The sequence below is a fragment of the Muricoprocola aceti genome, assembly GCF_025567005.1.
Taxonomy (GTDB): Bacteria; Bacillota; Clostridia; order Lachnospirales; family Lachnospiraceae; genus Marvinbryantia; species Marvinbryantia aceti.
Genome location: NZ_JAOQKE010000008.1, coordinates 1 through 57,671, shown reverse-complemented (window position 1 = coordinate 57,671; position 57,671 = coordinate 1). Strand labels below are relative to the sequence as shown.

Genomic DNA, 57,671 nt, shown 5'->3' with positions numbered 1-57,671 from the left:
GGTTAGCCAGAGAGATCATCTGGTTCATCATACCTACTTTGTGATCATTGAACCACCATGCACTACCCTGCTGAATCTTACCAACCGTTTCCGGTCCCTGGAAGCATCCAAGAATCGTTCCGATAGACTCGTTATCATTTGGATTCAGGGAGTAGAGAATAGTCTTTGGTAATTCATCTGTAGAGCTTAATGCGTTCAGGAAGTCTGCCATCTGTGCGCTTGGTGCGTAGTTGTTAATGCAGTCAAATCCTGTATCCGGTCCCAGCTGATTATAGCGGAATACATTGTTATCACGCTTGCATCCATAATGAAGCTGCATTACCCAGTTGCGTTTATGGTATTCTTTTCCAACTGCTGTCATGAATGCAGTCTTGAACTTCATCTCATCTTCTCTGGATACGCTGCCGCCATTCAGTCTGCCTGCGAAGATCTTTTCGATCTCTTCTTCAGAAGCAGGAGCATACATTACATATTCCAGTGCGTGGTCAGATACACAGCATCCCATAGATGCGAAGAAATCCATACGGAGGGACAGTGCTTTCATCAGATCTTTGAAGCTCTTTACTTCAACGCCGCTGACTTCACTTAAAGTCTTCAGATAATCCAGATATTCTGGCTTCTCCAGGTTCATGGCTTTGTCTGGTCTCCATGCTGGCAGTACCTGTACATCAAAGGTCTTGTCATCTGCGATGACTTTGTGCCATTCCAGAGAATCAACAGGATCATCTGTGGTACAGATCAGTTTTACATTGGACTGTTTGATCAGGTTACGTACGGTCATGGAATCTTCCTGCAGCTTTGCATTGCACAGGTTCCATACTTCTTCTGCTGTCTCACCATTTAAGTATCCTTCGTATCCGAAATACTTTCTCAGCTCCAGATGGCTCCAGTGATACAGTGGATTACCGATTGCTTTTTCCAGTGTCTCAGCCCATTTCTGGAACTTCTCACGGTCACTTGCACCACCGGTAATATAATATTCATCAATTCCGTTGGATCTCATCTGACGCCATTTGTAGTGATCGCCACCCAGCCATACCTGTGTGATGTTCTCAAACTTTCTGTCTTCTGCGATCTCCTTTGGATTAATATGGCAATGATAATCCAGAATCGGTGTATTTTCTGCGAAGTCATGATACAGCTTCTGTGCTGTCGGTGTGCTCAGCAAAAAATCCTTGTCCATAAATGCTTTCATGTTCTGTTCCTCCTGTGATCTTTGTTATATTTACATAGCATTTCTGTTTTATATTAGCAACTGTTCTATTTATGTAAGTGCTTACATTTAGTCTACTATTTCTCCTCTCAAATGTCAAATGGAAAGGAAAAAAATATTTACCAAAAATATGTAAGCGCTTTCATATAAATTACACAAAATATTCTTAAAAAAATGCCACAGGCAGTGGATATCAGATTACATCACGTATCTTTCTCCTCTGCTCTGCGGCAGTTCTCTATGATTCAGATTTTTATCTCTGTACTCTTGCGCCAGCTCCGCCCATAATAGCTTCTACTTCTTTCTTGCTTGCCATTGTGGTATCACCAGGTGTGGTCATAGCAAGTGCGCCATGTGCTGCACCGTAGTTTACAGCCAGTTCAGCGTTTTCTGTAGTCATCAGTCCGTATACCAGACCTGATGCGAAAGAGTCTCCACCACCTACACGGTCCATGATTTCCAGTCCCTTGTAGTCTTTTGCTTTGTAGATTTCTCCATCAGCCCAGCAGATTGCGCTCCAGTCATTTACAGTAGCAGTCTTAACTGTACGAAGTGTAGTAGCAACGGCTTTGAAGTTCGGGTATGTCTTTGCTGCTTCGTTGATCATCTTCTTGTAACCTTCCAGATTCAGTTCTTTCAGGTTTGCATCATTTCCCTCGATCTCGAATCCAAGGCATGCAGTAAAGTCTTCTTCATTTCCGATCATGACATCAACGTATTTTGCAATTTCTTTGTTTACTTCCTGAGCCTTAGCCTGTCCTCCGATAGCGCTCCACATGGATGGGCGGTAGTTCAGGTCGTAAGATACGATAGTTCCGTATTTCTTTGCAGTCTTGATTGCAGCCAGAACAGTCTCACATGTCTGCTCAGAAATAGCAGCGTAGATTCCGCCTGTGTGCAGCCAGCGAACTCCCAGTTCACCGAAGATGTAATCGAAATCGAAATCTTCCGGTGTAGCTTTGGAGATAGCTGTGTTTGCACGGTCAGAGCATCCTACTGCTCCACGGATACCAAATCCTCTTTCTGTGAAGTTGATACCATTTCTGCAGATTCTTCCGATACCGTCTGTAGGCATCCATTTGATCAGGGATGTATCTACACCACCCTGGCAGATGAAGTCTTCCATCAGCATACCTACTTCGTTGTCAGCAAATGCTGTAATCACAGCAGTATCCATTTTGAAGCATTTTCTTAAACCACGGATTACGTTGTATTCTCCGCCGCCTTCCCATGCGCGGAAAGATCTTGCAGTACGGATTCTTCCTTCGCCTGGATCAAGACGAAGCATTACTTCTCCAAGAGAAACTGCATCAAACTTACATTCACTTTTTGGTCTTACATTTAAATTCATTCTTCTTTTCTCCTAATTAAAACTTATTTTAAAAATGATTAGCCTCTGATCTCTTTTGCCAGTTCAACAGCTTCTTTTGCCATCTGAGCGATCTTGTCAAACTCGCCTGCTTTTACCAGATCACCTTTTACCATCCAGCTTCCGCCACAACAAAGGATCTTGTCACAGCTTAAGTAATCTTTCAGGTTCTTTAAGCTGACACCGCCTGTCGGCATGAATTTTAATGTAGTATATGGTGCTGCCATTGCTTTAATTGTAGCTACTCCACCGAACTGTTCAGCAGGGAAGAATTTTACAACCTTCAGTCCTCTCTTAACAGCCTGTGCTGCTTCGGAAGGAGTAATGATACCAGGGAAGATCGGGATCTGTTTTTCGATACAGTAATCTACTACTTCTGGATCAAATCCAGGGCTAACGATAAATTTTGCTCCTGCATTTACTGCTCTGTCAACCTGTTCAATGGTCAGAACTGTGCCTGCTCCAACTAACATATCCGGATATTTCTGTGCCATAATACGAATGGATTCTTCTGCTGCGTCTGTACGGAATGTTACTTCTGCGCAAGGAAGTCCACCTTTTACCAGGGCATCTGCCAGTGGCTCTGCATCCTTTACATCATTTAATACTACTACTGGCACGACGCCCAGCGCTGCAAACTGTTCTGCAATACTCATTTTCTTTCTCTCCTTTTTATTTGCTGTCCCCAAAAAATCGGCTTTCAGAGACATGTCATATTTTTGCAGCTGTTCTGTCTTCACTGTGAAAGTACGGAACAGATACGATGTCCTTTATATTTACTATACACTGAAACATACGGTAAATCAAACCCTAAAATCCGACAATTTCGTACTATTTTACATACATAATCATGCTTTCAGGCTATGATTTATCAATATTGTAAGTGCTTACATTTATAAGTCTACACTGTCCATCCATAAATGTCAAATATATCTTTGTAAAAAGATTGCTAAATTTCATGTTCTGCTTTTATTTATTATTATACAAAAACGGCAAAAGAAAAAAGGCCACTCCACTTTTGTGAAATAGCCTTTCTTGTATGTTTCTCTTAACCAGCCATAACTGGCATAATCATATTTGTAATTGTCATGGTAAATGCCGGCCAGTAGGTAACGATTGCCAGAACAACAAGCATTACTACGAAGAATGGCAGCAAGGTCTTTCCAAGACGTTCGATCGGTACCTTTGAAATAGCAGAACCAATGAACAGAGTGGATCCTACAGGAGGAGTTACCAGACCAATGCCAAGGTTCAGGATCATGATACATCCAAACTGAACCGGGTCTACGCCGATCTGCTGCCGTGCTGCGTCTCCCACTCCCGGTTTCCCGTTCAGCGCGCAGTGTATGGTCGCTATGGAGTAGCCAGACTCTCTTGCCACGTCCTTTATCGTCACTCTTTTTTCACTATTCATACTATTATACAAAAAAACAGGACTATACCCGAAAGTATAATCCTACTTTTTGTTACCTGTATAGAATTCTATGCATTCTACCTTGTCTCTTCGCTTTTCAGACGATCGATCTCCTTCACTACATTGACATCACATTTTTCAAAAAAACCATATACTGCCTTCACTTCTTCTTTTGTAATGCCATCCAGAATTCTCATCTGGCAGTCCTCATAAATCTGCCAGAGTTCTGCTGCGATTGGTCTGGACTTCTCAGTCAGTGACAGACGATGAATCTTCCGATTCTCTTCATCGATCCGAATACTGACATATCCTTTTCTCTCCAGCATACGAATTCCATTTGATACATTTGATTTTGCAATTCCTCGCATCTTACAGATATCCCGTGCTGTATTGTACACGCTGTCGTCTCTTAAGAAAAGTAAGATTTGTATCTCTGTTTCTGTCAGATGATGTATCTCACCATACTGTGCATAGACCAGTTGAAATAGTTCCTTGAAATGCATATTCCAGAAAACACTTTTCCCAGGCATATCTGCCCCCCCTTTTCAGTTGTCAATTGTACATTTTTTAACAGATAGATTATAGCAAACCCACTCTGCCTATGTCAAACATATTCTTTCCATGCAGTATGGAATCCTTCCACATCAGCAACAGTCTCCTCTTCATGGAAAGAAGGATCTCCATTTCCATTCAAAGCATGTAGAACAATAGCTGAATGTGGCGGCAATGTAATTGTCACATCGTACTGCTGCATCTGATAAACATACGCATCCGTATTATATCCGCTCTGATCTGTCATCATCAGCTGAATCAGGTTGTCATCTGCTGTGATTCCCATATCACGCACCCGAATGGTACGCTCCATCGTATCTTTTCCCGCATTAAACACTACCAGAACCTGATCCCTCTCTGTGAAACGTCCATAGGCAAGGAAATTATAGTCTGCCTGCAGAATCATAACAGAGCCTTTCATAATCGCCGGACAGGCCTTGTGAATCCGAATCATCTGTTTGTGGAACTGAATCAGATCATGATCTTCCCATCCCCATGGATAGGTACGTCGGTTATCCGGATCGGTAAATCCACAGACACCCGCTTCATCACCATAGTAAATCGTTGGGGCGCCAGGCCAGGTAAACTGCATCACCACTGCACTGCGAAATACTGATTTGTCTACATCCTGACAGGCTGCCTCGTATCCAAGCTGTGCCACACGTCCCACCTTATGATTTGTTCTTGTCAGGAATCGGGAATGATCGTGATTGGACAGTTCATTCATGGCAGTCTGTAGGGAAGGAGCCTGGAAACTGTTCATATAATGATTCATTGCCCACTGGAAATGTAACCCATTTCCCAGCATATCTTCCCGATACTGATCACTGTGCTTCTCCATACCTGTGAAAAACCAGGTCAGAGGTTCCATAAAAGCATCGTAGTTCATAACCGTGTCCCACTGATCTCCCTGAAGCCAGGATCTCGGATCTCCATAATGTTCTGCCAGGATCAGTGCCTCTGGATTCGCTTCTTTTACTACATCCCGGAATTCCTTCCAGAACTGATGATTGTATTCATTAGAAAAGCCGAGGTCGGCAGCCACATCCAGTCTCCAGCCATCCACATTATAAGGCGGCGAAACCCATTTCTTTGCCACATGCAAGATATAATCATGGAGCTCTTTTGAATTCTCATAGGCCAGCTTCGGCAGCGTATCATGGCCCCACCATCCATCATAATTTGGATTATACGGCCAGGCATCCTGGTTATTAAATTTGAAAAAATTCCGATACGGACTGTCCGCTGAAATATAAGCACCTTTTTCATATCCAGGTGCATGTTCATAAATTCGTTCCCGATCCAGCCATTTATTAAAGGAACCACAGTGATTGAATACACCATCCAATATGATCCTCATACCTCTGCGATGAACCTCTTCCACAAATTCCGCAAAAAACTGATTGCTCGCTTCCAGGTTCTCTTTGTCCGTTACACGACAGATGTACTTGGTCGCATGCGCATTTTCCCGATCTCCAGGTGTCAGTACTTCACCACCGTCTTTTACAATCTTTCCATAATGTGGATCAACATAATCATAATCCTGTATATCATACTTATGGTTAGACGGAGAGACAAAAATCGGATTAAAGTAGATCACATCTACACCCAGATCCTGCAGATAATCCAGTTTGTCCCAGACTCCCTGAATGTCTCCACCATAAAACTCCCTGATCCCCATAAATGCCGGACACTTATTCCAGTCTGTCACTTTCACAGTCGTATCCCCAATGTAGAAATACTCTCTGTCCTCCACATCGTTCGATGGATCTCCATTATAGAAACGATCCACAAAAATCTGATACATGACAGCACCTTTGGCCCATTCTGGAACATGAAATCCTGGCGTAATGGTAAAACAGCAGTCCTGACGTATCTCTTTACTGATTCCACATTTATCATAATAGCAGGTCAGACGACCGGCCTTTACCTGAAACCAGTAGTGCAGGGGATGTATTCCAAGTGGAATCTCTGCACGGTAATAATCAAAATTCCTGTCGTCGTAGTCATATTCCATGACTACCACTTCCTGATCATGACACAGATAAACAGCATCCACGTTGTCTTTTTTGGTACGGAAACGGATCGTTACCGTCTCTCCCACTTCCGGCTGTTCCGGAGTTACATAATTTTCTGTTTCGTCGCTGAAAAGTGCACTTGGCCGAAAGACCGGGCGCATACCAAGAATGTAGTATTGCATCTTTATCAGCAGTTCTATTTTTTCCCATTCCAATGTTTTTACCTCATCCGCTGATTCACCTTGTAAATCGCGTCTTCTTCATACCTGGGCATTTCATTATTCAGCCCACTATTTTCTATTTTATCCTAAAACAGAATTACTTACAAGTACAGATCTTTATATTCTGGGCACGCCAGAACGTAAAAAGGACAGCCGACGCTGTCCTTTTTAGAGAAGGTATTTCTTCTTATGGGTGTTGCAAAAACTATATAATGTATTGGGGGGTTTTTACGATATTTAATATATCATACACTCCCAAATCCGTGTGCACAAACTTCACAAATTTCATCTGATTTTTTTATGCATTTTCACCAAAAAGTGCCTCGAATTCTTCCTGACCAATCTTTTCTTTCTCGATCAGAAGTGCTGCACAGCGGTGGAGAACATCAATATGCTCTTTGATGATCGCCGTCGCTTTTGTATGAGCTTCATCAATCAGACGCTTTACTTCCTCATCAATCACAGCTGCCATAGATTCACTGAATCCTCTGGAGTGTGCCAGATCTCTGCCGATAAAGACTTCTCCTTCATCGTTGCCATAGTCAATCAGTCCTACCCGTTCTGACATACCATACTGAGTCACCATTGCCTTCGCCAGCTGCGTTGCCTGCTTGATATCCTGTGAAGCTCCGGTTGTGATATCTTCGATGATCAGTTCCTCGGCAATTCGTCCGCCCAGATCTACCATCAGGGTATCCAGCATCTTACCTTTTGTCATGAACATCTCATCCTTTTCCGGCAGAGGCATCGTATAACCTGCCGCGCCCATACCAGTCGGTATAATAGATACGGTATGCACCGGTCCCACATTCGGAAGAAGGTGAAACAGCAACGCATGACCAGCTTCATGATAAGCAGTAATCCGTTTTTCCCTGTCAGAAATCAAACGGCTCTTCTTCTCTGCACCGATGCCCACTTTGATAAACGCCTGCTGAATATCCTGCTGCTGAATATAAGTACGTCCGGATTTTGCTGCCCAGATCGCCGCTTCATTCATCAGGTTTTCAAGATCTGCTCCGGTAAATCCTGCCGTAGTTCTGGCAATGTTTTCCAGATCTACATCATCGCCCAGCGGCTTTTCCTTGGCATGTACCTTCAGAATCTCTTCCCGACCTTTTACATCTGGCTTTCCTACACCAATCTTCCGGTCAAAACGGCCTGGCCGCAGGATCGCCGGATCCAGAATATCTACACGGTTGGTCGCTGCCATTACAATAATACCTTCATTGACACCAAATCCATCCATCTCTACCAACAGCTGATTCAGGGTCTGTTCCCGTTCATCATGACCACCGCCCATACCGGTTCCTCTGCGTCTTGCCACTGCATCAATCTCGTCAATGAAGACAATACATGGTGCATTCTTCTTGGCATCTTCGAACAGATCTCTGACACGGGAAGCACCTACACCGACAAACATCTCCACAAAATCTGAACCGGAAATGCTGAAAAACGGTACCCCTGCTTCTCCTGCCACTGCCTTAGCCAGCAGTGTTTTACCAGTTCCAGGAGGGCCCACCAAAATCACACCCTTCGGGATTCTTGCTCCCATCTTGGTATACTTCTGTGGTTCTTTTAAGAAATCTACCAGTTCCTCCAGATCTTCTTTTTCTTCCTGAAGACCTGCCACATCCTTAAACGTCTTTCTTCTGGCATCCGGCATAATCATCGTAGCCCGGCTCTTGCCAAAATTCATCATCTTGTTGTTTCCACCACCAGCCTGGCGGTTCATCATCATAAACAGGAAGATCACTACCACCGCCATAATCAGGGTAGGCAGAATACTGGTCATAAAGATACTGGTCTGTTCCACATCATGAAGATAGGTTGTAACATCTGATGCATTCAGCTCTGTCTGAGCTGCTGTCACATCGCTGACATTCAATGTCTGTTTGCTTCCATCTGTCAGCGTCAGTGTAAGACTTCCTGTCGGCACCTGACTGTTCTGATAAATATCCACCCGGGTGATTTTTCCGTCCTTCAGCTCTTCGCTGTATTCCTGATAAGTGATAGTCTGATTATCTGACCATCCTCCACGAAATGCATACAGCAAAAGCAATACAATGGCAATCGTCATAAAATAAATGCCAATTCCTCTTGAATTCCTACTCAAAAATACGTTCTCCTTTCTTGCTTACTCCGCAAATGAGAGTACGCCGATATAAGGCAGGTTACGATATCTCTGGTCATAGTCCAGCCCATAACCTACTACAAATTCATCCGGGATCTCAAATCCGGTATAATCTACATGCACCGGCATTACTCTTCTGTCTGGCTTATCCAGAAGAGTGCACAGCTTCAGACTGGCCGGTTTTCTTGCACTTAAGATCTCCAGCAGATAGCTTAACGTTCTTCCAGAGTCAATGATATCTTCGATTACAATGACATTCTTTCCTTCCAGCGGTTCGTCCAGGTCTTTCACCAGTTTCACTACTCCGCTGGATCTGGTGCCTGCGCCATAACTGCTGCAGGACATAAAGTCAATGGTCACCGGAACAGTAATTCTCTTTGCCAGTTCACAGGTAAAGAAAATACTTCCCTTTAAGATACAGATCAGATGCACTTCCTTTCCGGCATATTCTTCACTGATCTTCTTTCCCAGTTCTTCAATTCTCTTATCTACTTTTTCTTCTTCTATCAGGACTCTGATATTTTCTGCCATGATACTGCCTCCTTATACGTAATTTCCAGTATTTCTTTTGTATTTTTCTCTACTTTATATCCTTCGCTGATCCGATATCCGGTAATCCAGATGACTTCCTGTTCCACCGTCAGAAGCGGAATCTGGTTTCTTTTTTCCGCCGGGATTTTCTCATCGGTGAAATAGGACTTTAGCTTTTTGTGTCCCCCCTGTCGGTTCACAATAAGGAAATCTCCGCTCTGTCTCGTGCGAAGGCAAATACCCGTGGTTATTTTATCATAACTCAGCCATTTCGTATACTTTTTTTGTGGAATTGACTGATTTTCATTGAAAATAATCTTCGTGGTAAATGTTCCCCAGGGCGTCTGTGTCTCTCCCGGGATCTTCAGCAAAATCTTCTGCTGCTGTATTTCTCCGTTTTTCCCTGCATCCTGTTCGATCACCAGCTGATCAAATGTTCTTCTGACCAGCCAGCCTCCTGGCAGCTGTATCTGCCGGCCGGACTGCTTTTCCATCAGTTCTCTGACAGACTGTATATGCGTCCGCTGAATATCCTTCAGTCCACATCCTGCCTCTTTCATACAAAAACGGATGATCCGTTCCTGAAGAAACTCCTTTTCCTTCTTCATCTGATGCAGGTCAATCTGTACCTGCCCCGGCCGGACCCTGGCTATCTTCTGACAGGCTTCTTCTACAAGCTCCTGAAGGAACTCCCGTGTCTGCTGCATCTCCGTTCCAAACTGCGCCAGATGTTGTATGGTTCCTGTGTTTAGCTTTTCTGCCATCTCCGGAAGCAGACAGTTGCGAATGATGTTCCTGGTATAATCCAGTTCCTGATTTGTCCGGTCTTCCCTCCATGTGATGCTCTTTTGCTTCAGGTAAGCTTCGATCTCTGGCCGGCTGCATTCCAACAGTGGTCGTATAATCCGATCCCGCACCGGCCGGATTCCTGCTGCACCATCCAGTCCACTTCCCCTTGCAAGATTCCACAAGATGGTCTCAGCCTGATCATTCTGATTATGTGCCACTGCAATTTTATCTGCATGCCAGCTCTTACTGATCTCCTCAAAGATCTGATATCTGGCCAGTCGGCCAGCCTCTTCCGTAGATAGCTTCTCTGTAACTGCCATTGCCGGAATATCCACGGAAACACACTCGTATTCCACATTTTGTTTCTGACAGAGTGCTTCTACATACACAGCATCCTGCCGGCTTTCTTCTCCACGGATTCCATGTTCCACATGCACTGCTTTTATGTCAAAGCTCACCTTTTTCCGGTATTCCAGCAGTGTAAACAGCAGGCAGACCGAATCTGCCCCTCCTGACACGCCTGCCAGCACCCGGTCGCCTGGCTGTATCATGTGATATTTCTCTATTGTCTGAAATGCTTTCTGCATAATCTTGCCGCTCCTTCACTGCGGTCTGCTCCGATGCCTATCGCAGTATCTCTCCATCACTATAATGAATTTATGCGCAAAAAGCAACTATGACTGTGCACCATCTGTTTATTTTCTCCAGAATCCACCGGACAGAATGGTCATATCATCCAGAATTCCATCCTGACAGAATTCCAGCACCTGATCCAGCAAGATCTGTGCGGACTGTGCCGGGTTGTCATTGGTCAGATTGGAAATAAAATATTTTAACAGATTTTCCCCTTCCCTGGGTGGCAGAGCATCTAAGACACCATCTGAAATCAGAAATACCATGTCCCCATTTTCCAGCCGTACTTCATCCATCTCCACGTCTGCCTCCCGAAACACTCCCATAGGCAGACTGGTAGATCGAATGACCTCTACCTCTTTATGCGCTCTTCGGATAAATGTGGCAGCTGCTCCCACCTTCATAATTCTGCTCTTCCCCTGATATAGATTGATCTCCAGCAGATCCAGCGTAGAATATCGACACACGCTCCGCTGAAGCACCATGGAAGAATGGATCATCTTCACTGCTGTCTCTGCTGTAAATCCAGCTTCCAGGAACTGTTCGATCAGTTCTATGATCGTCTGGCTCTCCTGACTGGCCTCCACACCTTTTCCCATTCCATCTGAAATGGCCATAATTACCTGTCCATGATTACTGTTCAAGATGGCATAATTATCGCCAGACGATGCCTGTCCGCTGCATTTTTCCGAAGCACATCCGGTCAGCATATAATACCTGGTTTCTTCTACAAAGTGAATACTGCACCAGTCTTTTCCGATCATGACCCGACTGTCTCGTTCTGGCACCATGGGTCTTCCATATTCTTCTGTCAGAATATCTGCCACCACACTGACCGGGGCAGTTCCTCTGCGGCAGGAAAGTGTCAGGATCATCTCCGGGTGTCCGGTTATATTTTTCCAGATTCCGATCTCCTTCAGGGAAATTCGATGAAGTCTCAGGCTCAATCTAAGCTTCTGTTCCAGATTCCCCTGCAAGGCTTCCGCACTGTATGCCGTACAGGCAATTTCTTTAATAATGGCTGCGGTCTGCTGAAGCTGTCCTGCCACAGCTGCACGATTCTCCATCATCCGGTTGGTCCACAGCATATTCAGTCTGGCCCGCAGGAATCCCCGTTCCAGTTCTTCTCGAAAATTTCTTCCCTTTATGCAAAAACGATAAAATTCTCTTTCCCTGTCTGAGATCTGTTCCTGTCCGTCTTCGATCGCCTGCAGCATCCCATAAGCCAGCTTCCAGGTCTTCTCCTGCTCTCTCAGCCAGCATATTTGCTTTTTTCCACAGGACGCACACACTTTTTCCCGAACGGTTATAAAGATTTCCTGTATATCTTCTTCATTCAGCCGCTCTTTCTTCTCCGGCATTTCTCTGAATATTTCCGCTAACTGGCGAAAGGATTCCGCGTATCTCTCGATTCTGTCTCTTTCGATCAAACTTGTCCACTCATCCATAGGGATCCCCTCTCATTGACGCTCTGATCCCAGTATATAAAAAATCCTCCGCAGAATTTGTCAAAACTCTGCGGAGGATTGGAACTATCTCAATTCTTCCAGTTTCGTATTTCTAAGAGTCCCGGTATCAGCACCTTCGCACTGGTACGCAGAATGATTTCACCTTTTTCTGCGGTGGCACCTGACGGATCTCCTCCAATACCAATTGGTCGACCATCTTCAGTTTTCCAGTCCTCCGATACCCAGCCAATAGATACTGAACCATACGGCAATAATGTTTTATTCTGCATAAATGCTTCCGGCCGTCCGGCCTCTGAAGTCTCCAACTTCACCAGGCTTTCATCCACTGCCATCACCATAGAAGTCTCCATCTCTCCACCATGAAAGTCCCAGATATTGCCCTCCGAAATAGTTGCCTTTACATCTGGATGACTAAATGCCCCTGAAGATAAGATGAATGGGGAAATTCCCAGTTCACTGCGCAGTTCACGGCTCAGGATCTGCACCACCGGTGCATTTCCGCCATGGCATACCAGAAAAGCAATCTTCTGGAATCCGTGATGTGCCAGACTGACACAGATATCATAGAGCATATGATAATACGTATCCGGTTTAAAAGTGATCGAACCACAGAAGTTCTTATGCTCTGTGCTTAATCCCACCGGAATAACCGGAAATGCAAGAATCGGGAAATCTTTTTCTCCCACAGCTTCCAGTTCTTCTCCAAGATACTTCACCATCGCTTCTGCGATGATATCATCAGTCCCCAGCGGAGCCTGATTGCCATGCTGCTCCAGTGCTCCAAGGGGAATCAATATAATCGTCTCTTTTTTATCTACCTGCTCCATCTCCAGACGAGTCAGGTCTCTGTAATTGCGAATCATGCTTCTACCGCCCGTTTTACAAAGCTCACTTTATGAATTCTCTCATACAGCAAATAACCGGCGATACAGTTCAGTCCGATCTTGATCACATTGAATGGAATGGTGGCCAGAATAATAAAGGATGTCAGGTTCGTGATGGATGGATTTACAGATGCTACCATCTGAATAACCTGATCCAATGGTAATTCCATTGCTTTTGCATACAACGGTAAAGTAATACATGCATTACAGAAGCAGGCAAATGCAGTACGAATCGCTACACTGGATACCATAGACACAATTGCAGCTTTTCTGTTCTTTCCCATTTTCTTATAAACCAGCCACATCGGAATTACAAACAGGGCAATACCGATCAGATTGGCAAATTCACCTACATACATCGTATTAGTGCCTACCGTCACCAGCTTAATCAGGATCTTGATCACTTCCACTGCAGCAGCTGAAGCCGGTCCCATAAGAAACAGTGCAATAATAGATGGAATATCACTGAAATCCAGCTTGTAGAACGGCGGCATCATCGGTACCGATATCTCAAGGGACATCAGGGCTCCCGCCAGTGCAGCCAGCATCGCTGTGTAAATCATCTTCTGTGTGCTCCATTTTTTCTTTTCCATTTCTTTTTCCTCCAGAATCATAGTTTGAGCAGATATCCTAAATCCCGGAAAGATGTGTGGAAGTATCAGGTTCTGTCACAAAAAAAATCTCAGGTTCCTCGGAACCTGAGATCTTACTTTTCAATCCTGACATCACATGACCCTTGGCCATGCCTCCATGTTTGAATCATCTTCTCTCATCCAGACTATACTGTCGGTACCGGAATCTCACCAGTTCAGCTGCCTCATCGCAGTTCGCGGACTATACCGCCGGTAGGGAATTACACCCTGCCCCGAAGAATTTATTCTATTCTGTTCTGCATCTAAGATAGCACAAGGAAGTAGATCTGTCAACTGACTTTTATGCAAACAATGGCTTCAATGCCTCTGCCAGCTTGTCCTTCTGTGCCTGTGCCTCTGCCAGATCCTTACCCAGAGTGGTGAAGTAGGTCTTGATCTTTGGTTCTGTTCCGGATGGACGAACCACTACGGTAGCTCCACCTTCCAGTGCATAGATCAGTACATTGGCTGCAGGAAGTCCGGTCTCATCCGGCTTCTTGTAATCTGTTACCTTCGTTACTGCATAGCCTGCGAATTCTGTTGGTGGGTTGTCACGAAGCTGCTGCATGATACCAGCCATCTTGTCCATTCCGGTAAGTCCCTGGAATTCATAGCTGTCTACCTTATTCAGGTAACGGCCATACTGCGCATAAATCTCTTCCAGGCGCTGCTTCAGGGAGCTTCCAATACTGCGGTAGTATGCTGCCATCTCACAGATCAGCATGGAACCGATGACTGCATCTTTATCACGTACATATGAGCCGGCCAGATATCCGTAGCTCTCTTCAAATCCAAAGATAAATCGGTCTACTTCGCCTGCTGCCTCCAGCTGTGCAATCTGATCACCGATCCACTTGAATCCAGTCAGCACATTTCTCATCTCTACACCGTAATGAGCTGCCACAGCATCTGCCAGTGGTGTGGATACGATAGATTTTACTGCTACTGCTTTTTCTGGTAATGTTCCTTTTTCGATTCTTCCTGCACAGATGTAATCGAGCAGAAGAACACCCACTTCATTACCGCTTACCAGTTCGTAAGAACCATCCGGGCACTTCATGGCAATACCCACACGGTCTGCATCCGGGTCAGTAGCCAGCATCAGGTCAGCACCGGTCTCCTTTGCCAGTTCCAGACCTTTTTCCAGTGCTGCGAAGATCTCTGGATTAGGGTAGCTGCAAGTGGTAAAGTATCCGTTCGGATATTCCTGTTCCGGTACAATAGTGATATCTGTGATACCGATATCCTTCAATACCTGTGTCACTGGTACCAGACCAGATCCATTCAGCGGGCTGTATACCAGCTTCAGTCCTGCAGTCTTGCACAGTCCCGGACGAACCTGACGGGATTCGATAGCTTCATAAAGTGCCTTCTTGCAGTCATCCCCTACAAAACGGATCAGTCCCTGTTCTACCCCTTCTGCAAAGGATATGTATTTTGCACCATTCAGTACATCTGTCTTCTGAATCTCGTTATATACGATGGCAGCTGCATCATCGGTCATCTGGCATCCATCCGGGCCATAAGCCTTATAACCATTATACTGTGCCGGATTATGGGATGCCGTCACCATAATACCTGCATTACACTGATAGTAACGTGTCGCAAAGGACAGTGCCGGTACCGGCATCAGTGCATCATAGATTCTTACCTTAATACCATTAGCAGCCAATACACCTGCTGCTGTCTTGGCAAATACATCGCTCTTCAGACGGCTGTCATAGCTGATCGCTACTGTCTGATTACCGCCCTGTGTCTTTACCCAGTTAGCCAGCCCCTGTGTGGCCTGACGTACTACATAAATATTCATTCGGTTCGTTCCTGCGCCAAGTACACCACGCAGTCCTGCTGTGCCAAACTTTAAGGCAACGGCAAACCGTTCTTTGATCTCATTCTCATTATCTTTGATTTTTGTAAGTTCCGGCTTTAAGTCAGCATCTTCCAGGTCCGCAGCAAGCCAACGCTCGTATTCATTTCGATACATTTTTACCACTCCTACCTTTGTTTTTTCTACAAAATTTGTTCAATATGACAAATCTCCAAATTAACTATACCCCTTTTCCCGCTTTCTGTCAATTAGTTCCAACTATTGGCCCTCAACAGTTTTAGCTGAAATCAGTCTGACAAAAAAGGGCAGCAATTCCACTCTTACATGAAATCACTGCCACAAAACTCTTATTCTCCGAAAAGGCCTTTTACCCGGTAAATACCGCCCTTAGACAACTTATCTTACATCTCAGCCTTGTATGCTTCAATCGCCTGAATCGTAAGATCATAAGACTCCACTACTTTCTGATAAAGTACTTCATCTGCCGGCTCAGTACATGGGCGAAGCTGTTCTGTCAGCTCAGACACACGCTCCATCAGTTCTGTAAAAGCCAGATTCGCTGCCACACCCTTCAGTGTATGGGCTGCGCGGAAAGATTCCTGAATATTTTCCTCTGCTACAGAAGTCTTCAACAAATCCATGGATGTATCATCCAGGAACTTCAACATAAACTTCTCAATCAGTCTGTCCATAGCCAGTCTGGACTTGGCATCCTCATAGTTCCCATGTAATTTTCCATAACATTCCTGCAGTGTCATCGTATTGTTCCTCGCTTTCTGCCTTCTCTACTGAGTAGTACAACTCTGCTGTATCAGCGTCCTATTTTAGCAGATTATCATTTTCAAAATAGTCAATCTTCATTGCATGACGAACTTCCTGAAGTGTAGCAGCTGCTGTAGCCTCTGCCTTTTTACTGCCTTCCCGTAAAATCTCATAGACTTCCGGAAGCTTCTGTTCCCACATTTTACGTCTCTCACGAATCGGTTCTAACTCTGCTTGAAGAACTGCATTCAGGAACTTCTTCACCTTCACATCTCCCAGACCGCCTCTCTGATAATGATCCTTTAATTCCTGGAGGTTCTGATAATCCGGTAGGAACTCCTGGAAATATTCATCCCTGCAAAATGCATCCAGATAAATAAATACCGGATTGCCTTCTACCTTACCCGGATCCTGTACTCTTAAGTGATTCGGATCGGTAAACATGGACATAACCTTTTTCTTAATGTCTTCCGGTTCTTCCGAAAGATAAATACAGTTACCCAGAGACTTGCTCATCTTGGCCTTACCATCAATACCTGGCAGACGCAGACAAGCCTGATTCTGAGGAAGCATAATACTCGGATCCGTCAATGTCTCACCATATACACTGTTGAACTTGTGCACAATCTCCTTGCACTGTTCCAACATCGGCATCTGATCTTCACCTACCGGAACGGTTGTTGCATGGAAAGCTGTGATATCTGCTGCCTGACTGATCGGATAACAGAAGAATCCGGTCGGAATGCTGGCTTCAAAATCACGCATCTTGATCTCTGCCTTAACAGTCGGATTTCTCTGTAATCTGGATACCGTAACCAGATTCATATAATAAAAGGTCAGCTCTGTCAGCTGCGGTACCATAGACTGAATAAATATCGTGGACTTTTCAGGATCCAGTCCACAGGCCAGATAATCCAGTGCCACCTGCATAATATTCTGCCGCACCTTCTCCGGATGCTCTGCATTGTCTGTCAGAGCCTGTGCATCTGCGATCATAATATAAATCTCATCATATTCTCCGCTGTTCTGCAGTCTGACCCTCTCCTTCAAGGATCCTACGTAATGTCCTACATGAAGCCGTCCAGTTGGACGGTCACCTGTTAAAATAATCTTTTTCACAAGTTGCCCCCACTTTCTCTCTTATCAGTATGAAAAAAAATACCCCGATAAACCAGTAATATCAAGTCTATCGAGGCTATTCACATAGCGGAAGGGAGATTTGAACTCTCGACACCACGGGTATGAACCGTGTGCTCTAGCCAACTGAGCTATTCCGCCACAACAATCAATATTATAATGGATGATATGAATGTTGTCAACTGTTTTTTGTATGATTTTTCAAAAATCTGCCCCGTTAATTCTGCGCACGAAACAGGATCTCATCCTCTCCCACCATTCCGAGCTTCTCTTTTGCAATCTCTCCTGCGTATTCTTCTGTCTTAACCTTTTCCTGCAGCTGAGCAATCTCTTCCGTACGTTCACTCTCATCTTCCAGCTGAGAATTCAGCTTTTCGATCTGCTGCACATATCCGGCATTCTTATCCTTCAGCTGGCTGCTCTGTACTAGCATCACACACAGCAAAATGAATACAACCGCTGAAATACAGATAATCTCCCTGCGGTTACTGCCTTTATATTTCTTTCTTGCCATTCTATGCTCCCAAAAAACGTTGCTGTTCACTCTGCGACTCTAAGTCATTTTACCTCTATTTCTGAACTTTTTCAACAGCTTTATACAAATCCTTCGTAAAAATGACGCCACTCCCCACTGGCACCAGGCGCCCAGAATCACTGCTGCCGCTGAATACAGCCGTATCGCTCCGTCATTTGCCCGAAATACTGCAATAAAAATCACCAGTGCTGCATTACACCAGTAGAAAAAATCTTCCAGATTCACTGCCAGGTCACTGTGCCGAATCAGCCTTCGCACACCGGCAAGCAGCAGATATTCCACAACCAGCAACATTCCGACTGTCAAACTGACTGCAAAAAAAGCTGCCTCCTGTCTGATCCCCTCACTCATCCTCAGCTCATCAGCCGCTGCAGCAGACTGCCCTCTTTTTTCTTTTTATGCCCGCTGGCGGAATAAGTCAGACTGTCTACCTGGCCTTCCAGATCTGCCTCTCCCTTTTCCAGATTCAATTTGCTGATATGCAGTCCTTTTCCTTTGATACTCAGCATTCCCATTTCTGTATCCATCAGGATCTCTGTTTCATCAAAAGAAAGCACATCACTGATCCCGGTGACTGTTCCGCTTTTTCTCCCAGATATCCAGATCTTATGTCCTCCGGTAATCTGCTTTTCCTCCATCCATTCACCCTCTTCGCCGGACTGTTATGGTCTTGATTTATATTATGTCCGCCGTCGGATCTCAGAACAGAAAAATCTCGCAAATGATGCCGATTGTCGATCAGATGCGAGTTCTTTTTTTCTTTCCTGTCAGATGTACCTGTATAACTCCTGTGCTTCGTCTTTTTTCACAGTCTCCTGTACATTCAGCACTTCTGCTTTTACACTTCTGGTTCCGAACTGAATCTCAATGATATCTCCAGCTTTCACATTCACAGATGCTTTTGCCACCTTATCATTCACCAGCACTCTTCCTGCATCACAGGCTTCGTTGGCCACAGTACGCCGCTTAATCAGTCTGGATACTTTCAAAAATTTATCAAGTCTCATATTTTCTCCTATCTTAGAAAAGGGGGAACTGTTCAGACCCCACTGTGAAGGTACTGAACAGATACGAAAAAGGGAGCCTATCCAGCTCCCAGTTTCACATCTCTTAATTAGTTGATAGCATCCTTTAATGCTTTTCCTGCTTTGAACTTTGGAGACTTGGATGCTGCGATCTGCATGGTCTCACCTGTCTGAGGATTTCTTCCTTCTCTTGCAGCTCTTTCAGATACTTCAAATGTTCCAAATCCTACTAACTGGATCTTTTCACCTTTTTTTAATTCTTCTTCAACAACTTCTGTGAAAGCCTTTAATGCCTTCTCTGCATCTTTTCTGGATAATTCTGTCTTTTCAGCAATTGCTGCAATTAATTCTGTTTTGTTCATGAAAATGATTCCTCCTCTTATCTCTTCACCCTTCCCTTAAACAGGAAAGTCTATGCACTGAAATTTTCCCTTTTCAAATGCCTGTTATATTTATATACCGAGTGCCCCGTTTTGTCAAGCATTTAGAGCATTTGTCGCAGAAATACGCCTCTTTTTTCCTCCTGTACAGCCAGTTTTTTCAGTTTTTCTCCATTCTTTCCAGACAGGCAGGCTTTCCTGCAATTATAATACTGATTGGCCAGTTTCCAGAACTTTTCCGGATAGCAGAGCCGTATGAAAAGATACTTTCGTTCTCCTTCTGAAAGAGGCCTGATACGTTCATATGCTTCTATCATACGCTTTCCCATTTTCAGAGACCACTCCTGCTTTTCCATGATTTTCCGTACAAACTGGTACAGATCGCTGACAGGAATATCATACCCACATTTTTCAAAATTAGACGTAAAAATCTGCTTTTTTCCAAGGAAATAAATGTTATGCTGATTATAGTTGCCATGGCACATTTCTCCGGCTTCCACGCTCGCCCTGTACAACGTCTCATACCCGGAATTCTCCAGCATTTCCAGCGCTTCTCTGGCCTGTCTGGCATATTCCGGATACTGCTTCAGAAACATACTTTCAAATTCCGTCTTTTGTTTCCGTTTCCGCACGAACTCATTCACTTTTTTCAGTTCCTGGTTGTGCCGTTTCCAGACCTCTGTCAGGCATTCTCCTGCATACAGTCTCTCTCCCTCTGCCTGTGGCCAGACCATCATTGTATGAAGATGAGCCAAATTCGCAGTCGCAGCTTCCACATCAAAAGCGCTGGATGTATCACATTCTCTTCCTTCCTGCCAGTCTTTCAGCACACAGGTATTGTCATCCCAGTCCCGGCACAGATAGGCTCCTTCCCTGCTGGCCATAACTTTGTCTGTATAATGCAATCCCTTCTGTTCCATACGTTCCAGCAACTGATTGGTAAACACGATCTTTTTTTCACTTCCGGTATAATCCGTCAGCAGCTTTTTCCCCAGAGAGGTCTCACAAATATAAGAGCCTCTTCCACGTGTTGCACTGATCAGCTCCAGGTCATACTGCTCTAATAATTTCAGGCTTTTTTCGTTCACTCATACCCCTCCCCCCTGCTCCTTCTATCCTATGCAGGAGAGAGATGGTTTATGTGTCAGTTTTCTGCACTGTTCCCATAGGTTTTCAACAGATATTCCCGTTCATTATGTTCCGGTGTTTCAAGAACATCTTCCAGCATCTGGTTCAGGATTTCCCCGATTTTCTTTCCCGGCTCCATTCCTGCTGCAATCAGGTCTTTCCCAGTTACCTGAAGGTTCTTCAGTGATATGCAGTCCTTCCGTTTCAGGATTTCATCGTACACCTGATGCACACGCTCCAGATTGACCAGCTTTTCTATTTTGCGATATTCGCTCTGTGCCAGTATGTCTGCCCCCATTACCTGAAACAGTCCCGGAAAGATGTCTTCTCCGGCCCGGTGCAAGAGACGCCGAATCTGCCGTTCATCTGGCTGCGGTCTGGCATCGTGATACAGGACAATACGTTTCACCTGATCCATCGTCGCATTATCAAACTTTAATCTCCGCATAATCCGGACAGTTTCCTGTGCACTTACGTTAGCATGTCCGTGAAAATGATCCACCCCGTCTACTGTTGTCCTGGTCTGTGGTTTTCCAAAGTCATGGAACAACACAGACAGACGGAGAACTTTTTCCGGATCTGTGAATTCCAGAGCTTTTAACGTATGCTCCCCTACAGAATACATATGATGGGGATGATGCTGCGGAGTCTCCATCATAACATCAAATTCCGGCAGTACCACCCGGGTAATGCCCAGCTCATAAGCAGTTCGCAGCATCTCCGGATGTGGAGACACCAGCAGCTTCACCAGCTCTGTCTGAATTCGCTCTGCGCTGATATCCTTCAGATTCCCAGCCAGTGCTCTTGCAGCATCTGCCGTCTCCTTTTCGATCTCAAACCCAAGCTGAGCCGCAAACCGTACCGCCCGCAGAATGCGCAGGGCATCTTCTTCGAACCGTTCTCCGGCCACACCTACGCAGCGAATCACACCATGTTTCAGATCTTCTATCCCACCAAATGCATCTACCATTCCGCAACGATCATTATAAGCCATGGCATTGATCGTAAAATCTCTTCTTCGCAGATCTTCTTTTAATTCTCCGGTAAAATTCACCTGCTCCGGATGTCGATGATCCCGGTATTCCCCATCAATCCGGTAGGTGGTGACCTCGAATCCCTCTTTGTCCATCATCACTGTCACAGTTCCATGTTCAATACCGGTATCAATCGTACGGTGAAACAGTTCCTTGACCTGCTCCGGCAGCGCCGACGTGGTGATATCCCAGTCAGCCGGGATTCTTCCCAGCACGCTGTCGCGAACGCAGCCGCCTACTGCATATGCTTCGTAGCCGGCTGCCTCCAGAGTCTGAATAATCACTTTTACCTTTTCTGGTAACTGTATCTTCATATGCTCTCCTTTTTCTGTTATCCCTGTGCCAGGAAGAATGCCAGCACTACAATACCAAGGATAATACGATACCATCCAAACACGGTAAAGCTATGCCTGCGAATATAACCAAGCAGCAATTTGATCACCACAATAGATACCACAAACGCCACCACCATGCCTACCAGGAGTAATACCACTTCACTGGCAGAAAATACCAGACCAAACTTCAGAATCTTCAGCAGACTGGCCCCCAGCATAACCGGCACTGCCAGGAAAAAGGTAAACTCTGCTGCCACAGTTCTGGAAATACCGATCATAATGGCTCCCAGAATGGTCGCTCCGGATCTGGACGTTCCAGGGAATACCGCTGCGATCAGCTGGAATGCCCCAATGCAGAATGCCATCGGATAAGTGATCTGTGCAATGCTGTTTACCTTCGGTACCACATCTTTATTCTGGTGTTCTATAATAATAAACAGCACACCAAATACAATCAGTGCAAATGCTACCGTCCAGTAATTATAAAACAGGCGGTCCAGTTCATCTTCAAATAAAATTCCTACTACGGCAGCCGGTACGCAGGCTACCAGAATCTTAAACCACATAGAAAAGGTATCTTTTTTGATGAAAAACCTTTCTTTTGTAGAAAACGGCCACAGCTGTGGAAAATACAAGACTACAACAGCCAGTATGGCGCCCAGCTGAATGACCACCAGGAACATAGACATGAATTCATCAGTTACATCCAGCTTCACCAGTTCATCCAGCAAAATCATATGACCGGTACTGCTGACCGGAAGCCATTCTGTGATTCCTTCTACAATTCCGAATAAAATTGCTTTTAAAATTTCAATTATTTCCATTTTCTTTCCTTTCTATCTATGGTTTCCATTATTATTCCTGATACTTATCCAGGAAACCAATAAACTGATTGCCTGATTTCTCAAACAGTGCCAGGGAATCCTCATCACTGAGCAGATACGTATCATCCGCGCCAGGTTCATAAAAACTGATATTTCCCCACTGGTCATACCCGTTCAGAATCCGGATGCCTTCTGTCGTATCTGCCAGCACCGGATTACCTTCACTGATGAAATAAAGGATCTCATCCATATTGCATCCGGCCAGATTCAGTACCATCTTATCTGGAAGCTGCTGTGCCAGCGCCGCCTCATCCATTGTACCATTTAAAATACAGGGATCGATGGAAGACAACGGTATGGTACTCTCTGTTGCCTTATTTCCTCTTTCCCAGATATACTGATGGCTCTGGTTGACCACTACGCCAAACAGTTCGTCTGCCTTCACAATTGCAGTATTCGCATGCTCATACATTCCGGCCAGCTGACCTTTGGCATACACATAGTAGATTTCCTGCGTGTCTTCCTGATACGGAATCGTTACAGTCTTGTTTCCATTTTCCACCATCATGCTGCTGCGTATCACCTTCGGTGTCTGGGAAATGATGCCGGCGCCAATCAGAAGTACCACCTCTGTCTTTTTCCGGTCTGTCACCTGCGTAGTCAGTCCAATGCCGGTATCTTCTGCCACATTATCAATAATATGATCTTCCGCCGCCTCTACCCAGTCATTTCCGGACTTCTGTACTCTTGTCATGGTCAGAAGTCGATCTGAGATCTCTCCTCCTGTGACATAATATCCTGTCTGCGCATACTCCTTTTGTGGTTCTCCATTCTCATCCACAATATTGACCTGTTTCATTGGAAAGAGCTCAGTTCCCTCCTCGCTGCTGTCAATATCCGCCTCATCTGCCACACCATACACCAGCGACTCGCCCAGATAGCCCAGCATCCGGATTCGTTCACTGCCTGCGCAAGTGATCTCTTTTACCTCTCCGGTATCCAGATTTATCATAGAAATCGTACTGGAATTATATGGTTCATTTTCTTTCAGATATGCAAAATGCTTACCGGTACCAGAACCTTCCACACAGCCCAGCTTCAGTCCTTCCATCAATGTTGTCATCTCCATAGTTGCCAGATTGATCTGATAAATGTTCCCATCCAGAAGCATATAGAAGCTGCTCTGATCCTCTGTAATATAGGCCAGTTCTTCCACATCCCTGCGAAGAAGATCATAGGACCGGTTGGTATCCACAAACAGCTTTTCCTCCACAGTACCAGAAGATGCATCATAATGATACAGCCCCACACCTGATTCACCTTCATGACGTCCCCGGTTCATATAACCGGCTACAATGAAGTACACATTACCACCTGGGCTGACATTCAGAACTCTAATATCATGTTCTCCATAAATATCCCGATAATCACTGTCTCCCTTCTGACGGAAGGTAAAGATCTGCGCCATCTTGCCGCTCTGCACATCGTAACTCCAGAGTTCACCGCTCTGTTCAAACGCAAAATAGTTATGGCTGGAGTCACTGGCAAAAGAAATATCATTCTGCGTGATACCAAGATCAATGCCACTGTCCGTAATCACGCCGTTATCTGGATCAAAGACTTCATCTGTAGTTCGTTCAAAGTCCAGCAGCATGACCACTTCATCAGCATAACGCAGGCGGAAGTATTCATTTACTGTATACAGTTCCACATTTCCTTCCTCATCTGCCGCACTGATCAGGTATTGCTGGGTAATGGTTGCTGTCGTCTCATTCAGTTCTTTTATGGCAGGAATGGATTTGTAATAAATCTGCGGATTCAGATTCCCCCATTCCAACTGTTCCGGTGTAGTATGAATATCCATATAGGAAAGATTGGTCTGTTCCACATCGTATTCCGGTTCCAGATAAACAGCCAGTGAATCTGCATTCTTATTCAGACAGTTATCTGAGAACATATTTACAAAATCCAGATATTCCTTTGTATGCAGGCTGTCCTGCTGTACCAGTCTGGTGTAATAATATACATCCTTTCCATCAGACTTCAATTGTATCTGCAATGCATATTCCTGATTCATACGAATCTTGCTTGCCAGAGTAAAATTCGCCGTAATATATTCACCATCGTTCTGGATGTCTGTCACTTTCGTATTTTCCAGGGATTTTGAGCCATCTATGGTCAGTACTTCAAAATAAATATCCTGGACATTTGCGCCAAAGGTCTGGATATGAAGTGATACATCACGATCAGTAGAAATCGGGGTCAATGTATCCCGGATAGTCAACGCTTCCATCGGCTCCACATACCCATGCAGCGGATTCATATCTGTATCCTGATACCGCATATAAACAAGCGGTAAGGTTGCCTTTTTCATATCCTCTGTCTGAATGGTGGTTTCATCATCCATAATATAGGCAAATCCTGCCACCGAACCGATGAAGATCAGAAAAAGCACCACAATTCTAATCAGTATCTTTTTCATCTTCTCCTCCTAACCGTAATCTGTAAAATAGTGGATTCACATTCCAGATTCCCATACAGGTCTGAAGAGAGTCCAGAAGTTTTTCCTTCTTTTCGAAAGGCAGTGGCGTATTCTGCTTCACTGCACGGATCAGAATATTCTTCGGTGTATGTTCCATATCAATAAACTCCAGCACCTGCACCTGATATCCTTCCAGCTCCAGCACATCCGCCCGAAAAGCATCGGTCATCAAAGCCGCCATACGTTCCTGAATCAGCCCATATTTTAAGACCGGATTCATCTCCGTACTGTGCATCTGACGGTTTAACTCATGATGGCAGCAAGGCACCGCAAAGATCACCTTTGCATTCCATTGAAGTGCCTTTTCCAGTGCATAGTCTGTTGCCGTATCACAGGCGTGAAGGGATACCACCATGTCTACCTGATCCACGCCATCGTAATCCGCAATATCCCCGGTCAGGAAGGTCAGGCGGTCATAACCGTACTTCTCTGCCAGTTCCTGACAGTGTTCCATCACATCTTTCTTCAGATCCAGACCGATCATCCGTATCCGGTACTGCTTCTTTACGGTCAGATAATAATACAGGGCAAAGGTGAGATAAGACTTCCCACATCCAAAATCAATCAATGTCAGTTCCCTGTCTTTATCCAACTCCGGTAAAATATCTTCCACAAACTCCAGATATCGGTTGATCTGGCGGAATTTATCATATCTTGACCGCACAATAGCTCCTTCCGCTGTCATAACCCCAAGATCCACCAGAAACGGGATCGGAGTTCCTTCTTCCAGGAGATATCTCTTCTTGCGATTATGATCCAGAACTCTTGCACTACGCATATCTCTGGCTATTTTCTGCTTCACTGTGGCTTTTCCTTTTTTACTTACCAGTGCCTGTATAGACTGGGTGGTAGTATCCATCTGAAGTTGTCTGTAATCTTTTCGAAGCCAATGATCCAACTGTTCCAGCAGCTCTGCCTTCTCATAGTTTTTGTGAAATTCTTTTTTCCCATCTGAGACACTGGTCTGAAAATACAGCTGCTCTTTCAGCTTCACCGGCCGTATCTTTACTTTATCCGCCAGTTCTCCATGACGCTTTCCACTGATGGTCATGCGCAGCATATTCTCATTCATGGTCTGTCTCAGTAAATTCATTAATTGTTCCATATCTGTTCTATATCACCATTCTTTTCCACAACTGTCACAGTGCCATGTGACAGCGTAACGTTCAAATCTGCGCAGCCCGAAAGAAGACGACAATGTCTTTTTCATATTGGTCCATACTGAGATATGCGATACCTTGCTGCTTCCGCATCTCGGGCATCGTACCTCCAGCTTCTTTTTTCCTGCATCAATGCGCCGGTCCACATCGTTCTGGTCATTCATCTTTTTAAACTGCTCTGCCCAGAACTTTCGTTTATTTACCTTTCCAAATGCATATTCATAGTAATTAGCTGTCTTCTTGTCCTTAGGATCTGCCGTTTTTACCAGATAAAAGTAAGCGGATGCCCGAATATAATCTTTCTTATTATGATAGTAATACAAGCCTACATTCTTCATAGCCTGTGCCCAGATCGCGCCTTTGTTCTTCTCGATCTTCATAAAGCAGGAAACTGCCTTTTCCTGGTCATCCGGAAATGGAGCATTGATCTTTGGCATATACAGATTGCCAAGGAAATAATAGGATGCACTGTTCAGTCTGGCTGCTGCCTGGAAAGCATCTGTTGTCTTTTTCATATACGCTTTTCTTTCCGGTGAATCCTTCTGTGCCAGATTGAAATACGCAGATGCAAGATTGGTATAAACGCTGGCATCTTCCGTGATGGCAAGAGCCTTCTCAAACATCTCCACTGCTTTCTCATTATCATTTGCATCGTTTTTATAATAAATCCCCAGTTCATTATAAACCTGCGGAGCCTGACTTTCCTCTGCAAGAGCCAACAGCCCGGCTTCTCGTTCCGAGCCTTTCTTCTCCTTCAGCCTTTCCAGCTTAGTTCTTAATTTATCATCCATATGACTATGTCTCCTCTCTGGTGTACGCTCACTTCATGATCCTCACACGCTATGCGCTACTCTCCCAGTATTCTTTATTCTATAATAAAAAGACACGGACTTCAATAAAAAAGTCCGTGTCTGAAAAATATCCTATATTGTATGTAGTCGTTACACTGTACTCTTAAACTGCATATCCAACCAGACGTGGGAGAAACAGTGATACAGCCGGAACAAAGCTGAGTAACAGCAATGTAATAATCATAGCAAGATAGAATGGCAGGGTTGCCTTTACGATCTTTTCGATCTTAACACCAGATACAGCAGAACCGATGAACAATACGGTACCTACCGGAGGTGTCAGCAGACCGATACCACAGTTCAGGATCATCATGATACCGAACTGGATTGGGCTGATGCCGATGGATGTTGCCAGTGGCAGAAGGATAGGTGTTGCAATCAGGACGATTGGAGCCATATCCATGATGCATCCCAGAACCAGAAGGATCAGGTTGATCAGCAGTGTCAGCAGGATCTTGTTGGTTGTGACAGAAGTAATGGCACTTGCCGCAAGATCTGGCACATGCAGATAAGTCAGGCAGTAACCGAAGATACTGGAGGTACCGCAAAGGATCAGTACCATAGCCAGTGTATCGATACATTCACCAAATACTGCCCACAGGCTCTTCCAGTTCAGTTCTCTGTAAACAGCCATACTTACCAGTAAGCTGTAAAGTACTGCGATAGCAGCAGATTCAGTAGCTGTGAATACACCACATACTACGCCAACTACTACGATCAGGATCGCCAGCAGAGCCCATATAGAAATCTTTAACTGTTTAAAGAAGTTCTTAATAGAGAATGCTTTTCCCTTTGGATAATTTCTCTTCATGGAAATGATGTAAGAGAAGATCATCAGAGAAACAGCCAGGAGTGCTCCTGGAAGGTATCCGGCCATGAACAGCGCACCAACAGAAACTCCACCGGCTGCTGTACAGTAAATAACCATGTTGTGAGATGGAGGAACCAGAAGACCTTCTACAGAAGAGGTAATGGTAACTGCTGTAGAGAAATCAGCGTCGTAACCGGCTTCTACCATCATAGGGATCATCAGCTTACCAACAGATGCGGTATCTGCTGCTGCAGATCCTGAAATACCTCCAAAGAAGTAGGATGTTACGATGTTAACCATGGCCAGTCCGCCATGCATCCATCCAACCAGTGACTCAGCCAAAGCAACCAGCTTATTGGAAATACCGCCGGCACCCATGATACTACCCATGGTGATGAAGAATGGTACCGCCATCAGTGAGAAGGAGTAAACCCCTTTGACCATCTGTGTAACAACGGTTGTATACGGAAGCTTTAAATATGTCAGGCAGAGACAGGAGGCAATGGCTACTGCAAATGCGATCTGCACACGCAGAGCAACCAGCAGTAAGAAGCCCACAATCAGAATTAAAATTGCGATTCCGTTTGAACTCATATTATTTTTCCTCCTTTGCTGACAGTTTTTTCACGTCTTTTGCTAATGCCTCAAGAATAAAGATGCAGATTACAATACCTGCAATCGGTACACCTGCATACATCCAGAATTTGGACAGTGCAGGAAGTGTAGCGTATTTTACACGGCTTCCTACAGTCGTTGCTGTATTAAAGCCTTCATAAATCATAATGATAGAGAATGCCAGAATCAGAACATCTGCGAAGATATCCAGTACCTGACAGAGCTTCTTTGGCAGGAATTCATCCAGGGATGTCATTCGGATATGTGTTCCCTTTCTTACAGCAAGTGCTGCTGCAAGGAATGCCATATAAGTCATAAGGGTAAGAACCACTTCTTCACTCCAGGCCGGATCCTTGAACAGTGGAATATACTTTCCAACATAACGACCTGCTACTGCGTAAGAAGTGATCAGAATATCTGCGATCAGAGCAATCTTACAGATAAACATAACCAGTGCATAAAGCTTATCTAATACACGTTCAATTGCTTTCATTTTCGAAAACCTCTTTCTTTTAAAACTCAGAACATCACGTCAAAGTCATTCCCACCTGTGCAGACACAGGTGGGAACACGACTTCTTATGCTGTCATCAACGACTTAAACCTTATTTTGCAAGATCTACAACTGCCTGATAGAAGTCTTCGATACCCTTTGTATTTTCTGTGATAACATCAGCAACTGCTTCTTTGTAAGGAGTCTTGTCTTCTACTTCTGTAAATACAGCGCCCTTATCTGCCAGACTCTTCATGCAGTCTTCATCTGTCTGTGCAGACTGTTCTTTGTTGAATTCCTGAGCTTTCTGAGCTGCTTCCTGAACTGCTGCGAACTGTTCGTCTGTCAGTTTGGATTTTGCAAGGTCAGAGATGATATATACTGCGTTACCCAGTGTATGTTCATCAAGGATTACGTTAGGAGCTACTTCGTAGAATGCATTCAGTTCGTATGGGGAAAGTGGCTGTTCAGCACCATCTACTACACCAGACTGAAGAGAAGTATAAAGCTCACCAGAGGAGATAACTGTCGGTGATCCGCCAAGTCCTTCTACGATACCACGCATGATTGGGTCATCTGCTACACGGATCTTCTTGCCGGCGATATCAGCTACGTCTGTAACAGCATCTTTGAAGAAGAAGCTTCTGAATCCTTCTTCGTAGAAGCTCAGTCCTGTTACACCAAGAGTAGAGATCTCATCGAAGATTTCATCTTTCAGTTCTGACTCTGCTACTGCCCAAAAATGATCACGACTCTCGAATAAATATGGAAGACCGAGAGATGCAGTCTTTGGACAGCTGTAGTTTGTCAGACGGGATGTTGTGATACGCTCGATATCTACAGTACCTGCCTGTGCCAGCATACCATCCAGGATTTCTGTTTCGCTTCCAAGTACCTTAGAACACTGGATATCGATATCAACTGCACCATCTGTCAGTTCGTTAACCTGTTCTTTGAAATAGTTAGCTACTTTTCCGGAAAGGGAATCTTCTGCGTTCTCTTCAGCCAGAACGAGTGTTACATCTGCTGCGGATACAGATGCGCCAGCGGATACTGCAATAAGACCTAACATGATTGCTGCAACTAATTTTTTCTTCATTTCTTTCTCTCCTTATTTTTTAAAAATTTTGTGCCATCTGCCAAAAGACATTGGCTGGTACCCGGGTAATCTGTCTTTTTTTTCCTGCAACCGGTATACCGCTGAAATAATTCTATCATTATACTCTATAAAAAGCAAGTATTTTTCATCATTCTGTATGTCTGTCCTTTTTGTCTTTTTGCATCATATTTTCAGATATTTTATTAATACCTTCTGAAGTTTTCCAATATTCAGCGGTTTGGACAAATGTTCGTTCATTCCACTGGCCATGGACTTCTTCACATCTTCCTCAAATGCATTGGCACTCATGGCTATAATCGGCATCTCCCGACAATCTTTCCTGTTCAGCTTCCGAATGGCTTCCGCAGCCTCCAGGCCGTTCATTTCCGGCATCATGATGTCCATCAGTATCAGATCATAGGTATCTTCCGGCACTTCCATCATCCGTTTTACCGCCAGACGTCCGTTTTCGACACTGTCCACCTGAATCTGATATTCTTCCAAAATTGTCTGAATAATTTCCAGATTCAGTTCATTGTCCTCAGCCACCAACACTTTGCAGCCCTCAAAGGTACAGTTCTCAGAAACCTTTTCCTGTTCTTCTTTTTTTTCTCTGGCAAATTCCATTTGCATGGTAAAGCTGAATTCACTTCCCTCTCCTGGCTCACTCTCCAGCACGATATCACTTCCCATCAGCTGTACCAGCCGACTGCTGATAGCCAGTCCAAGACCATTTCCCTGTCTTCGGCTGATTTCTCTGGTATCTGCCTGTTCAAAGCTCTGGAAAACCTTCTTCTGATCTTCTTTGCTGATACCAATTCCGTTATCCCGTACAGAAAAGAACAGTTTTGCCCCGGTCTGACTGCTGCTGATTTCCCGGACGGTCAGACAGATCATCCCATTTTCTTCTGTAAACTTCACTGCATTTCCAATCAGATTAATCAGTACCTGATTGATGCGAAGTTCATCTCCGTAATATCTGGTATGCTTCAGGTCTACAATCTTCCTGTAAATCAGATGTTTCTCCTCCAGCCTGGACGCAAACAGTTCGTTAATATTGTCTACCATCTCTCTCAGATCAAAATCAGCCAGTATCAGCTGCATTCTTCCGCTTTCGATCTTGGACATATCCAGAATATCATTGATCAGACCCAGAAGGTAGTTGGAAGAATTGCGGATCTTCTTCAGACAGTCCAGAATCTTCTCCTGTGATTGTCCCTCATGAAGAGCAATATCAGTCATTCCCATAATACCGTTCATCGGTGTACGTATCTCATGAGACATTCTGGCAAGGAATTCTGCCTTGGCATTACCGGAAGAATCATGTCTCTGCTGGTTCAGACGATTCTGAATCAGCATAACGACCTCCTGCAGTTCATTCTGTTCTTCCTCATTCAGCTCTTCCTGAGCCTTCAGCCCAAAGATCAGAATGCTTCCCATGTACTTTCCACCGTCTGTCATATGAAGTACTGTACCGTCCTGCTGCCTGATAAATGGTGCAAACAGCGGACTGTTGCGACAGACATCTCCGATGCTCTGCAGTCTGTCCGGATCGCAATGTTTATAGAAAGAGAGATAATCCTCCTGCTCGTACCTGGCAATCTCAGACAGCTTTTCTGCCTTCGGATCCCTGTGCCACTGATACTCCAGAATATTTGCCTTGTAATCTGAATCCAATACTGTAATCAGAATGCCTTCCTGATGATAGGTATCCAGCATACGATAAGCAAGAACATCCAACAAAACTGACAGATCTCCCTCTTTATCAAAAAGATTCAAAGCAAGAGAAACCATATTCATCTGACTGAGCCATGCCATGGACACAACATTCCCCGGACGGAAACGAACCGGAGGCTGATTCCAGCCGCTTTGATATACCACAGCTTCTGCATCCATATTCTTCGCTCGATACAACGCTGCCGCTGCCTGATCCAGCAATTCTCGATCAGACTGGTTTCTTCCCTGGACCACACCACAGCAGAAAGCCAGCTCCAGAGTATCCCGGTGAATCAGTTCTGCAAACTGTTTGCTGACTCTTGCCAGCATCTCACGAACTTTTTTTCCATCGGTTTCTTCTGTCCAGACCAACAGTTCATCTGCCCCGGAACGAATCCGGACATTTCCCTTTACCACAACTTCATCCTTCAGAAGCTGTGCCAGATACTCCATGAGAATGTCTCCAAAAATCAGTCCAAATCGCTCATTCATTCTTGTAAAATGATCCACATCCAGAAGAATCATATGCCCCTGTGGCACATACTTTCTTCTGTTTGCCAGTTTTTTCAGTCCCAGCTGGAGGCGATAATACCAGGTTACCGGGTCTATCTGCTCCTTTTTCTGATACGCAAGCTCCCGGATTTTACGTTCATGAATATTGCGGATATTTCCCACCAGTTTGGTACGAACCTGCCGGCTGTCCACCACTTCTTTTCCGTTTAACTGCACCCAGGTATAGTCCTGCATCTCTGGCATCTTCAGGCGAAATTCTATCTGAAACTCTGTTCTGTCACTTTCTCTCAGTTCCTTCAGCCGCGCTTTATCATCCGGATGTACCAGGTATCCATCCAGATATTCCGGATGCGTCCTGCAGTCCCAGATACCATTCATCGTTTTGCTGTTTACAATCTCCAGGGTCATGTTGCAGTAATCGAGGGTGAAAAAAATATCTGTGGAATTTTCCACTGCCATTTTGTATTTTTCCGATTCTTCCTGGATACGCTCTTCTGCCTGCTGCTGTTCATCTGTCAACGTCTCTACCACTTCATGGATCTCGTCGATTTCCCTGATTCCAGATTTATGAAAGCCATGGATGCCTTCCACTCCACTGCGCACGCTGTTTACCAGCCGAGCAATCGGCCTGGTCACACTGCCTACCAGAACACTGACCATCAATACTCCAAACAGCACACCAAAAGCAACGGAAATCAGCATACTGGTGAAAATCTTTCTGCCAACCCCGAATATGGCATTTTCTGTTTCAAATCCAATCAATGTCCACTCTGTATTCTGATATGGCACATGATTCCCATAAAGTTTCAGCCCGTGCACGGTTGCGTAGACATTTTGCTTTCCAATCTGTACTCCCCTTACCTGATAAAAATTTTCCTGTTTCTGTGGAAGCAGTTCAAATGTGTCACCAGAGCCTGCTGTCAGCTCATAGAGGTTTCCCCTACCGCTGATCGAACGGTAGCTGCCATCTTCCTGCCTTACCGCAAGCATATATCCCGCATTCTGATTTGCATCCAGCTCCTGTACCTGAAATTCCTCTTCCAGTTCACTTAAACCGATCTCTATCCCAAGAATTCCGAACAGCTGGCCATCACAGGAAAGTGGAATCGAATATGTAATGATCTTATGGCTGTCCATATAATCATCTTCCAGGACAAATGGTTCTGCCCAGTAACCCAGATATTTATAAGCACTTTCCCCGTTCTCCTGTGCTGCCATATATGGCTGATAAAAAAAATCATCTGCTGCACGTACGCCATTTCCGGCGAGAGAAAACCTGGTAGCCCAGGCAGAATCCAGTGAGATTCCTTCTGTTCTGGCCAGATTCTTACTTCCTCTTTCCATCAACAGATCCGTATTGGTTGCTGACTGATGTTCCGGATCCGAATCTCTTACAAAAAAGCCCTGATACTGCGCCGCCTGATTCGTATCCTGTCCATTGGCCAGCACCAGAAACAATCCTGTCACATTATTTTTCTGCAGTACATCCACACATTCTGGAAAAACCACATCCAGGTAGTCCTTCTGCATCTCATCACTTTGAAGAAATTCTCCCATATCCGCCTGTTCCGACTGCATGGTGCTTTTCAGGCTCTGGGACAGCGTGCCTTTTTCACTTCCAATAAAGCTCCACTGCTCCAGCATTTTATTTTCCAGAATTACTTTTCGGTTTTCTACTGTCTGTCCCATCATATCTACAGCATTGTTTTCCAGCATCCGGTCAGCTCCATTGATCTTCATCGTTCCAATGGATACGGCTCCCTGTGCAATCATAACAACAACTATCGGTATCATAAAAAGAGAAATAATCGATATTTTCTGTTTCAAACCAATCCCATCCTATTCATTTAATCCGGCTGCCTCTGTCAGCGCACTGACAAACTCGTCATACCAGGTATCAAATGCTTCTTCTGTAATATATGGTGCAGCCGCTTCTTCTCTGGATGTGCCTTCTGACACTTCTGCATCGATAGTCTCACGGTCAGCCACAGCCTTGTCCTTCAGATTGTAATCCAGTATCTTTCTGACCTGATAGCTGTTGGCAAAACATTTCGGTACATAATACCGGGTATCTGCGAACTGATCCATCACCATTGTCAGACAGTCATAAGTCTTTGGAGCGATCTGAAGCTGTTCTTCTTCTACCACGCGATCCAGTGCCTCCGCTTTGTTTGCTTCTTTCTGTACCGGAAGATATCCGGATGCTGCACCAAACTTCAGGCTGTTTTCACTCTGGGTGAACCATTTCAGGAAAACACTTCCTGCATATTCATGTGCTTCGTCTGATTTTGTCATAGCCATACCGGCTCCCTGTTGTACACTGTATGCCTCCCCGCCCTCAAATACCGGTGCATTACAGATCGCATAATCAATTGGATAACTGTCATCATCCAGCTCCACATTGTCCGGGAAATACATGGATGATGCGGTGGATCCCGTATAGGCCAGAGTATCTCCTGTCTTCACATCATCGGAGCCAAACTTACCGTAGGATACAAAGTATCCTTTCACATACGGCACATAGTAATTTTCCCACATTTTATGGATCGCCTCTTTATCTGCCTGAAGTGTCACTTTTCCATCCTCTACCTCAATCAGATCATAACCCATCTGTTTCATTCCAATCAGAAAATAGTTCGACATGGAATCTCTGCCATAGAATGCCTTTCCGTCATCTGGCACATCCGGCGTCTGGGCATCCGTCCAGTCATAGTACTGCTCAGCAACTTTTGCAATTCCTTCTACTGTGCTCAGGTCATCCAGAGTTGCACCCGTCTCTTCTGCGAACTTGTCCCAGTCCGTCTTATTCATCATGGTGATTTCTGTGGACTTTGCAACCGGAAATACATACAGACCTCCGTCTCCTGCAAATTCTCCTTCCTGTACATAGGCATCTACATACTTATCCAGTTCTTCCGCTGTAAAATACTGATTCAGATCTGTCAGCAGTCCATCTTTCTGCAATCCAAGAGCAGAATCCGTGTACGCAGAAAAAAGATCCGGCATCTCTTCCGCATAGATGCCAAGATCTTTTCCTGCTGAGTTATTAAATTCTTCCACAAGCTTGTCAAAAGCAGCCTGATATGCCCCATTATAATAGTGCCATATCGTCAGCGTCACCGGATTCTCTAGATCCAGCACGCCGCCATCATCATATGTTTCTTTATACAAATCACCTGTTTTTAATCATAACAAGCCCGGACAGCCTTGCCAACGAATTACCATCTGCGGCAGTTCCGATTGCGGCATCTCCTGTGATACATCTCATCCTGCAACAGTACCTGGATCAGATCATGAAACCAGTTCACCGGTCTTGGTGGATAAGGTGGTCTTGGTGGCTGTGGCGGATAAGGTGGCTGCGGTGGTGCCATAGGATGATTCATCACATAGATATCCTCTTCCTGCTGCCTCTGCAGTTCTTCTTCCCACTGTGTCATCTTATCCTGCATCTTCTGTTCAATGCCATCTGTCAGTTCCATAATTCTCTGTTTTTCCGGCGTCTCGTCGAACATCACACTGCCTTCATACTCCATGCTGTCACAGACACGTTCTACCTCTTCCAGTACCTGCCGAACCCGCATCGGATAAAGTTCTTTCAGTCTTGTAAGATCTGCTTCATCCTGTATAGCCAGCTGTCTCAGAACGCCAGGATCACGATCCAGCATCTCTGTCTGTAAATGCTCCATCGGCACAGAATCCGTCTGTTTTTCCTCATTTTGCTGTGCCTGCCAGTGCTGTTCCATCACTTCATCACAGTTGGGATAGCAGGGACAGTACTGTGCGCCGCAGCACCCTCTCTTTTTCTTTTCCATAAAAGCTCCTGTTATCAGTCTCCCTATAGGATATGACAATCCAGGGTTTATGGTCAATAAAACAACTCGAAAGCTCCTCCTTCCGGCTCGCAGGTAAACGTCATCTGTTTTCCGGTCACCGGATGCCGGAACTGCAGACGACAGGCACACAGAGCAATCTGTTCTCCTTTTTCTGCCTCTGGATTATACTTCTGATCCCCTGCCAACGGCATATGGCTGGCTGCCATCTGTACCCGTATCTGATGATGGCGTCCGGTGAACAGCTCAATCTCAAACAGGGCACACCCCTCCTTTTCCTCCAGAACTTTATAATAAAGCTGTGCCTTTTTGGCTCCGGTGTTCCTTTCGCTTACCGCCTCCGAACAGTTTGTTTTTCCATTCTTTTTCAGAAAATGGATCAGCATCCCTTCTTTTTCTTCCGGGATTTTACAGCTTACCGCTTGATAATATTTCTTCATCTGGCCATTTTGCACCTGCGCACTTAAAGAAGCCGCGCTTTTTGCATCCCTGGCAAATACCACCAGTCCCTGCACCGGCTGATCCAGTCTGTGAATGACACCCAGATATGGATTGGCCCTTCCTTCTTTTTCAAACAGGTAAGTCTTCATCATACTTTCCAGATCTTTTTTCCCGAAAGATGCATTCTGAACCGCAAGACCGGAAGGTTTCCGGCACACAATGATCTGTTTATCTTCATATACGATGTATTCCATAAATTCTCCTTTTGTCCCCGGCTTCCTATAATGGGAAATGTAATTTCTTATGATTATATGAAAAAAGGATTCCCATTGCTGGGAATCCTTCTCTACGCCTCGTTAGATTAATCTCTATTATAATTTAACAACGTTAGCTGCCTGCATTCCGCGAGCGCCTTCAGTTAAATCGTAAGAAACAGCCTGACCTTCTTCCAGAGACTTGAATCCTTCACCCTGGATAGCTGAGAAATGTACGAATACATCTGCTCCGTCTTCACCTGTGATAAATCCATAACCTTTTTCTGCGTTGAACCATTTAACTGTACCCTTATTCATCTCGGTACCTCCATAAAAATATTGAGCAAATGTCTTCCTGTCTGACACCTTGCCTGAATCATAACTACTCCCCAATTATATGCGTAAATGCCACAAATGTCAAGCTGATTTTATCTGCAAACCCCGTCAGATTCAACAGTTTTCCGTCATTCTTCGCGGTTTTTCATTTTCTGATTTTCCGGTGTCACTGTGCCATAAATCTCCATCGGCACATAGGCTTTCACATGAATTCCATCACCCAGATATTCTTCCTCCAGAAGTTGTCCATACTTGCGGATCAGCTGGATCAGTCCGGCATCTTTGTAATCATAAAATCGTTCGATGAGGACATTTTTTTCATTCAGCAGTTCCTCCAGGATCTTCTTCACTTCTTCCAGGCCTTCCCCCCACTTGGCAGATATCCTCACTGTCTTTTCTGCCTTCAGGTCTCTTGGCAGATATCCATCTTCTACCTTATCCTGTTTGTTAAACAGTGTAACAATCTTCTTATCTGTCACACCCAGATTCTTTAACGTGTCATATACCACATACATCTGCTGATCCATCTGTGGACTGGAAGCATCTACTACATGGAGAATCATATCTGCGTATTTGGCTTCTTCCAGTGTACTGCGAAATGCATCAATCAGATGATGGGGCAGTTTACGGATAAATCCTACGGTATCCGTCAGCAAAATCTCCTGCCCGGAAGGCAGTTCCAGAATTCTTGTCGTGGGATCCAGCGTTGCAAATAACTTATCTTCCTCCAACACCTGCGCTCCTGTCAGAGTATTCAGCAACGTGGATTTTCCGGCATTGGTATACCCCACAATTGCTATCACAGCTGTGGATTTCCTGCTCCGTCTGCTTCTTGCTACTTCCCGGTGACGCTTCACCTCATCCAGCTCCCGGTTCAGCTGGGCAATCCGGCTCTTGATCAGCCGTCGATCCATCTCCAGCTTCTTTTCTCCCGGTCCCCTGGTACCGATTCCACCGCCGAGTCTGGATAAAGAACTGCCCAGTCCCACCAGCCTTGCCTGACGATACTTTAGCTGCGCCAGTTCTACCTGAATCTTTCCTTCACTGGTAGAAGCTCTGGATGCAAAAATATCCAGAATAATCAGTGTCCGGTCCATCACCTTCAGATCCAGTTCTTCTTCCAGATTCTTCAACTGAGCCGGTGTCAGCTCATCATCACAGATGATGCCTGTCGCCTCCACCTCATAAGCCAGCTGCTGTACTTCTGCAATCTTTCCGGTACCAATATAAGTACCCGGATGAATCTGTTCTCTGTTCTGGATCACACGTCCTACCGTCACTGCCCCTGCTGTCTTCGCCAGTTCTTCCAGCTCGTCCAGTGACTGTGCGGTATCATCACCTTCACCGGTGCTTACACCGACCAGTATGACTCTTTCTTCTACTTCTTCTATGATATCAAATCCCGTCATACCTGCTCCCTATCTGGTACTCAGAAAATCATACTCTCTCTGTCCGGCCTCATCATCCGGATAAAGCTGCATGAATTCCTCCGCCTTCTGCTTTGCCGTCTGAAAATCCTGCTTCTTTTCGTATACTACAATCTCATTATACAGCAGATCTCTCCTGGAAGAATCTGACAATTTCAGTGACAATCCAGTCTGGATATCCTGCAACGCCGTATCATAGTCTCCATCTGCCATATCGCAAAGTGCGATGCCATTATAACTCTCTGCTGTCTCTCCAAAAGTCTCCTTATACTGCTGATATACTACCCAGGCTGACTGCGTGTCTCCCTGCGCCAGGTAAACCTGTCCCATCAGACGCATGGCATCCTCTTTTTTAGCTTCTACTGATGGAGCCAGAGCTTCCGCTGCTTTCTCATAGTCTCCCAGGTAATAGTATATACTGCCTTTCTGGTAATCATCCTCCATCCCTGCTGATTCCTGATTCAACACCTGCTGAAGATACTGGTCTCCCACAGCTGACTGACTGATCTCCTCATATTGCCGATAAATGTTCAGCGCCATCTCATAATCCTTTGGCTTCAGTGTCATGGCTCCATCAAAATCTGCCTTTGCCGCATCCGTCTCCCCAAGCTTCAGGAAAGCAACACCACGCATATAATATGCATCCGCATTCTCTCCCAGTTCCAAGATTCTGGTACAGGTATTTTTCAGGCTCTCGTAGTCTTCCATCTTCATCTGGCAGGCCGCTTCATAAAGAGAAATATCTGTCTTTGTCTCCGGCATCTTCTCATCACACAATGCATAGGCCTGTTCAAAGGATGTTACTGCCTGCTCATACTGTGCCTGTTCCATAGCAGAAATACCCGCATCTCTGGCAGACTCCAGCTTTTCCTTTGTCTTATCTCCACATCCAGTCAGCAGCAGCATCACTGCAGCCAGTGCCAAAAGTTTCTTTTTTTTCATCTGTTTTTATTCCTCCTCTATACAAAAACAGGGATCAGTTTCCTGATCCCCATCATCATAACATACTTTGCTTTTCTTGCAAAGTTACTATTTTCCAGATGCTGCTCTGTCAAATTCGTCCAGAACGGACTGATCCGGTGCCGGTGTTGCCAGACTGAATGCAACGATAGCCACACATGCTACAATAAATGCCGGAAGAAGTTCGTAGATGTCCCAGATTCCTCCCAGTGGACGTACCAGATACTTCCATACAAAGATCATCACTCCACCGAAGAGCATACCAGCCAGTGCTCCATACTTATTGGTTCTTCTCCAGAACAATGAGAAGAGAACGACTGGACCAAACGCTGCACCAAATCCTGCCCATGCAAAAGATACAATCTGAAATACGGAGCTGTTCGGATTTCTTGCAAGAATGACTGCAAAAACAGCAATCAGCATCAGTGTAATTCTTGCTGCAATAATACCGCTCTTTCCGTTTCTGTTCAGCATATCGGAGGATACTGCAGAAGATGCTGCCAGCAGCTGAGAATCTGCAGTAGACATCGTAGATGCCAGGATGCCTGCCAGAATAATACCTGCCAGCAATGCAAAAATCACACCATGACGGCTGAGCAGATCTGCGATTCTGACAATAATAGTTTCAGAATTGGAACCTTCCAGTACATCAATTGCTCCTGCTTTGCTCATGGAATATCCTATTACGCCAATAAATACTGCGACTGCCATAGAGATCACTACCCAGATGATCGCAATACGACGAGAAAGTGTCAGTTTTTCTTCATCTTCGATTGCCATGAAACGAAGCAGAATATGCGGCATACCAAAATATCCCAGCCCCCATGCCAGGGTAGATAAAATCGTCAGCAGGCGATATGGCGACGCTGTGCCGGACGCCACATCATAACTCTGGACCATCGACAGATAACCCGGCAGTGCTTTTGCATTGTCGATCACTACATCCAGTCCGCCAGCTACATTCACTCCAAAGATCAATACAATAATCAACGCAATTGACATAATGATACTCTGAATAAAGTCCGTAGTCGATGCTGCCAGAAACCCTCCCATCATCGTATACCCTACAATGACAACCGCACTGATAATCATGGCTGTCATATAGCTCACCCCAAACAGGCTGGAGAACAGCTTGCCACAGGCTGCAAATCCAGATGCAGTATACGGGATAAAGAAAATAACAATAATAATCGCAGAGATCAAAAGCAGAATTCTGCTCTCATCGTGAAAACGATTTTTAAAAAACTGTGGCAATGTGATAGAATTGTTCGCCACATGAGAATAACGGCGAAGTCTCTTTGCCACGATCAAGAAATTCACATAGGTGCCGATGGCCAGTCCAATTGCTGTCCATCCAGCATTTGAAATACCGGTCAGATATGCTACACCAGGCAATCCCATCAGCAGCCAGCTGCTCATATCAGAAGCTTCTGCACTCATGGCTGTTACAAGTGGCCCCAGCTTTCTTCCTCCCAGATAAAAGTCATCCGTGCTCTCATTTTTCCTGGAACACATATAACCGATGTACAACATGCCACCAAGATAAATAATAATGGCAATCATAATACAGACTTTTGCAGATGTCATAATTTTTCTCCTCCTCTTTGTTACTCTTTTGCCATTATAACCTGTCAGGAGAACGATATCAAATAGAACAAAGTTTAGACTAAAGTCTATACTTTTCATGTCATTGTTTGTCATTTTTTCTGTAATTATGCTGTAATTATATCTATACGAAAAGTATTGTAAAATCTTATACCATATTGTATTTTTTTAGATACATGGCTCTGAAAATACAAAAAAGCATCGAGTCGAATTCTTCATTCGTTTCTCGATGCCCGAAAATCTGATAAAAAGATCGGCAGCATTCTCTGAGAGTAGCTGCGCAATGAATATTCTCCCCCGGAGATACACCAGTCATACATAAATGCCCGTTCACAGATTGCGTAAGCTTTTACAATCTCTCCTACCGAGATGTCAGTTCGCAATTCACCGGAAGTCTGTCCTTCCAGAATAATCTTACTGAGCAGACGATAATACAGACGACTTCGATCCAGCAGAGATTTTTCCCCGCGAGTTACCAGCTGTGTGGATAACAGCCGGGCAAGCAGATCTATAGAGATGCTGTTCTCTATCATTGTGAAAAGCTCCTGATTCAAAAACAGAAGCTTTTCATAACTGTTCATGGATTCCTCCATGTTCTCCATCAGTTCCTCATATTTTTCATCAAACAAATAAGCCAGCGTACTGAGCAGAGCATCCTTTCCATTAAAATAATGATAAAATGAGCCCTTTGAAGTCTTTGCCGATGCAATGATCTCATCTACTGTGGTATTATCATATCCCTGCTCATAAAACAGCTGCCATGCCGCTGTGATGATATTTCCTTTGGTATTTCTCTTCTGCTTCTTTGCCATATGTGGGTGCTATCCTTTCTTCCAGGTACTTTGGGACAGAAGCATCAGAATCGGGAAGATCTCCAGACGTCCGGCCAGCATGTCAAAGATTAACACCAGCTTAGACAGCACACTATATCCGCCAAAGTTGCAGGTTGGGCCTACCGCCTCCAGACCAGGACCAATGTTGTTGAAACAGGCCAGTACTGCCGAGAAGTTGGTCGTCGTAGAAAATCCATCCAGTGAAATAAGCAGGAAGCTGACAATAATAATGATTACATACGCAGACAGATAGGTGTTAATATTGCTAAGCACACTCTCTTCCATCATCTGTCCATTGTTGCACACCACTTCCACACGTCTTGGATATAATGCTTTTTTCAGATTTCTGCGCATATTCTTAAACAAAAGCAGCGCACGTCCACACTTGAATCCTCCTCCTGTACTTCCGGCACTGGCGCCAATCACCATCAGACACAGCAGAATTGCCTTTGAGAAACTTGGCCACAGGTCAAAATCTGTGGTAGCAAATCCTGTGGTCGTCATAATACTGGCAACCTGAAATGCTGCATGGCGCACTGTTTCACCCAGGCTGTCATACATACCATAAATATTGATGGTAATCAATACAATACTTCCCAATACCATGCCCAGGTACATTCTCAGTTCTTCGTCTTTCCAGACGGTCTTGAACTGTCTGATCAGAATCAGATAATAGCAGCTGAAGTTCACTCCGAACAAAAGCATAAATACCGTGCAGACATTCTGAAGATAAGGACTGTAACTGGCAATACTGTCATTTTTGATACCGAATCCACCGGTACCTGCTGTACCAAATGCGGTGCAGACTGCATCAAAAAGTGGCATTCTTCCAATCAGCAGAAACAATATATTCAAAACAGTCAGCAAAATATATAAAACATAGAGAATCTCTGCTGTCTGTTTCATCTTCGGAACCAGCTTTCCTACGTTCGGTCCCGGGCTCTCCGCTCTCAGAAGATGCATGGTATAGCCACCTTTGCTTCCCTTCAGGGAAGAAATTGCCAGTAGAAATACCAGAATTCCCATTCCACCCAGCCAGTGGCTGAAACTTCTCCAGTATAAAATACCCTTCGATAAACTCTCCACCTCTGGCAGGATGGAGGAACCTGTTGTGGTAAATCCTGAAACAATTTCAAAAAAGCAGTCAATATACTTTGGGATCTCTCTAGATATATAAAATGGAAGTGCGCCCATCAGGCTCATCACAATCCAGCTTAAGCCGACACACACCATACCTTCTCTTGCATAAAACCGTTTCTTTCCCTTACGGCACAGGGCATGCAGCCCAAGTGCAAGCAGTGCAATCATCACCATACTCCAGGAAAATCCACGGATTGCCGCGCTTTCACGACAATAAATACTGATACAGAGTGCCGGAATCATGAAGATCACTTCGATTCCGAGGATCTGAGCAATAAAACGCCCCATCATCTTGTAATTCATATGTCTGTTCCCTCAATTATTCAAAAATATCATTTAACTGATATAATACTTTATCGCTGCTGGTTACTACAACCACCGAATCTCCCTGGGTAAAACAGGAATCTCCGTTCGGGATCTCGATCTGTCCCCCGTGGATGATACTTGCAACCAGTACATTTTTACGAATCTTCAGTGCCTTCAACGGTTCGTTACAATGAATGGTCTTCTCATTCACACGGAATTCCATAGCTTCTGCCTGTCCATCTGCAATAGTGTGTACTGTCACAGCAGCCCCGGTCTGATTCTGCATAGCACGTACATAACGCACAATATTGTTGCAACACAGTTCCTTCGGGCACACCACACTTCCCAGTTCCAGTTCATCCAGAAGATTTCCGTTTCTTCTTCGTCCCACCTTGGTAATAATCTGGGATACGCCACACTTCTTTCCATACATGGCAATGATCATATTCATCTCATCCAGACCGGTTAATGTCACCAGGGCGTCCATCTCTTCAATGTCCTCACTGTACAATAATGCCTGACTGCTGGCATCTCCCTGGATCACGATCACATGTGGCAGAAGACTTGCCAGCTGAATACAACGTTCCTTTTTCTGCTCGATAATCTTCACAGACATACCGCTCTTCTGCAGTCTCTGCGCCAGATAGAAGCCAATCTTGCTTCCACCACAGATCATGACATTCTTCACTTTCTTTGTGATGGTTCCGATATTGTTCAACAAAATAGCCAGATTATTGGTTGGCGCTGTAACGAATACCCGGTCTCCTGCTTTCAGCACAAAATTACCATCTGGTGTCACTACATTGCCATTTCGCAGAACAGCACAAACCAGAACCCTGCATTTCACAATGCTGTCCAGTTCATTCAGTGATACATTACACAACTTGTTGCTGGCTTCCAGGCGAATCTCTGCGATCTCTACCCTTCCCCCGACAAACGCTTCTCTGTGCAGAAAACCAGGAAACTTCAGCAGCCGTTCAATCTCCACTGCTGCCTGTTTCTCCGGATTCACAGCAAGAGACAATGCAAAAGTATCCCGCATCTTATAAATCTGATTGGAATACTCCGGATTGCGGATTCTTGCTATCGTATGGATCCCAGGCCGCATTCCATGCGCTGTCATACAGCAAAGCAGATTCACCTCATCCGCACTTGTTGCTGCAATCAGCAGATCAGTCTCCTGAATACCAGCCTGATTCAGCACCTCCATGGATGCGCAGTTTCCCTGCACCGTCATGACATCGTAACTTTCAATACTTGCCTCCAGTACCTCTGGATTCGAATCCACCAGTGTAATATCGTGTCCTTCTGCCGATAACTGATTGGTCAGCATATTTCCGACTTTTCCATCCCCCGCTATAATTATCTTCACAGGTTTTTCCTCCATAAATTCGTCGATCTTATTATCATAACCGCTTTGAGCCACAGACAGCTCCGAATAGTTCCATTTTATCATATATCCGTATTAATTCAACTGATACCGAAACATTCAGATAGTAACATACTTTCTAAAATAAAACAAGGGAATTCTGTGTCTACAGAATTCCCATATTTTTATCCGGATTTATATCATTTTCTACATAGAAGTTTACAGAAGCTTTCTCATGCTTCCCAGGCTGATCAGCAAAGTAGACGTGTTATGCATCAAAGCTGATGTGGTCGGCTGAATAATGCCAAACACACCCAGAGCGATCAGGGTAGAATTAATTCCTACTATGCTGTGATAGTTCTTGCGGATACGTCTCATCAGCCGGTCACTGATCTGCTTCAATATCAATATCTGATAGAGATCATCTGCACTGATGGTAATATCTGCAATCTCTCTTGCAAGTTCAGCACCATCACTGATGGCAATTCCCGCATCCGATGCAGACAGTGCCGGAGAATCATTGATACCGTCTCCGGTCATGATCACTTTGCGTCCTGCTGCCTTTTCTTTCTCGACAAATTTTGCCTTATCTCCTGGCAGTACCTCTGCATAGAACTCATCGATTCCCACTTTTTCTGCAATCGCTTTTGCCGTGTGCTCATTATCTCCAGTCATCATCACTACTTTGGAAATGCCCGCCTTTTTCAGTTCTCGAATCACATCTGCTGCTTCCGGTCTCAGCGGATCCTCAATACAGATCACCGCTGACAGTTTTCCTTCGATCGCCATATACAGATGTGAGTATTCCTGAGGAAGGTTCTCCAGAATCTCTCTTTTATCTTCCGGAATCACAGTCTTCTCATCTTCAAATACAAAATGATAGCTTCCAATGATGACTTTCTTATCCTCCACTGAAGAGGAAATACCATGCGCTACCACATACTCTACCCTGGAATGCATCTCTTCATGCTCCAGACCTCTTTCCTGTGCCGCATGTACCACAGCTTTTGCCATAGAATGTGGGAAGTGTTCTTCCAGACATGCTGCGATACGCAACAATTCGTCTTCACTTCTGCCATCAAAAGATACTACTTTTACAACAGTCGGCTTTGCCTTCGTCAGGGTGCCGGTCTTATCAAATACGATCGTATCTGCCTCTGCAACTGCCTCCAGGAACTTACCGCCCTTTACCGTAATATGGTGGGTTCCCGCTTCATGAATGGCATATAATACCGAAATCGGCATGGCCATCTTCAGTGCGCAGGAGAAATCTACCATCAGTACGGATAAGGTCCTGGTCACGTTACGAGTCAGCAGATAAGTCAATGCGGTACCGCCTAAGGTCCACGGAACCAGACGGTCTGCCAGATGCTCTGCCTTACTCTCCAGTCCGGACTTCAGCTTCTCAGACTCTTCGATCATCTTCACAACCTGTTCATAACGGCTTCCACCGCCAATCGCTGTGACCTGAATGGTCAGTTCGCCTTCTTCCAGAACCGTTCCGGCAAACACACCGGCTCCGCTGCTCTTGCGGACTGCTACTGATTCACCGGTCAGAGATGCCTGGTTTACCATACCTTCGCCTTCTGTCACGGTACCATCAAACGGAATGACATTGCCCATGTGTACCACGATTCTGTCACCCTTCTGAATCTTGCTGCTGTCTGTCAGGACTTCTGTCTCATCCTGTTTCATCCAGACTTTTTCCACATGAAGAGACATACTTCTTGCCAGATCACCGACCGACTTCTTGTGGGTCCATTCTTCCAGTATTTCACCGATGCCCAGCAGGAACATTACGGAGCCTGCCGTCGCATAATCACCACGTATGACAGACACTCCGATTGCTGTACCATCCAGTACCGGCACTTCAATCTTACGGTTACATAGACACTTTAATCCTTTTACTACATACGGGATTGCAGCTACCGTATTATAGCAGGCATTCAGAGGCGCAGGAAGGAACCACTTTCTTGCATAATGAAATGCAACGTTCCATACCAGCTTATCCTGATATTCAGCATTTAACGCTCTGCCCGAATTCTGAATAAAATGCTCCGGCACCTCCACATCTTCATAATGGAAAGTCTGAAGCTTCTTCAGCATATCCTGACGGTCGGCCTTTTCACCACTGTAATAAACTGTCACATCACAGGTCTGGTCATTTACCTTCACCTGATTCACACAGGAAAGCTCTGTCAGAAAGTATTGCAGCGTATCTGCCTGCACATAGCTCATGCGATATACAGACATATGCATACGAATACGTCTTTTTGATTCGTTTTTAATCTGAAACTTCACTTATGACCGCCCCTTATTCTGCTGTCTCTTCTGCAGTTTCTTCTACTTCTTTGAAGTCTTCGTCTTCGAAAGCCTGTTCTTCTGCCTTCTGAGCACGTTCTTCGTTAATGTCTTTTGCGCCTTCCAGAATATCTTCACAGTTTTCCTGAACGAGATTCACAGTCTTCATCACACATTCTTTTGCACGAAGAACGGCTGCTGTACACTGTGTATATACTTTCCTTGCGTCATCACTTGCCAGAACCTTTACACCTGCTGTTCCAAAGACAAATCCACCCGCGAAAGTTCCCACTTTTTTCCAGTCTACATTTTTGAATACGTTTTTCATGATTACTTCCTCCTTGTAAAACAACTTTCATTAGCTTATGCTAACTTTTTATTCATTGCTATTCTACTTCATGCCTCTTTTTTTGTCAATTTGAAACCTGTAAAAATCCCTATATTTCACGGAAAAAACACATTTTTATTCTTCTGTTTTTCCCATCTGGTCATAACGTTCCAGGAAGTTATGACGAACTCCTCCTGTTTTGTATTCCACTACGGTATCCAGATTCACATTCTCTACGCTCTTGAAAATATTGCCTTCTACAAATGGATTTTTCTGTTTTAAGGTACGGATCAACTCTTTAATCTCCACACGCTTGGAACGGTTTTCTTCATTATTACATGTGGTGCAGGTGTCAGTAAACTTGCAGGCACACTGAATAAAATGCAGATCATTGTAATCCCTCCAGGATTTGATATCATCCTCCCGGATCAGATATAACGGCCGGATCAACTCCATGCCTTCAAAATTCGTACTGTGAAGCTTCGGCATCATAGTCTGTACCTGACCACCATAAAGCATTCCCATCAAAATGGTCTCAACCACATCATCATAATGGTGTCCCAGCGCAATCTTGTTACATCCCAGCTCTTTTGCATAGGCATACAAATGTCCACGGCGCATTCTGGCACAGAGATAACAAGGCGAATTCTCTATCTCATACACTGCATCAAAAATGTTGGATTCAAAGAATGTCACCGGGATATTCAGCCTGCGTGCATTCTCTTCTATAATGCGCCTGTTTGCCTCATTATATCCAGGATCCATGACCAGATACTTTACCTCGAATTCAAACTTATTGTGGCGTTTCAGTTCCTGAAACAGTTTGGCCATCAGCATGGAATCTTTCCCACCGGAAATACACACTGCGATCTTATCTCCCGGTTTCACCAGTTCATAGGTATTAATCGCGCGGCAGAATTTAGACCAGATTCTTTTCTTGTAGGTCTTTCGCAGACTCTGCTCCACATTTTTGGCAAAATCTGCCTCTTCCTGGCGCTTCATATAATCCATCAGCCAGGCAATATAGCCACCTTCCAGACTTTCTGCATCCAATCCTTTTTCGCATAATTCTGCAGCAAGATCAATACTGTTTCTCCCCCTGGAACAGCAAATAATCAGTTTCTTTGTCTTATCTGTCTGTTCACTGGATGAGATCTCCTCGCCTGGAATCGCCGTGGCACCCGGAATGGCACCATGGGCGATTTCACTTTCGCTTCGGATATCGATCAACTGATAAGTGTCCGGATTCATATTTCTTAACTCTTCTACTGTAATGCTCATCCTCTTCTCCTTTTTCGTCCTACCGGGTGATCCGCTTCGGTCTGCAGGAACATCCGATTCCTAAACCTCCCGGTCCGATATGACAGCTAACGCCCAGTGACAGCTTATCATACAACACGGTCATTTCCGGGAATGCCTTCTTGATATCTTCCAGCCATTTTTCACTTTCTTCCGCAGTTGCGCTGGTCGCTGCCAGCAGATATACTTCCCCTTGCTGCACTTCTTCTTTGAATTTTGTAGCAAATTCCTGTTTCATGGCATCAATCATGACTTTCTTTGCCTGTACAAATCCACGACATTTTTTATAAGTATCCAGAGTCCCCACATCGAACTGCAGGACTGGTTTGATATTCAATACACTGCCAAGTGCTGCTGTGGCACGGGAAATTCTTCCCCCTCTTTTTAAGTACTCCAGATCCTGTACACCAATATAGATGGTATTCTTTGCGCGTGCTTCCTCCAGCATCTGCCTGATCTGCGCTGTCGTATACCCTTCTTCGATCAACTCCAGCGCATCCAGCACGGATCGGTGCTGGGTAGCTGATACCCGGCCATTGTCTACCACAAATACTCTTCCTGCATAAGGTTCTTCCTGTGCCAGCATCTGTGCGGTCTGACAGGACCCACTGAGAGCACTGCTTAATGGAATGTATAGAATCTGCTCATGTTCCTTCAGTGCTTTCTCCCATATCTTCATAACCTCTTCCGGACCAGGCTGTGAGGTACTTACATGACTTCCTGCTTTCATTTTTTCAAAAAATTCTTCTCTTGCCAAATTAATATCTTCATAATAACAGGTATTATCAATATAAAATGGCATCGGCAATACATAGATGCCCAGTTTTTCTGCCTCTTTCTGTGTGATACTGCTGTGACTGTCTGTCACCACTCCAATTGTACTGTTCATTTTTCCTCCTGATTCAAGAACATTACCTGATTTGTGTCTAAATAAGTACTATAGCATAATTTCTATAAACGTGTCAAAAAATAGTGCCCATTGCAGGCACTATCTTGTTCCGTTATTTTTTGATGTCCAGAGTCTCATTCATACTTCCGGTACGATATCCCATCAGATCCAGAGTCACATAAGTAAAACCATAGGATTTTAATTCTCTCGTGATCTTTTCTCTTGTCTCCGGCTGCATGAGTTTGTCAAATTCAGCTGGATCAATCTCAATCCTTGCCATCATACCATGAATGCGCACTCTTACCTGATGGAATCCCAGATCCAGCAAGAGCTGTTCTGCTTTATCTACCATTCCCAGCTTTTCTTCTGTGATCGTCTCCCCATATACGAATCTGGAAGACAGACAGGCAAATGACTGTTTTTCCCAGGTCGGAAGTCCCAGCTTCTTCGATAAAAGCCGAATCTCATTCTTGTTCAGATTGCAATGACGAAGTGGACTCTTCACTTCCAGTTCTGCCACTGCCTGAAGACCTGGACGATAGTCTCCATTGTCATCCATATTGGATCCCTCTATGATATTCTCTATGCCCTGTTCTGCTGCCAGCTTTTTGATCTTTTCAAACAGCTCTTTCTTGCAGAGATAGCATCGATTCTTCGGATTCTGTGCAAATCCTTCGATCTCCAGTTCTTCTGACTTGCAGATAAAATGACGAATGCCCTCTTTTTCACAGAATGCAATGGCCTCTTTTAATTCTCTCTGTGGAAAGGAGCAGGACTGTGCTGTCACTGCAATGATCTGATCCCCTAATGCTTCTTTTGCTGCTTTTAATAAAAAGGTAGAATCTACCCCGCTGGAAAATGCCACTGCTACAGAATTCAGACTGCGCAGATACTCCAGCAACGCTTCATACTTTTCTTCTAACTGTCCCATGTGACTGTCCTCCTGTACCAAATATCTTATTTGTTTACAGACAGGTCTTTTACGACCTCTCCGGCTATAATCAATCCAACTACAGACGGCACAAAGGCCACGCTTCCCGGAATGTCCCGCCGCTCAGTGCACTTATGCTTAGCCCCCGGCGGACAGATACAGCGTGTACGGCAGCTAATGGACATATCTTCGATTGGTCTTGTCGGCTGTTCTTCGGAATATACTACTTTCAGCTTCTTTACCCCACGCTTTTTCAATTCCCGGCGCATTACCTTTGCCAGTGGACATACCTTGGTCTTATAGATATCCGCCACCTGGAACTTGCTGGCATCCAGCTTGTTCCCGGCACCCATGCTGCTGATGATCGGAATGTTCATCTCCTGTGCTTTCATAACTAATGAGATCTTTGCCGTAACAGTATCTACTGCATCCACAATATAATCATACTCTTCAAACGGAAATTCCTCTGCATTTTCCGGAAGAAAGAAACATTTGTGCACTCTTACATCTACTTTTGGGTTAATCTCCAGCATACGTTCTTTCATCACATCGACCTTATACTGGCCTACCGTTTTTCTGGTAGCAATGATCTGACGGTTCAGGTTGGTCAGACATACCTTATCATCATCGATCAGGTCAAAGGCTCCCACACCGGTACGAACCAACGCCTCACAAACATATCCGCCCACGCCGCCGATGCCAAATACTGCCACACGGCTGTTTGCCAGCCTATCCATGGCTTCTTTTCCCAATAACAATTCTGTTCTTGAAAACTGTGTTAACATTCTATAACTCCTATTCAGACTGAAAAACAGCGGATGGAATCCATCCGCTTGTTTTATAACTACCTACTTTTTCGATAGGATAATTGTACTATGAACCGTTCTATCTGTCAATACTTTCTCCAGACATAACAGATTCACATCTGGTACCCGATACTTCCATCTGACCTGTTTTCCTTGTTCAAATCTGCTGTTATTCATTCAGATAAATCTCTTCTTTTGCCTTCATTAGCAGATACAATGTTTCGGTTGCCGGAACAGGGATCCGCTTCTTCTCTGCCATCTGCAAAAGTGTACCTGCCAGATATTCATTTTCTGTTCTTCTATGATGAAGCACATCCTCCAGCATCGACGTCTTCTTTGCACCTTTATAGCTGACATAATACTGAATGATATCTTCGATATCTTCTTCAGTGAGAGGAATTTCTTTTGCCTGTGCCACTTTCACAAATTCCCGCATACTTTTTCGGCAGATGGTCTGCAATTCTTCGTAAGTCCGAAACTTACTGTAGTCTGCTCCGGTGAGGGCAGTCACTGAGTTGCCTGCCACATTCAGCATCCATTTTTTCCACACCATTTTGTCGATGTCTGCTTCTACTACCACATCCAGTCCACTGCTGTGCATCAGTCGGTAAACATGCTGCACAATATCATCGCCGGAATAAGAAGAAGCCCCAATGTGGGTCACTCCCGCATTGGTGAACAGCAGATTTTCTCCATCCATAATCGTGTTCGGTCCCTGAATGTAGCCCTTCAGCACAATATTTTCCGGGAACGCCTCACAGAATCTCTGAAATGCGTAGATTCCATTCTGCAGAGGCAGCAAAATCGTACCAGGCACAATCACCGGACGCAAGTCCTCTATCGCAGATTCAATATCATAATTCTTTACACAGATAATCGCAAGCGAAGGTTTTTCCTCCAACTCCTCAGCCGTCGAGATAATCTTCGGAGAAAAAGCGGTTCCGTTTACCCAGTAGTGCTTCTTCTCCATTTTCTGTCGACGATGGCCTGTTGCCACCAGGGCAAACCGGTCTCCATAACGCTGATTCATATGCCAGGCAATGGGAATTCCGATTGCCCCAAAGCCAATAAGTACAATTTGTTCCATATTTTCTCCTCTTCCTTATCAAATATCATGCTATGCTTCTGCCAGCAGCTTTTTTACATATTCCTCAAACTGCTCAAACTTGCTGATATAGGTCTGTACAATACTCTGACAGTGTTCTTTTACAATCACTCCATCATAGTCATGAACCAGCTGATTTCTGATTCTCAGCATCTCCATCCACTCATCTCCATGAATCATATTCGCCTGAAATGCTTCACGCAATACTTCTCTTGGTGAACCTGTCACAAAACCTGTAATGGCATAATACTGAACCAGTATATCCTTCATAACTTTCCATGACAAATCAAACGTGATACTATATTTTGCACTTGTCCCACTAAGTACAAAAGAGTCAGTCAGATCTCTTACTCTGGCCTCCTGCAGCGAGTGCAGTGAATTCTGAAAAGATTCAAATCTTTTTGTAAATTTCTCGTCCATACTGTTCTATATCCTCCATCAGTAACTGATTTTTACAGGTATCCAGATCTACCAGATCAATTTTATATAATGTCGGTATTTCTTCCAGTTTTTCCTGAAGCTCCCAGATATTTTTTACACCTCGTACTGCTATATCAATATCACTGCGGTCTGTATTCGTTCCTTTTGCCCTTGAACCAAATAAGATCACACGATCCGCTGAAAACTGCGTACATAGATCAATTATATTTTTCAGGATATTTTCTATGGTCATATTATTTTCTATTCCTCACCAGTTGCAAGATAATCTTTTACCAGTTTCACCACTGTTCCGGAAAGCAGGAACAGAGCAATCAGGTTCGGGATCGCCATCAGACCGTTAAAGGTCTCAGCAATACTCCACATCAGCCCCAGGTTGACCGTTGCTCCAAGAATCGCTACCAGCGAATAAGCCACCATAAATGGCTTGATCACTTTTTCTGAAAACAGGAATTCGATGCATCTTGCTCCGTACAGTCCCCAGCCAAGAATGGTGGAGAATGCAAAACAACACATCGCTACTGCCGTAAAGATAGATACCCAGTCTCCGTACACAGATGTGAATCCCTGAATCGTCAGTTCTGCTCCAGCTGCCGCACCGTAATTCACTGGTACCTGGCTGCATAAAATAACCAGTGCTGTTAATGTACAGATTACAATGGTGTCTGCAAATACTTCAAAGATACCGAACATGCCCTGTTTTACCGGTTTTCTGGTATCTGCACAGGCATGAGCGATGGAGCCTGTACCAAGACCTGCTTCATTGGAAAAGATACCGCGGGATACACCCTTTTTCATACTCATGAACATGCTTCCGACCACGCCTCCTGTCACTGCAGATGGCTGGAAGGCACCTCGTATAATGGACACAAAAACTGCCGGAAGTACCCTGATATTCATCAATACCACTCCCAGAGCCAGTACAATGTATAACAATGCCATAAACGGCACCAGCTTTTCTGTTACCTGGCCAATTCGTTTGATTCCACCAAGCAGAATCATTCCTACCAGTACCGTGATTACAATACCAATGATCAGATTAGATGTTGATACTGCTCCTTCTGAAATTACATGATAATTCAGTAATGCAGAGTTGATCGCTGTTGTAATGGTATTGACCTGTGTGGCATTGCCAGTTCCGAATACCGTCAGCACACCAAATGCTGCAAACAGATAGGCCAGCCATATCCACTTTTCTCCCAGTCCATTTTTGATGTAGTACATTGGACCGCCCACCAGATCTCCGTTGGTATTTTTCTCACGGAAATGCACCGCCAATGTCACTTCCGCGAACTTGGTACACATACCAAGGAGTGCTGAAATCCACATCCAGAACACTGCTCCCGGACCGCCGATGGCGATTGCTCCGGCCACACCGGCAATATTACCGGTTCCAACCGTTGCCGCCAGTGCAGTGCAGACCGCCTGAAATGGAGTCAGGGCTCCATCTGAAGCATTTCTTTTTCGAAACATTCTTCCTATAGTTGTCTTAATAGCATACGGGAACTTCCGGATCTGCAAAAAATGAGTTCTGATACTTAAATACAACCCAACACCGAAGATGCACAGCATTGCCGGAACACCCCAGATAAAATTATTTACCACACTGTTTATATTTTCTATTATCTCCATCATACACTCTGTTCTCTTTCTTTTTTATTTCTACTTATTCTATTGCGATCTTAAAACGACAGATCTGCGCTAATGATCCTGATCGCCGATTCTATGCCTTATAAATTCACAATATTCTTTTATTTTAAGTCATTATTGCTTATAATGCAAGAAAGAGTCGCCAGTTGGATTTCTCCTTTCCTGCCGACTCCGTTGTTTTGTTCTTATCGTATTGTTCCTGATCATGCGGTTCAGGTGTACTATGTCAGATACCTTCTCCCATTCTCTTTCAACCACTTTCTTCTGATCTGATAATCTGGTAATACCTTTTCGACTTCTGCCCAGAACAGCCTAGAATGGTTCATCTGCTTCCTGTGACAGAGTTCGTGCACCACAACATAATCCAGAATCTCATCTGGCATCTCAGCCAGATGGCAGTTGAAGTTCAGATTTCCTACCTGACTGCAGCTTCCCCAGCGAGTCTTCTGATTGCGGATCGTGATCCTGCCGTAAGTGACTTCCATCTGCCGGGCAAAGTATGCTACTCTTACCGGAATCACTTTTCTTGCAGTCTCTGTAAGCTTCCGAATTTCTTCTTCCGTCAGAGGTGATCGCTGCGAATATCTGTCATCCTGTTCCTGCTTCTGACGTAACAGCTCCATCTTCTCCAGATGAATCTGTATCCAATCTTCTTTCTCTGTGACAAACTTCATGATTCGATTCTGCGTCATACGCTGCGGTGCCCGTACCTTGATCTGAAGATCCCTGTTGATCTCAATGGCAATACTTTTTCGGTTACTACGAATCAGAGTGATATCGTAATCTTTATATGCTACTTTTTTGCTTTCTAATCTGCTCTTCATATTTCGTCTCTTGATTATACCGTCCTCATTTTTCTTTCTGGCCATATTCGTCAGATCAAATTCAACAAAATCGCCTTTTGTGCACATCCGGACTTCCCTGTCAGTGAATTTTCTTTTATTTTTCAAATGAGAAATGATATGGCAGATGGTATTTATCACGGATCTCGATAAATTCTTTCTGTACTGCATCCCCTACTGGTACTCCCTTGTCCTTGCGTTCCTGCCATACCAGCCATTCTTTCTCACCTGCTGTGTAGATCCGCTCCTGCCCCGGTGCTTTCCTGGATGCGCGTAATGCACGACAAATATCTCCGGCCGTCTTACGGAAAGTATTTTCTCCCATGAAAAAGTCTGGATTAATAACAAAAAAGAAATGTCCCAGGTGATACATGGAGCGACTGCCATCTGCATTTAGTCCGGTCAGTGCTTTCATAAACGGGCCACCCGTCAGTGCTGCAGAAAGAATCTCTACTACCGCTGCATAACCATAGCCTTTAAATCCACACATTTCATCACCGATGCCACCAAGAGGTGCCAGTGCTGCGGTTCCATCTACCAAAGCTTTCAAGATCTCATCGGAATCTGTCATAGCCTCTCCTTTTTCAGATACTACCATACCAGCCGGTGTATCCTTTCCTTCTCTTGCATAATATTCGATCTTGCCACGCTGTACGATTGAAGTTGCACAGTCCAGACAGAATGGGAATTCTTCATCTGTAGGGAACGCAAAGGTCAGTGGATTGGTTCCCATCATATTTTCCACGCCAAAAGTTGGTGCAATAGATGGTCTGGCATTAGTTCCGGTGATTCCCAACAGTCCTTCCTTGCTGGCCATGGTCGCCCAGTAACCGGCAATCCCGTAATGAGTAGAATTGCAGATGCTTCCGCCAGCCATTCCATAAGTCTTCGCCTTTTCAATCAACATCTCCATCATCTTGTGACTGGCTACCATCCCCATACCGTCATGCGCATCCATCACAACAGTTGTCGGTGTCTCCTTCAGAATCTCGATCTCAGTTACGGGCTTTAAAGTTCCGTTAAGAATACGATCCATGTAGATCGGTTTAAATCGGTTGCAGCCATGGCTCTCAATCCCGCGTCGGTCACTTTCCATCAATACATCTGCACAGATTCTGGCATCTGCTTCCGGCACACCCACAGCCTGAAAAGCATCCACCATAAAATGTTCCACCATATCCCAACTGATATATGGCCTTGTCTCCATCGTAAAATCCTCCCGTTATGTTATTCATCGTATATCATTTTCTGCATGTTCCCTGGTAAATTTTCTGGTCATGATCCTAATGTTCCAGAAATATACAAGTCTCTTTCAGTATAACATACTTATCCTGCTGATGGGAAATAGAATCTCGAACCAATCTCTTCCACCTAACAGAAAAACCGTAAACGGTGCAACCCGAGTACCTTGACAAATTAGATGCCGTTTTCACGGCATGATTATTTCTGGGTTTCTGTTTTCACTGGTTTCCGTATGTGTGCTGGCAGTTCTGGTGACCACGGCAGCAAATCCTTAAGGAAATCCTGATTTTTGTCATCCATGTGCTTCGGAATCTTTGTTAACAGATGGACAATGTATTCATATGGCTTTAACCGGTTTGCTTTGGCAGTTTCTACTATGCTGTAAATAATGGCTGAACTTTCAGCTCCGTTTATAGTGTCAATCACCTGCCAGTTCTTTTTGCCGATACAGAATCCACGGATTGCCCGTTCACTGGCATTATTATCCATTGGTACTCCACCATCTGTCAGGAACACCCGAAGATATTTTTCCTGGTTCAGGGCGTAAATGAACGCTTCTTTCAGTTTGGCGCTGCCGCCATTCTTTACAGAGTCTTCATTCTGTCGGAGGTATGTAAAAAAGTGTCTTCGACACTTCAACTCCCCTGCCCCTCAATCTTGAGGGGATAGGGGGTTTCTTTTTGCTTCATTTTCCTT

53 protein-coding genes, 1 tRNA gene, 1 pseudogene and 1 riboswitch (1 of these 56 running past the window's edge) are annotated in these 57,671 nt (G+C 44.7%); all 55 genes and pseudogenes read right to left on the bottom strand.

Going from position 1 to position 57,671, the window contains the following annotated elements; genetic code table 11:
* A protein-coding gene (gene uxaC, locus OCV47_RS08385) for a glucuronate isomerase (RefSeq protein ID WP_117447925.1) crosses the window boundary here: on the bottom strand, positions 1–1,195 show its 5' portion. 221 nt of this gene lie to the left of the window's left edge; 1,195 of the gene's 1,416 nt are visible here — the first part of the coding sequence; the start codon lies at positions 1,193–1,195; its stop codon lies off the left edge, out of view.
* Between the two features lie 271 nt (positions 1,196–1,466).
* Complete coding sequence (locus tag OCV47_RS08380; RefSeq protein WP_117447926.1) at positions 1,467–2,564, bottom strand: sugar kinase; 1,098 nt, start codon at positions 2,562–2,564, stop codon at positions 1,467–1,469.
* Positions 2,565–2,602: 38 nt separating this feature from the next.
* Positions 2,603–3,238 carry a bifunctional 4-hydroxy-2-oxoglutarate aldolase/2-dehydro-3-deoxy-phosphogluconate aldolase gene (locus OCV47_RS08375; RefSeq protein ID WP_117447995.1) on the bottom strand — a complete coding sequence of 212 codons (636 nt, stop codon included), beginning with the start codon at positions 3,236–3,238 and terminating at the stop codon, positions 2,603–2,605.
* A 392-nt stretch (positions 3,239–3,630) separates the two neighbouring features.
* Positions 3,631–3,996 carry a TRAP transporter large permease subunit gene (locus tag OCV47_RS08370; RefSeq protein ID WP_262654666.1) on the bottom strand — a complete coding sequence of 122 codons (366 nt, stop codon included), beginning with the start codon at positions 3,994–3,996 and terminating at the stop codon, positions 3,631–3,633.
* 77 nt (positions 3,997–4,073) lie between these two features.
* Positions 4,074–4,526, bottom strand: coding sequence for a MarR family winged helix-turn-helix transcriptional regulator (locus OCV47_RS08365; protein WP_262654665.1), 453 nt, complete (start codon positions 4,524–4,526; stop codon positions 4,074–4,076).
* Between the two features lie 74 nt (positions 4,527–4,600).
* Complete coding sequence (locus OCV47_RS08360; RefSeq protein WP_262654690.1) at positions 4,601–6,748, bottom strand: alpha-glycosidase; 2,148 nt, start codon at positions 6,746–6,748, stop codon at positions 4,601–4,603.
* A 337-nt stretch (positions 6,749–7,085) separates the two neighbouring features.
* Positions 7,086–8,864 (bottom strand): ATP-dependent zinc metalloprotease FtsH, encoded by a 1,779-nt coding sequence (gene ftsH, locus OCV47_RS08355; protein WP_317244193.1) that lies wholly within the window; start codon positions 8,862–8,864, stop codon positions 7,086–7,088.
* A gap of 57 nt (positions 8,865–8,921) precedes the next feature.
* Positions 8,922–9,449 carry a hypoxanthine phosphoribosyltransferase gene (gene hpt, locus OCV47_RS08350; protein ID WP_117447929.1) on the bottom strand — a complete coding sequence of 176 codons (528 nt, stop codon included), beginning with the start codon at positions 9,447–9,449 and terminating at the stop codon, positions 8,922–8,924.
* The gene (gene tilS / locus OCV47_RS08345; RefSeq protein WP_256297478.1) at positions 9,425–10,825 is read right to left on the bottom strand and encodes a tRNA lysidine(34) synthetase TilS; all 1,401 of its coding nucleotides are present in this window, start codon (positions 10,823–10,825) and stop codon (positions 9,425–9,427) included. The genes hpt and tilS overlap by 25 nt, the downstream gene beginning before the upstream one ends.
* 108 nt (positions 10,826–10,933) lie before the next feature.
* Complete coding sequence (locus OCV47_RS08340) at positions 10,934–12,319, bottom strand: SpoIIE family protein phosphatase (protein WP_117447931.1); 1,386 nt, start codon at positions 12,317–12,319, stop codon at positions 10,934–10,936.
* An 89-nt stretch (positions 12,320–12,408) separates the two neighbouring features.
* Positions 12,409–13,203 (bottom strand): creatininase family protein, encoded by a 795-nt coding sequence (locus OCV47_RS08335; protein WP_117447932.1) that lies wholly within the window; start codon positions 13,201–13,203, stop codon positions 12,409–12,411.
* Positions 13,200–13,817, bottom strand: a complete 618-nt coding sequence (locus OCV47_RS08330; RefSeq protein WP_256297482.1) for an ECF transporter S component — start codon at positions 13,815–13,817, stop codon at positions 13,200–13,202. The genes OCV47_RS08335 and OCV47_RS08330 overlap by 4 nt, the downstream gene beginning before the upstream one ends.
* Positions 13,818–13,981: 164 nt before the next feature.
* A riboswitch (FMN riboswitch) is annotated at positions 13,982–14,101 on the bottom strand.
* A gap of 56 nt (positions 14,102–14,157) precedes the next feature.
* The gene (locus OCV47_RS08325) at positions 14,158–15,840 is read right to left on the bottom strand and encodes a phospho-sugar mutase (protein WP_262654664.1); all 1,683 of its coding nucleotides are present in this window, start codon (positions 15,838–15,840) and stop codon (positions 14,158–14,160) included.
* A 245-nt stretch (positions 15,841–16,085) separates the two neighbouring features.
* Positions 16,086–16,442 (bottom strand): Hpt domain-containing protein, encoded by a 357-nt coding sequence (locus OCV47_RS08320; RefSeq protein WP_262654663.1) that lies wholly within the window; start codon positions 16,440–16,442, stop codon positions 16,086–16,088.
* 61 nt (positions 16,443–16,503) lie between these two features.
* Positions 16,504–17,565 carry a tryptophan--tRNA ligase gene (gene trpS, locus OCV47_RS08315; RefSeq protein WP_117447934.1) on the bottom strand — a complete coding sequence of 354 codons (1,062 nt, stop codon included), beginning with the start codon at positions 17,563–17,565 and terminating at the stop codon, positions 16,504–16,506.
* 85 nt (positions 17,566–17,650) lie between these two features.
* Positions 17,651–17,724 (bottom strand) — tRNA-Met (locus tag OCV47_RS08310).
* Between the two features lie 76 nt (positions 17,725–17,800).
* The gene (locus tag OCV47_RS08305) at positions 17,801–18,097 is read right to left on the bottom strand and encodes an FtsB family cell division protein (RefSeq protein ID WP_117447935.1); all 297 of its coding nucleotides are present in this window, start codon (positions 18,095–18,097) and stop codon (positions 17,801–17,803) included.
* A gap of 39 nt (positions 18,098–18,136) precedes the next feature.
* A complete protein-coding gene (yabQ, locus tag OCV47_RS08300) occupies positions 18,137–18,469 on the bottom strand; it encodes a spore cortex biosynthesis protein YabQ (RefSeq protein WP_117447936.1) in 333 nt (110 codons plus the stop codon).
* A gap of 2 nt (positions 18,470–18,471) precedes the next feature.
* Positions 18,472–18,756, bottom strand: coding sequence for a sporulation protein YabP (gene yabP, locus OCV47_RS08295; protein ID WP_256297489.1), 285 nt, complete (start codon positions 18,754–18,756; stop codon positions 18,472–18,474).
* 129 nt (positions 18,757–18,885) lie between these two features.
* The gene (locus tag OCV47_RS08290) at positions 18,886–19,125 is read right to left on the bottom strand and encodes an RNA-binding S4 domain-containing protein (RefSeq protein WP_117447938.1); all 240 of its coding nucleotides are present in this window, start codon (positions 19,123–19,125) and stop codon (positions 18,886–18,888) included.
* A gap of 107 nt (positions 19,126–19,232) precedes the next feature.
* On the bottom strand, positions 19,233–19,505 hold the full coding sequence (locus tag OCV47_RS08285; RefSeq protein ID WP_117447939.1) for an HU family DNA-binding protein: 273 nt from the start codon (positions 19,503–19,505) through the stop codon (positions 19,233–19,235).
* Between the two features lie 122 nt (positions 19,506–19,627).
* On the bottom strand, positions 19,628–20,611 hold the full coding sequence (locus OCV47_RS08280; protein ID WP_262654662.1) for a CotS family spore coat protein: 984 nt from the start codon (positions 20,609–20,611) through the stop codon (positions 19,628–19,630).
* A 56-nt stretch (positions 20,612–20,667) separates the two neighbouring features.
* Entirely contained in the window at positions 20,668–21,999 is a 1,332-nt protein-coding gene (locus OCV47_RS08275) for a CCA tRNA nucleotidyltransferase (RefSeq protein WP_117447941.1), read from the bottom strand.
* 17 nt (positions 22,000–22,016) lie between these two features.
* Positions 22,017–22,844: an undecaprenyl-diphosphate phosphatase gene (locus OCV47_RS08270; protein ID WP_256297496.1), complete on the bottom strand. Its 828-nt coding sequence runs from the start codon at positions 22,842–22,844 to the stop codon at positions 22,017–22,019.
* 31 nt (positions 22,845–22,875) lie between these two features.
* A complete protein-coding gene (locus OCV47_RS08265) occupies positions 22,876–25,326 on the bottom strand; it encodes a hypothetical protein (RefSeq protein ID WP_262654661.1) in 2,451 nt (816 codons plus the stop codon).
* The gene (locus OCV47_RS08260) at positions 25,307–26,491 is read right to left on the bottom strand and encodes a class I SAM-dependent methyltransferase (protein ID WP_416888009.1); all 1,185 of its coding nucleotides are present in this window, start codon (positions 26,489–26,491) and stop codon (positions 25,307–25,309) included. The genes OCV47_RS08265 and OCV47_RS08260 overlap by 20 nt, the downstream gene beginning before the upstream one ends.
* A 12-nt stretch (positions 26,492–26,503) precedes the next feature.
* Positions 26,504–27,337, bottom strand: coding sequence for a tetratricopeptide repeat protein (locus OCV47_RS08255; protein WP_262654659.1), 834 nt, complete (start codon positions 27,335–27,337; stop codon positions 26,504–26,506).
* A gap of 163 nt (positions 27,338–27,500) precedes the next feature.
* Positions 27,501–28,802 (bottom strand): TRAP transporter large permease, encoded by a 1,302-nt coding sequence (locus tag OCV47_RS08250; protein ID WP_262654658.1) that lies wholly within the window; start codon positions 28,800–28,802, stop codon positions 27,501–27,503.
* A 1-nt stretch (position 28,803) separates the two neighbouring features.
* Complete coding sequence (locus OCV47_RS08245) at positions 28,804–29,316, bottom strand: TRAP transporter small permease (protein ID WP_262654657.1); 513 nt, start codon at positions 29,314–29,316, stop codon at positions 28,804–28,806.
* A 111-nt stretch (positions 29,317–29,427) separates the two neighbouring features.
* A complete protein-coding gene (locus OCV47_RS08240) occupies positions 29,428–30,414 on the bottom strand; it encodes a TRAP transporter substrate-binding protein (RefSeq protein WP_117447948.1) in 987 nt (328 codons plus the stop codon).
* 183 nt (positions 30,415–30,597) lie between these two features.
* Entirely contained in the window at positions 30,598–34,470 is a 3,873-nt protein-coding gene (locus OCV47_RS08235; protein ID WP_262654656.1) for an ATP-binding protein, read from the bottom strand.
* A 12-nt stretch (positions 34,471–34,482) separates the two neighbouring features.
* Positions 34,483–35,814: an extracellular solute-binding protein gene (locus OCV47_RS08230; RefSeq protein WP_262654655.1), complete on the bottom strand. Its 1,332-nt coding sequence runs from the start codon at positions 35,812–35,814 to the stop codon at positions 34,483–34,485.
* A 47-nt stretch (positions 35,815–35,861) separates the two neighbouring features.
* Positions 35,862–36,455 (bottom strand): hypothetical protein, encoded by a 594-nt coding sequence (locus tag OCV47_RS08225; RefSeq protein WP_256297514.1) that lies wholly within the window; start codon positions 36,453–36,455, stop codon positions 35,862–35,864.
* A 53-nt stretch (positions 36,456–36,508) separates the two neighbouring features.
* Positions 36,509–37,168 carry an RluA family pseudouridine synthase gene (locus tag OCV47_RS08220; RefSeq protein ID WP_262654654.1) on the bottom strand — a complete coding sequence of 220 codons (660 nt, stop codon included), beginning with the start codon at positions 37,166–37,168 and terminating at the stop codon, positions 36,509–36,511.
* Positions 37,169–37,285: 117 nt separating this feature from the next.
* A complete protein-coding gene (locus OCV47_RS08215) occupies positions 37,286–37,486 on the bottom strand; it encodes a cold-shock protein (RefSeq protein ID WP_040781595.1) in 201 nt (66 codons plus the stop codon).
* 146 nt (positions 37,487–37,632) lie between these two features.
* Positions 37,633–38,913, bottom strand: a complete 1,281-nt coding sequence (gene hflX / locus OCV47_RS08210) for a GTPase HflX (RefSeq protein WP_262654653.1) — start codon at positions 38,911–38,913, stop codon at positions 37,633–37,635.
* A gap of 9 nt (positions 38,914–38,922) precedes the next feature.
* A complete protein-coding gene (locus OCV47_RS08205) occupies positions 38,923–39,873 on the bottom strand; it encodes a tetratricopeptide repeat protein (RefSeq protein ID WP_262654652.1) in 951 nt (316 codons plus the stop codon).
* Between the two features lie 87 nt (positions 39,874–39,960).
* Positions 39,961–41,478, bottom strand: a complete 1,518-nt coding sequence (locus tag OCV47_RS08200) for a sodium/proline symporter (RefSeq protein WP_262654651.1) — start codon at positions 41,476–41,478, stop codon at positions 39,961–39,963.
* 233 nt (positions 41,479–41,711) lie between these two features.
* Positions 41,712–42,308, bottom strand: a complete 597-nt coding sequence (locus OCV47_RS08195) for a TetR/AcrR family transcriptional regulator (RefSeq protein ID WP_117447956.1) — start codon at positions 42,306–42,308, stop codon at positions 41,712–41,714.
* Between the two features lie 9 nt (positions 42,309–42,317).
* Positions 42,318–43,772, bottom strand: coding sequence for a TrkH family potassium uptake protein (locus tag OCV47_RS08190; RefSeq protein ID WP_262654650.1), 1,455 nt, complete (start codon positions 43,770–43,772; stop codon positions 42,318–42,320).
* A 16-nt stretch (positions 43,773–43,788) separates the two neighbouring features.
* The gene (gene trkA / locus OCV47_RS08185; RefSeq protein ID WP_262654649.1) at positions 43,789–45,147 is read right to left on the bottom strand and encodes a Trk system potassium transporter TrkA; all 1,359 of its coding nucleotides are present in this window, start codon (positions 45,145–45,147) and stop codon (positions 43,789–43,791) included.
* Between the two features lie 216 nt (positions 45,148–45,363).
* Positions 45,364–47,445, bottom strand: coding sequence for a heavy metal translocating P-type ATPase (locus tag OCV47_RS08180; protein ID WP_262654648.1), 2,082 nt, complete (start codon positions 47,443–47,445; stop codon positions 45,364–45,366).
* Positions 47,446–47,458: 13 nt separating this feature from the next.
* The gene (locus OCV47_RS08175) at positions 47,459–47,773 is read right to left on the bottom strand and encodes a DUF6110 family protein (protein WP_256297536.1); all 315 of its coding nucleotides are present in this window, start codon (positions 47,771–47,773) and stop codon (positions 47,459–47,461) included.
* 135 nt (positions 47,774–47,908) lie between these two features.
* Positions 47,909–49,054, bottom strand: coding sequence for a PP-loop family protein (locus OCV47_RS08170; protein WP_262654647.1), 1,146 nt, complete (start codon positions 49,052–49,054; stop codon positions 47,909–47,911).
* A gap of 19 nt (positions 49,055–49,073) precedes the next feature.
* Positions 49,074–49,961, bottom strand: coding sequence for a DegV family protein (locus OCV47_RS08165; protein ID WP_117447960.1), 888 nt, complete (start codon positions 49,959–49,961; stop codon positions 49,074–49,076).
* A 112-nt stretch (positions 49,962–50,073) separates the two neighbouring features.
* Positions 50,074–50,892 carry an ATP-dependent sacrificial sulfur transferase LarE gene (gene larE / locus OCV47_RS08160; RefSeq protein WP_262654646.1) on the bottom strand — a complete coding sequence of 273 codons (819 nt, stop codon included), beginning with the start codon at positions 50,890–50,892 and terminating at the stop codon, positions 50,074–50,076.
* Between the two features lie 26 nt (positions 50,893–50,918).
* Positions 50,919–51,677, bottom strand: coding sequence for a tRNA threonylcarbamoyladenosine dehydratase (locus tag OCV47_RS08155; RefSeq protein ID WP_262654645.1), 759 nt, complete (start codon positions 51,675–51,677; stop codon positions 50,919–50,921).
* Between the two features lie 63 nt (positions 51,678–51,740).
* Positions 51,741–51,875, bottom strand: coding sequence for a hypothetical protein (locus OCV47_RS08150; protein ID WP_262654644.1), 135 nt, complete (start codon positions 51,873–51,875; stop codon positions 51,741–51,743).
* Entirely contained in the window at positions 51,868–52,785 is a 918-nt protein-coding gene (locus OCV47_RS08145) for a ketopantoate reductase family protein (RefSeq protein ID WP_262654643.1), read from the bottom strand. Before OCV47_RS08145 ends, OCV47_RS08150 begins: the two co-directional genes overlap by 8 nt.
* A 30-nt stretch (positions 52,786–52,815) precedes the next feature.
* On the bottom strand, positions 52,816–53,223 hold the full coding sequence (locus OCV47_RS08140; protein ID WP_262654642.1) for a nucleotidyltransferase substrate binding protein: 408 nt from the start codon (positions 53,221–53,223) through the stop codon (positions 52,816–52,818).
* On the bottom strand, positions 53,195–53,476 hold the full coding sequence (locus OCV47_RS08135; protein WP_262654641.1) for a nucleotidyltransferase family protein: 282 nt from the start codon (positions 53,474–53,476) through the stop codon (positions 53,195–53,197). Before OCV47_RS08135 ends, OCV47_RS08140 begins: the two co-directional genes overlap by 29 nt.
* An 8-nt stretch (positions 53,477–53,484) precedes the next feature.
* A complete protein-coding gene (locus tag OCV47_RS08130) occupies positions 53,485–54,876 on the bottom strand; it encodes an alanine/glycine:cation symporter family protein (RefSeq protein ID WP_262654640.1) in 1,392 nt (463 codons plus the stop codon).
* Positions 54,877–55,112: 236 nt separating this feature from the next.
* The gene (locus OCV47_RS08125) at positions 55,113–55,715 is read right to left on the bottom strand and encodes a M48 family metallopeptidase (RefSeq protein ID WP_262654639.1); all 603 of its coding nucleotides are present in this window, start codon (positions 55,713–55,715) and stop codon (positions 55,113–55,115) included.
* Between the two features lie 115 nt (positions 55,716–55,830).
* A complete protein-coding gene (locus OCV47_RS08120; RefSeq protein WP_262654638.1) occupies positions 55,831–56,940 on the bottom strand; it encodes an Ldh family oxidoreductase in 1,110 nt (369 codons plus the stop codon).
* Positions 56,941–57,173: 233 nt separating this feature from the next.
* Positions 57,174–57,593: pseudogene (locus OCV47_RS08115) on the bottom strand (IS66 family transposase); the annotation flags it as partial.
* Positions 57,594–57,671: the final 78 nt, after the last annotated feature.

Bases quoted from the DNA above. Each gene is read 5' to 3' on its own strand.
- OCV47_RS08380 (WP_117447926.1), bottom strand. From the start codon at position 2,564: ATGAATTTAAATGTAAGACCAAAAAGTGAATGTAAGTTTGATGCAGTT.
- OCV47_RS08375 (WP_117447995.1), bottom strand. From the start codon at position 3,238: ATGAGTATTGCAGAACAGTTTGCAGCGCTGGGCGTCGTGCCAGTAGTA.
- OCV47_RS08370 (WP_262654666.1), bottom strand. From the start codon at position 3,996: ATGAATAGTGAAAAAAGAGTGACGATAAAGGACGTGGCAAGAGAGTCT.
- OCV47_RS08365 (WP_262654665.1), bottom strand. From the start codon at position 4,526: ATGCCTGGGAAAAGTGTTTTCTGGAATATGCATTTCAAGGAACTATTT.
- OCV47_RS08360 (WP_262654690.1), bottom strand. From the start codon at position 6,748: ATGCAATACTACATTCTTGGTATGCGCCCGGTCTTTCGGCCAAGTGCA.
- ftsH (WP_317244193.1), bottom strand. From the start codon at position 8,864: ATGACGATTGCCATTGTATTGCTTTTGCTGTATGCATTTCGTGGAGGA.
- hpt (WP_117447929.1), bottom strand. From the start codon at position 9,449: ATGGCAGAAAATATCAGAGTCCTGATAGAAGAAGAAAAAGTAGATAAG.
- tilS (WP_256297478.1), bottom strand. From the start codon at position 10,825: ATGCAGAAAGCATTTCAGACAATAGAGAAATATCACATGATACAGCCA.
- OCV47_RS08340 (WP_117447931.1), bottom strand. From the start codon at position 12,319: ATGGATGAGTGGACAAGTTTGATCGAAAGAGACAGAATCGAGAGATAC.
- OCV47_RS08335 (WP_117447932.1), bottom strand. From the start codon at position 13,203: ATGATTCGCAATTACAGAGACCTGACTCGTCTGGAGATGGAGCAGGTA.
- OCV47_RS08330 (WP_256297482.1), bottom strand. From the start codon at position 13,817: ATGGAAAAGAAAAAATGGAGCACACAGAAGATGATTTACACAGCGATG.
- OCV47_RS08325 (WP_262654664.1), bottom strand. From the start codon at position 15,840: ATGTATCGAAATGAATACGAGCGTTGGCTTGCTGCGGACCTGGAAGAT.
- OCV47_RS08320 (WP_262654663.1), bottom strand. From the start codon at position 16,442: ATGACACTGCAGGAATGTTATGGAAAATTACATGGGAACTATGAGGAT.
- OCV47_RS08305 (WP_117447935.1), bottom strand. From the start codon at position 18,097: ATGGCAAGAAAGAAATATAAAGGCAGTAACCGCAGGGAGATTATCTGT.
- yabQ (WP_117447936.1), bottom strand. From the start codon at position 18,469: ATGAGTGAGGGGATCAGACAGGAGGCAGCTTTTTTTGCAGTCAGTTTG.
- yabP (WP_256297489.1), bottom strand. From the start codon at position 18,756: ATGGAGGAAAAGCAGATTACCGGAGGACATAAGATCTGGATATCTGGG.
- OCV47_RS08290 (WP_117447938.1), bottom strand. From the start codon at position 19,125: ATGAGACTTGATAAATTTTTGAAAGTATCCAGACTGATTAAGCGGCGT.
- OCV47_RS08285 (WP_117447939.1), bottom strand. From the start codon at position 19,505: ATGAACAAAACAGAATTAATTGCAGCAATTGCTGAAAAGACAGAATTA.
- OCV47_RS08275 (WP_117447941.1), bottom strand. From the start codon at position 21,999: ATGAAGATACAGTTACCAGAAAAGGTAAAAGTGATTATTCAGACTCTG.
- OCV47_RS08270 (WP_256297496.1), bottom strand. From the start codon at position 22,844: ATGGAAATAATTGAAATTTTAAAAGCAATTTTATTCGGAATTGTAGAA.
- OCV47_RS08265 (WP_262654661.1), bottom strand. From the start codon at position 25,326: ATGAAAAAGATACTGATTAGAATTGTGGTGCTTTTTCTGATCTTCATC.
- OCV47_RS08260 (WP_416888009.1), bottom strand. From the start codon at position 26,491: ATGGAACAATTAATGAATTTACTGAGACAGACCATGAATGAGAATATG.
- OCV47_RS08255 (WP_262654659.1), bottom strand. From the start codon at position 27,337: ATGGATGATAAATTAAGAACTAAGCTGGAAAGGCTGAAGGAGAAGAAA.
- OCV47_RS08250 (WP_262654658.1), bottom strand. From the start codon at position 28,802: ATGAGTTCAAACGGAATCGCAATTTTAATTCTGATTGTGGGCTTCTTA.
- OCV47_RS08245 (WP_262654657.1), bottom strand. From the start codon at position 29,316: ATGAAAGCAATTGAACGTGTATTAGATAAGCTTTATGCACTGGTTATG.
- OCV47_RS08240 (WP_117447948.1), bottom strand. From the start codon at position 30,414: ATGAAGAAAAAATTAGTTGCAGCAATCATGTTAGGTCTTATTGCAGTA.
- OCV47_RS08225 (WP_256297514.1), bottom strand. From the start codon at position 36,455: ATGGAAAAGAAAAAGAGAGGGTGCTGCGGCGCACAGTACTGTCCCTGC.
- OCV47_RS08220 (WP_262654654.1), bottom strand. From the start codon at position 37,168: ATGGAATACATCGTATATGAAGATAAACAGATCATTGTGTGCCGGAAA.
- OCV47_RS08215 (WP_040781595.1), bottom strand. From the start codon at position 37,486: ATGAATAAGGGTACAGTTAAATGGTTCAACGCAGAAAAAGGTTATGGA.
- hflX (WP_262654653.1), bottom strand. From the start codon at position 38,913: ATGACGGGATTTGATATCATAGAAGAAGTAGAAGAAAGAGTCATACTG.
- OCV47_RS08205 (WP_262654652.1), bottom strand. From the start codon at position 39,873: ATGAAAAAAAAGAAACTTTTGGCACTGGCTGCAGTGATGCTGCTGCTG.
- OCV47_RS08200 (WP_262654651.1), bottom strand. From the start codon at position 41,478: ATGACATCTGCAAAAGTCTGTATTATGATTGCCATTATTATTTATCTT.
- OCV47_RS08195 (WP_117447956.1), bottom strand. From the start codon at position 42,308: ATGGCAAAGAAGCAGAAGAGAAATACCAAAGGAAATATCATCACAGCG.
- OCV47_RS08190 (WP_262654650.1), bottom strand. From the start codon at position 43,772: ATGAATTACAAGATGATGGGGCGTTTTATTGCTCAGATCCTCGGAATC.
- OCV47_RS08175 (WP_256297536.1), bottom strand. From the start codon at position 47,773: ATGAAAAACGTATTCAAAAATGTAGACTGGAAAAAAGTGGGAACTTTC.
- OCV47_RS08170 (WP_262654647.1), bottom strand. From the start codon at position 49,054: ATGAGCATTACAGTAGAAGAGTTAAGAAATATGAATCCGGACACTTAT.
- OCV47_RS08165 (WP_117447960.1), bottom strand. From the start codon at position 49,961: ATGAACAGTACAATTGGAGTGGTGACAGACAGTCACAGCAGTATCACA.
- larE (WP_262654646.1), bottom strand. From the start codon at position 50,892: ATGGGACAGTTAGAAGAAAAGTATGAAGCGTTGCTGGAGTATCTGCGC.
- OCV47_RS08155 (WP_262654645.1), bottom strand. From the start codon at position 51,677: ATGTTAACACAGTTTTCAAGAACAGAATTGTTATTGGGAAAAGAAGCC.
- OCV47_RS08150 (WP_262654644.1), bottom strand. From the start codon at position 51,875: ATGAATAACAGCAGATTTGAACAAGGAAAACAGGTCAGATGGAAGTAT.
- OCV47_RS08145 (WP_262654643.1), bottom strand. From the start codon at position 52,785: ATGGAACAAATTGTACTTATTGGCTTTGGGGCAATCGGAATTCCCATT.
- OCV47_RS08140 (WP_262654642.1), bottom strand. From the start codon at position 53,223: ATGGACGAGAAATTTACAAAAAGATTTGAATCTTTTCAGAATTCACTG.
- OCV47_RS08135 (WP_262654641.1), bottom strand. From the start codon at position 53,476: ATGACCATAGAAAATATCCTGAAAAATATAATTGATCTATGTACGCAG.
- OCV47_RS08130 (WP_262654640.1), bottom strand. From the start codon at position 54,876: ATGATGGAGATAATAGAAAATATAAACAGTGTGGTAAATAATTTTATC.
- OCV47_RS08125 (WP_262654639.1), bottom strand. From the start codon at position 55,715: ATGAAGAGCAGATTAGAAAGCAAAAAAGTAGCATATAAAGATTACGAT.
- OCV47_RS08120 (WP_262654638.1), bottom strand. From the start codon at position 56,940: ATGGAGACAAGGCCATATATCAGTTGGGATATGGTGGAACATTTTATG.